General features: G+C 74.4%; 56 protein-coding genes and 1 pseudogene (2 of these 57 only partly in view). 34 read left to right on the forward strand and 23 right to left on the reverse strand.

Annotated elements, in window-relative coordinates; genetic code table 11:
- The 11 genes from ACFQPP_RS13295 to ACFQPP_RS13345 form a co-directional block, all read left to right on the forward strand.
- Nucleotides 1-11, forward strand: partial view of a SipW-dependent-type signal peptide-containing protein gene (locus tag ACFQPP_RS13295; protein WP_376917122.1) — the end only. It extends 655 nt beyond the left edge of the window; 11 of the gene's 666 nt are visible here — the last part of the coding sequence; its start codon lies beyond the left edge, outside the window; it ends in the stop codon at nucleotides 9-11.
- A complete protein-coding gene (locus ACFQPP_RS13300; protein ID WP_376917123.1) occupies nucleotides 8-673 on the forward strand; it encodes a hypothetical protein in 666 nt (221 codons plus the stop codon). The genes ACFQPP_RS13295 and ACFQPP_RS13300 overlap by 4 nt, the downstream gene beginning before the upstream one ends.
- Complete coding sequence (locus tag ACFQPP_RS13305; RefSeq protein WP_376917124.1) at nucleotides 670-1,206, forward strand: hypothetical protein; 537 nt, start codon at nucleotides 670-672, stop codon at nucleotides 1,204-1,206. The genes ACFQPP_RS13300 and ACFQPP_RS13305 overlap by 4 nt, the downstream gene beginning before the upstream one ends.
- Entirely contained in the window at nucleotides 1,203-1,832 is a 630-nt protein-coding gene (locus tag ACFQPP_RS13310; RefSeq protein WP_376917125.1) for a signal peptidase I, read from the forward strand. Before ACFQPP_RS13305 ends, ACFQPP_RS13310 begins: the two co-directional genes overlap by 4 nt.
- Entirely contained in the window at nucleotides 1,825-2,319 is a 495-nt protein-coding gene (locus tag ACFQPP_RS13315) for a hypothetical protein (RefSeq protein WP_376917126.1), read from the forward strand. Before ACFQPP_RS13310 ends, ACFQPP_RS13315 begins: the two co-directional genes overlap by 8 nt.
- 178 nt (nucleotides 2,320-2,497) lie before the next feature.
- Nucleotides 2,498-3,103: a TetR/AcrR family transcriptional regulator gene (locus ACFQPP_RS13320; protein ID WP_376917127.1), complete on the forward strand. Its 606-nt coding sequence runs from the start codon at nucleotides 2,498-2,500 to the stop codon at nucleotides 3,101-3,103.
- A complete protein-coding gene (locus ACFQPP_RS13325; protein WP_376917128.1) occupies nucleotides 3,100-3,846 on the forward strand; it encodes a 3-hydroxybutyrate dehydrogenase in 747 nt (248 codons plus the stop codon). The genes ACFQPP_RS13320 and ACFQPP_RS13325 overlap by 4 nt, the downstream gene beginning before the upstream one ends.
- The gene (locus ACFQPP_RS13330) at nucleotides 3,843-4,742 is read left to right on the forward strand and encodes an alpha/beta fold hydrolase (protein WP_376917129.1); all 900 of its coding nucleotides are present in this window, start codon (nucleotides 3,843-3,845) and stop codon (nucleotides 4,740-4,742) included. Before ACFQPP_RS13325 ends, ACFQPP_RS13330 begins: the two co-directional genes overlap by 4 nt.
- Nucleotides 4,739-5,509, forward strand: coding sequence for a CoA transferase subunit A (locus tag ACFQPP_RS13335; protein WP_376917130.1), 771 nt, complete (start codon nucleotides 4,739-4,741; stop codon nucleotides 5,507-5,509). The genes ACFQPP_RS13330 and ACFQPP_RS13335 overlap by 4 nt, the downstream gene beginning before the upstream one ends.
- 2 nt (nucleotides 5,510-5,511) lie before the next feature.
- Nucleotides 5,512-6,141 carry a CoA transferase subunit B gene (locus ACFQPP_RS13340; RefSeq protein WP_376917336.1) on the forward strand — a complete coding sequence of 210 codons (630 nt, stop codon included), beginning with the start codon at nucleotides 5,512-5,514 and terminating at the stop codon, nucleotides 6,139-6,141.
- A 59-nt stretch (nucleotides 6,142-6,200) separates the two neighbouring features.
- On the forward strand, nucleotides 6,201-7,238 hold the full coding sequence (locus tag ACFQPP_RS13345) for an alpha/beta fold hydrolase (RefSeq protein ID WP_376917337.1): 1,038 nt from the start codon (nucleotides 6,201-6,203) through the stop codon (nucleotides 7,236-7,238).
- Nucleotides 7,239-7,271: 33 nt separating this feature from the next.
- Here the strand turns inward: ACFQPP_RS13345 and rmuC are convergent, their stop codons facing one another.
- From rmuC to ACFQPP_RS13360, 3 genes are all read right to left on the reverse strand, one after another.
- Nucleotides 7,272-8,813 carry a DNA recombination protein RmuC gene (rmuC, locus tag ACFQPP_RS13350; protein WP_376917131.1) on the reverse strand — a complete coding sequence of 514 codons (1,542 nt, stop codon included), beginning with the start codon at nucleotides 8,811-8,813 and terminating at the stop codon, nucleotides 7,272-7,274.
- Nucleotides 8,814-8,949: 136 nt separating this feature from the next.
- Entirely contained in the window at nucleotides 8,950-9,573 is a 624-nt protein-coding gene (locus tag ACFQPP_RS13355) for an exonuclease domain-containing protein (protein ID WP_376917132.1), read from the reverse strand.
- 66 nt (nucleotides 9,574-9,639) lie between these two features.
- Entirely contained in the window at nucleotides 9,640-10,128 is a 489-nt protein-coding gene (locus tag ACFQPP_RS13360; protein WP_376917133.1) for a DUF3515 domain-containing protein, read from the reverse strand.
- A 23-nt stretch (nucleotides 10,129-10,151) separates the two neighbouring features.
- Between ACFQPP_RS13360 and thiL the strand changes: the two genes are divergently transcribed.
- The 3 genes from thiL (at nucleotide 10,152) to ACFQPP_RS13375 (ending at nucleotide 11,891) form a co-directional block, all read left to right on the forward strand.
- On the forward strand, nucleotides 10,152-11,159 hold the full coding sequence (gene thiL / locus ACFQPP_RS13365) for a thiamine-phosphate kinase (protein WP_376917134.1): 1,008 nt from the start codon (nucleotides 10,152-10,154) through the stop codon (nucleotides 11,157-11,159).
- Between the two features lie 61 nt (nucleotides 11,160-11,220).
- Nucleotides 11,221-11,526, forward strand: coding sequence for a hypothetical protein (locus ACFQPP_RS13370; protein ID WP_376917135.1), 306 nt, complete (start codon nucleotides 11,221-11,223; stop codon nucleotides 11,524-11,526).
- Complete coding sequence (locus ACFQPP_RS13375) at nucleotides 11,502-11,891, forward strand: hypothetical protein (RefSeq protein ID WP_376917136.1); 390 nt, start codon at nucleotides 11,502-11,504, stop codon at nucleotides 11,889-11,891. The genes ACFQPP_RS13370 and ACFQPP_RS13375 overlap by 25 nt, the downstream gene beginning before the upstream one ends.
- On the opposite strand, the gene rsmD is transcribed toward ACFQPP_RS13375, so the two are convergent.
- Nucleotides 11,888-12,496 carry a 16S rRNA (guanine(966)-N(2))-methyltransferase RsmD gene (rsmD, locus tag ACFQPP_RS13380; protein ID WP_376917137.1) on the reverse strand — a complete coding sequence of 203 codons (609 nt, stop codon included), beginning with the start codon at nucleotides 12,494-12,496 and terminating at the stop codon, nucleotides 11,888-11,890. The two genes, ACFQPP_RS13375 and rsmD, sit on opposite strands and share 4 nt — an antisense overlap.
- Before the next feature lie 93 nt (nucleotides 12,497-12,589).
- On the opposite strand from rsmD, the gene ACFQPP_RS13385 reads away from it, so the two are divergent.
- From ACFQPP_RS13385 to ACFQPP_RS13410, 6 genes are all read left to right on the forward strand, one after another.
- Nucleotides 12,590-14,794, forward strand: coding sequence for an ATP-dependent DNA helicase RecG (locus ACFQPP_RS13385; RefSeq protein WP_376917138.1), 2,205 nt, complete (start codon nucleotides 12,590-12,592; stop codon nucleotides 14,792-14,794).
- 156 nt (nucleotides 14,795-14,950) lie between these two features.
- A complete protein-coding gene (coaD, locus tag ACFQPP_RS13390; protein ID WP_376917139.1) occupies nucleotides 14,951-15,433 on the forward strand; it encodes a pantetheine-phosphate adenylyltransferase in 483 nt (160 codons plus the stop codon).
- A 19-nt stretch (nucleotides 15,434-15,452) separates the two neighbouring features.
- Nucleotides 15,453-16,343, forward strand: coding sequence for a coenzyme F420-0:L-glutamate ligase (gene cofE, locus ACFQPP_RS13395; RefSeq protein WP_376917140.1), 891 nt, complete (start codon nucleotides 15,453-15,455; stop codon nucleotides 16,341-16,343).
- A complete protein-coding gene (locus tag ACFQPP_RS13400; RefSeq protein ID WP_376917141.1) occupies nucleotides 16,340-17,269 on the forward strand; it encodes an AAA family ATPase in 930 nt (309 codons plus the stop codon). The genes cofE and ACFQPP_RS13400 overlap by 4 nt, the downstream gene beginning before the upstream one ends.
- On the forward strand, nucleotides 17,269-18,354 hold the full coding sequence (locus ACFQPP_RS13405) for a DUF58 domain-containing protein (protein WP_376917142.1): 1,086 nt from the start codon (nucleotides 17,269-17,271) through the stop codon (nucleotides 18,352-18,354). Before ACFQPP_RS13400 ends, ACFQPP_RS13405 begins: the two co-directional genes overlap by 1 nt.
- Nucleotides 18,351-20,657: a transglutaminase family protein gene (locus ACFQPP_RS13410; protein WP_376917143.1), complete on the forward strand. Its 2,307-nt coding sequence runs from the start codon at nucleotides 18,351-18,353 to the stop codon at nucleotides 20,655-20,657. Before ACFQPP_RS13405 ends, ACFQPP_RS13410 begins: the two co-directional genes overlap by 4 nt.
- A 48-nt stretch (nucleotides 20,658-20,705) precedes the next feature.
- Here the strand turns inward: ACFQPP_RS13410 and ACFQPP_RS13415 are convergent, their stop codons facing one another.
- The 5 genes and pseudogenes from ACFQPP_RS13415 to ACFQPP_RS13435 all read right to left on the reverse strand — a co-directional run bounded on the left by ACFQPP_RS13415 (nucleotide 20,706) and on the right by ACFQPP_RS13435 (nucleotide 25,149).
- A complete protein-coding gene (locus tag ACFQPP_RS13415) occupies nucleotides 20,706-21,476 on the reverse strand; it encodes an ABC transporter ATP-binding protein (protein WP_376917144.1) in 771 nt (256 codons plus the stop codon).
- Nucleotides 21,473-22,501 carry a putative F420-0 ABC transporter permease subunit gene (locus ACFQPP_RS13420; protein ID WP_376917145.1) on the reverse strand — a complete coding sequence of 343 codons (1,029 nt, stop codon included), beginning with the start codon at nucleotides 22,499-22,501 and terminating at the stop codon, nucleotides 21,473-21,475. Before ACFQPP_RS13420 ends, ACFQPP_RS13415 begins: the two co-directional genes overlap by 4 nt.
- 31 nt (nucleotides 22,502-22,532) lie before the next feature.
- Nucleotides 22,533-23,513: a putative F420-0 ABC transporter substrate-binding protein gene (locus ACFQPP_RS13425; RefSeq protein WP_376917146.1), complete on the reverse strand. Its 981-nt coding sequence runs from the start codon at nucleotides 23,511-23,513 to the stop codon at nucleotides 22,533-22,535.
- Between the two features lie 229 nt (nucleotides 23,514-23,742).
- A pseudogene (locus ACFQPP_RS13430) lies at nucleotides 23,743-23,991 on the reverse strand (HNH endonuclease); the annotation flags it as partial.
- 21 nt (nucleotides 23,992-24,012) lie between these two features.
- Entirely contained in the window at nucleotides 24,013-25,149 is a 1,137-nt protein-coding gene (locus tag ACFQPP_RS13435) for a DUF222 domain-containing protein (protein ID WP_376917147.1), read from the reverse strand.
- A gap of 161 nt (nucleotides 25,150-25,310) precedes the next feature.
- On the opposite strand from ACFQPP_RS13435, the gene ACFQPP_RS13440 reads away from it, so the two are divergent.
- From ACFQPP_RS13440 to ACFQPP_RS13475, 8 genes are all read left to right on the forward strand, one after another.
- Complete coding sequence (locus ACFQPP_RS13440) at nucleotides 25,311-26,159, forward strand: nitrilase-related carbon-nitrogen hydrolase (protein ID WP_376917148.1); 849 nt, start codon at nucleotides 25,311-25,313, stop codon at nucleotides 26,157-26,159.
- A gap of 12 nt (nucleotides 26,160-26,171) precedes the next feature.
- Complete coding sequence (gene hydA / locus ACFQPP_RS13445; protein ID WP_376917149.1) at nucleotides 26,172-27,608, forward strand: dihydropyrimidinase; 1,437 nt, start codon at nucleotides 26,172-26,174, stop codon at nucleotides 27,606-27,608.
- Nucleotides 27,609-27,611: 3 nt separating this feature from the next.
- On the forward strand, nucleotides 27,612-28,628 hold the full coding sequence (locus ACFQPP_RS13450) for a TIGR03842 family LLM class F420-dependent oxidoreductase (protein ID WP_376917150.1): 1,017 nt from the start codon (nucleotides 27,612-27,614) through the stop codon (nucleotides 28,626-28,628).
- Between the two features lie 94 nt (nucleotides 28,629-28,722).
- The gene (locus ACFQPP_RS13455) at nucleotides 28,723-30,081 is read left to right on the forward strand and encodes an aspartate aminotransferase family protein (RefSeq protein WP_376917151.1); all 1,359 of its coding nucleotides are present in this window, start codon (nucleotides 28,723-28,725) and stop codon (nucleotides 30,079-30,081) included.
- Nucleotides 30,078-30,788 carry a Type 1 glutamine amidotransferase-like domain-containing protein gene (locus tag ACFQPP_RS13460; protein WP_376917152.1) on the forward strand — a complete coding sequence of 237 codons (711 nt, stop codon included), beginning with the start codon at nucleotides 30,078-30,080 and terminating at the stop codon, nucleotides 30,786-30,788. The genes ACFQPP_RS13455 and ACFQPP_RS13460 overlap by 4 nt, the downstream gene beginning before the upstream one ends.
- Complete coding sequence (locus ACFQPP_RS13465; RefSeq protein WP_376917153.1) at nucleotides 30,785-31,462, forward strand: uracil-DNA glycosylase; 678 nt, start codon at nucleotides 30,785-30,787, stop codon at nucleotides 31,460-31,462. Before ACFQPP_RS13460 ends, ACFQPP_RS13465 begins: the two co-directional genes overlap by 4 nt.
- Nucleotides 31,463-32,050, forward strand: coding sequence for a GNAT family N-acetyltransferase (locus ACFQPP_RS13470; RefSeq protein WP_376917154.1), 588 nt, complete (start codon nucleotides 31,463-31,465; stop codon nucleotides 32,048-32,050).
- Nucleotides 32,051-32,168: 118 nt separating this feature from the next.
- Nucleotides 32,169-33,095: a hypothetical protein gene (locus ACFQPP_RS13475; protein WP_376917155.1), complete on the forward strand. Its 927-nt coding sequence runs from the start codon at nucleotides 32,169-32,171 to the stop codon at nucleotides 33,093-33,095.
- Nucleotides 33,096-33,149: 54 nt separating this feature from the next.
- Here the strand turns inward: ACFQPP_RS13475 and ACFQPP_RS13480 are convergent, their stop codons facing one another.
- The 4 genes from ACFQPP_RS13480 to ACFQPP_RS13495 are packed head-to-tail and all read right to left on the reverse strand — an operon-like array spanning nucleotide 33,150 to nucleotide 37,010.
- A complete protein-coding gene (locus ACFQPP_RS13480) occupies nucleotides 33,150-33,800 on the reverse strand; it encodes a response regulator (RefSeq protein ID WP_376917156.1) in 651 nt (216 codons plus the stop codon).
- The gene (locus tag ACFQPP_RS13485; protein WP_376917157.1) at nucleotides 33,797-35,233 is read right to left on the reverse strand and encodes a histidine kinase; all 1,437 of its coding nucleotides are present in this window, start codon (nucleotides 35,231-35,233) and stop codon (nucleotides 33,797-33,799) included. The genes ACFQPP_RS13480 and ACFQPP_RS13485 overlap by 4 nt, the downstream gene beginning before the upstream one ends.
- Before the next feature lie 11 nt (nucleotides 35,234-35,244).
- A complete protein-coding gene (locus tag ACFQPP_RS13490; protein ID WP_376917158.1) occupies nucleotides 35,245-36,099 on the reverse strand; it encodes an ABC transporter permease in 855 nt (284 codons plus the stop codon).
- Nucleotides 36,096-37,010 (reverse strand): ATP-binding cassette domain-containing protein, encoded by a 915-nt coding sequence (locus ACFQPP_RS13495; protein WP_376917159.1) that lies wholly within the window; start codon nucleotides 37,008-37,010, stop codon nucleotides 36,096-36,098. The genes ACFQPP_RS13490 and ACFQPP_RS13495 overlap by 4 nt, the downstream gene beginning before the upstream one ends.
- A gap of 165 nt (nucleotides 37,011-37,175) precedes the next feature.
- Between ACFQPP_RS13495 and ACFQPP_RS13500 the strand changes: the two genes are divergently transcribed.
- Nucleotides 37,176-37,574 (forward strand): hypothetical protein, encoded by a 399-nt coding sequence (locus ACFQPP_RS13500; protein WP_376917160.1) that lies wholly within the window; start codon nucleotides 37,176-37,178, stop codon nucleotides 37,572-37,574.
- A 232-nt stretch (nucleotides 37,575-37,806) separates the two neighbouring features.
- The gene (locus ACFQPP_RS13505) at nucleotides 37,807-39,231 is read left to right on the forward strand and encodes an amidase (RefSeq protein WP_376917161.1); all 1,425 of its coding nucleotides are present in this window, start codon (nucleotides 37,807-37,809) and stop codon (nucleotides 39,229-39,231) included.
- A 35-nt stretch (nucleotides 39,232-39,266) separates the two neighbouring features.
- Here the strand turns inward: ACFQPP_RS13505 and ACFQPP_RS13510 are convergent, their stop codons facing one another.
- Entirely contained in the window at nucleotides 39,267-39,716 is a 450-nt protein-coding gene (locus ACFQPP_RS13510; protein ID WP_376917162.1) for a hypothetical protein, read from the reverse strand.
- A gap of 89 nt (nucleotides 39,717-39,805) precedes the next feature.
- Between ACFQPP_RS13510 and ACFQPP_RS13515 the strand changes: the two genes are divergently transcribed.
- A complete protein-coding gene (locus tag ACFQPP_RS13515; protein WP_376917163.1) occupies nucleotides 39,806-40,999 on the forward strand; it encodes a glycosyltransferase in 1,194 nt (397 codons plus the stop codon).
- A 92-nt stretch (nucleotides 41,000-41,091) separates the two neighbouring features.
- Here the strand turns inward: ACFQPP_RS13515 and ACFQPP_RS13520 are convergent, their stop codons facing one another.
- The 6 genes from ACFQPP_RS13520 to ACFQPP_RS13545 form a co-directional block, all read right to left on the reverse strand.
- The gene (locus ACFQPP_RS13520; RefSeq protein ID WP_376917164.1) at nucleotides 41,092-41,877 is read right to left on the reverse strand and encodes a PspA/IM30 family protein; all 786 of its coding nucleotides are present in this window, start codon (nucleotides 41,875-41,877) and stop codon (nucleotides 41,092-41,094) included.
- A gap of 68 nt (nucleotides 41,878-41,945) precedes the next feature.
- Entirely contained in the window at nucleotides 41,946-44,036 is a 2,091-nt protein-coding gene (locus tag ACFQPP_RS13525; RefSeq protein WP_376917165.1) for a TPM domain-containing protein, read from the reverse strand.
- A 102-nt stretch (nucleotides 44,037-44,138) separates the two neighbouring features.
- Nucleotides 44,139-44,885 (reverse strand): hypothetical protein, encoded by a 747-nt coding sequence (locus ACFQPP_RS13530; RefSeq protein WP_376917166.1) that lies wholly within the window; start codon nucleotides 44,883-44,885, stop codon nucleotides 44,139-44,141.
- Entirely contained in the window at nucleotides 44,882-45,391 is a 510-nt protein-coding gene (locus ACFQPP_RS13535; RefSeq protein ID WP_376917167.1) for a sigma-70 family RNA polymerase sigma factor, read from the reverse strand. Before ACFQPP_RS13535 ends, ACFQPP_RS13530 begins: the two co-directional genes overlap by 4 nt.
- A 9-nt stretch (nucleotides 45,392-45,400) precedes the next feature.
- Nucleotides 45,401-46,084, reverse strand: coding sequence for an FMN-binding negative transcriptional regulator (locus ACFQPP_RS13540; protein WP_376917168.1), 684 nt, complete (start codon nucleotides 46,082-46,084; stop codon nucleotides 45,401-45,403).
- Between the two features lie 194 nt (nucleotides 46,085-46,278).
- Nucleotides 46,279-48,165: a phosphoenolpyruvate carboxykinase (GTP) gene (locus tag ACFQPP_RS13545; RefSeq protein ID WP_376917169.1), complete on the reverse strand. Its 1,887-nt coding sequence runs from the start codon at nucleotides 48,163-48,165 to the stop codon at nucleotides 46,279-46,281.
- An 83-nt stretch (nucleotides 48,166-48,248) separates the two neighbouring features.
- On the opposite strand from ACFQPP_RS13545, the gene ACFQPP_RS13550 reads away from it, so the two are divergent.
- Together ACFQPP_RS13550 and ACFQPP_RS13555 are read left to right on the forward strand one after the other, a co-directional pair.
- On the forward strand, nucleotides 48,249-49,709 hold the full coding sequence (locus tag ACFQPP_RS13550) for a helix-turn-helix domain-containing protein (RefSeq protein ID WP_376917170.1): 1,461 nt from the start codon (nucleotides 48,249-48,251) through the stop codon (nucleotides 49,707-49,709).
- Nucleotides 49,710-49,724: 15 nt separating this feature from the next.
- Entirely contained in the window at nucleotides 49,725-50,339 is a 615-nt protein-coding gene (locus ACFQPP_RS13555; RefSeq protein WP_376917171.1) for a low molecular weight phosphatase family protein, read from the forward strand.
- Nucleotides 50,340-50,357: 18 nt separating this feature from the next.
- Here the strand turns inward: ACFQPP_RS13555 and ACFQPP_RS13560 are convergent, their stop codons facing one another.
- The 3 genes from ACFQPP_RS13560 to ACFQPP_RS13570 are packed head-to-tail and all read right to left on the reverse strand — an operon-like array spanning nucleotide 50,358 to nucleotide 53,169.
- Nucleotides 50,358-52,538: a heavy metal translocating P-type ATPase gene (locus tag ACFQPP_RS13560; protein WP_376917172.1), complete on the reverse strand. Its 2,181-nt coding sequence runs from the start codon at nucleotides 52,536-52,538 to the stop codon at nucleotides 50,358-50,360.
- Nucleotides 52,538-52,858, reverse strand: coding sequence for a heavy-metal-associated domain-containing protein (locus ACFQPP_RS13565; protein ID WP_376917173.1), 321 nt, complete (start codon nucleotides 52,856-52,858; stop codon nucleotides 52,538-52,540). The genes ACFQPP_RS13560 and ACFQPP_RS13565 overlap by 1 nt, the downstream gene beginning before the upstream one ends.
- Before the next feature lie 17 nt (nucleotides 52,859-52,875).
- Nucleotides 52,876-53,169 carry a metal-sensitive transcriptional regulator gene (locus ACFQPP_RS13570; protein ID WP_376917174.1) on the reverse strand — a complete coding sequence of 98 codons (294 nt, stop codon included), beginning with the start codon at nucleotides 53,167-53,169 and terminating at the stop codon, nucleotides 52,876-52,878.
- 113 nt (nucleotides 53,170-53,282) lie between these two features.
- Between ACFQPP_RS13570 and ACFQPP_RS13575 the strand changes: the two genes are divergently transcribed.
- Nucleotides 53,283-54,316, forward strand: the 5' portion of a protein-coding gene (locus ACFQPP_RS13575) for an acyltransferase (protein WP_376917175.1). Its footprint extends 244 nt past the window's final position; the window shows 1,034 of its 1,278 coding nt (coding positions 1-1,034); it begins with the start codon at nucleotides 53,283-53,285; its stop codon lies off the right edge, out of view.

Genomic DNA, 54,316 nt, shown 5'->3' on the forward strand with positions numbered 1-54,316 from the left:
CGTCGTCATGAGGCGAGCCGCCGCGTCGATCGGGGCAGCAGCGGTGCTGCTGACCTGGTCGGCGTCGGCGGCATCCGCCGCGGTGGAGGAGACCGTGATCGAAGGCGAGGTGCTGCGGCTCGTGTCGGTGCAGGACGCGCAGGCGATGGCCGCGATGCTCCCCGGCGAGCCCGTGACGTGGGACGTCGGGGTCGGCTCGTCGGAGCCCGCCGGCACCATCGACGTGTCGCTCGACGTCGTCGACGCCGCGACGGGCGCCTACCGTGCCGTCGTGCAGGTCTGCGACGAGCGCTGGTCGGCCTCCGGATGCGCGCTCGGCGCCACGCCCCTGCTCGACGAGACGCTCGTCGAGGGGGAGAGGGCGCAGCTCGCCCGGCAGGACGCCGCGGCGTCGGCCTGGTACCGCATCGAGGTCGAGCTGCTCGCGCCGCGCGGCGGCGCGACGGTCGACCTGCGGCTCACGGCCGACGGCTTCGGCGAGGTGCTCGGCGACGGCGGCGAGGCCGGGACGCCCGGCGCCCAGCCCGGCACCCAGCCGCCGGTCGGGGCCATCCCCGGGCTGCCGCAGACCGGCGGGCACGTCGCCTGGTACGGGCTGCTCGCCGTGCTCGCGGTCGCCGCGGGCGTGCTCGTCGCCCGCATCCCCTCGCGTCCGCGGGAGGACGGGCGATGATCCGGCTGCGCTCGACCCCGCGGATGCGCCGCGTCGCCGCCGCGTCCGTCGCGCTCGCGACGCTCGCGCTCGTGCCCGCCGTCGCATCCGTCGGCCAGACGGAGGCGGCGTGGGTGAACTCGGAGCACGCGACGACGACGGCGACCGCGCCGACGGTGCGGATCACGAAGGGCACGTGCACGCTGTCGGGCGGCTCGCTCCTCACGCAGCCCACGACGGCGACCTTCGCGTGGTCCTACCCGCCGGCGAGCCAGACGGTCATCGTGCCGTCGTCCGTCACGTACCAGATCACGAACTCGACGAACGCCGTCGTCTTCGGTCCGACGACGGCCGCCGTCGCGGGCACGCCGCTCGGACCGACGTCCTTCCAGGTCGGCGTGGGCCAGGGAGCCGTGGGCACGTACACGGCCACCGTCGTGCCGAGTCGCACGTGGGCGGGCAACGCGACGCCGTGGACGGGTCCTGCCATCACCTACACGCTCGTCGTCTCGCAGGACCTGCTCGGCACCCGCTACTTCTCCTCCTGCACATGAGCCGCAGCATCGCACGCAGCCCGCACGGCATCGTCGGGCGCATCCTGCTCGACGTGCTCGCGCTCGGCGGGCTCGTCTGCATCCTGCTCGTCGTCGCATCCTTCGTCTTCAAGGTCTCGATCGTGATGTTCGCGACCGGGTCGATGACGCCCACGATCCCCGCGGGGTCGATCGCCCTCGTGCGCGAGATCCCCGCGACCGAGATCGAGGTGGGCGACGTCGTCACGGTCGACCGCGACCCCGACCTGCCCGTCACGCACCGCGTGCTCGAGATCCAGGGCGTCGACGGCGAGCTCGTGACCTTCACGATGCAGGGCGACGACAACGTCGATCCGGATCCGTTCCCCTACGTCGAGACCACGGTGCGCGAGGTGCTGTGGTCGGCGCCGGGGCTCGCGAACGCCGTGGTGCAGCTGCAGAGCCCGTTCGTGCTCGGCGGGATCACCCTCGGCGCGACCGTGCTCGTGACGTGGGCGTTCTGGCCTCGGCGCCGCGACGAGGAGCCCGAGGTCGAGCCGCACGAGCCCGCGCCGCTCGGCGACGAGGTGCGAGCGCCCGCGCGCGAGGAGGCGGAGTCGCCGTCGGAGGACGGGCGGCCGCCCGCACGGCGGGACGGCCGTGGCTGACGCGGCCGCGCACCCCGCCCGGCCGATGCGGGCGCGACGACTCGCCCGGCGCGCGCTCGTGCTCGGTGCAGGGCTGCTCGCCGCGACGGTGACGCTCGGCGGGGTGCAGCCGACCGAGGCGGCATGGAGCGACGCCGAGCACGCACGCACCACGGTCGCAGCCGTCACGCTCGCGCCGCCGGTCGTCTCGTCGTGCGCCTACTCCGGCGCCCTCGCGGCCTGGACGGCGACCTTCAGCCTGTCCGGGCTCACGCCGGGTACCACGGTCCGCTACCGCATCTACCAGCCGGGCACGACGACGCTCGCCGCGAGCGGCTCCGTCGCCGTCACGGGCGCGACGCTCGCGGTGCCGCTCGCAGGCGGGCAGCTGCTCGGGCGATGGCCGGTCGAGTTCGACGTCGTGCGCGGCGGATGGGCGAGCACGCCCGCGCCCGCGCACGTCGTCACCGTGCTCGGGCTGCTCGGGTCCTGCGGCGCCGGCGCGTGAGCGCGCCGGCGCTCCTTGACACGCGCGCTCGCCCCGGTGCATCCTCGGACGAGACCTGAATCACCCGTCAGGTCGAGCGACGGAGCCCGCTGACGCGCTCCGCGCACCTCGACGACGAGAGGCGACCGATGCGCGAGCCCGCGACGCTGCGTCACGGCTGCGCCTGTGAGCCTGCCGCGTGAGCGAGCCGAGGACGCCGCGCGGCGCCGACACGAAGCGTCGCATCCTCGCGGCCGCCGAGGAGGTGCTCGACGAGCAGGGCTACCCGCAGGCGTCGGTCGCCCGCATCACCGACCGCGCCGGCGTGGGCCAGGGCACGTTCTACCTCTACTTCGCCTCGAAGCCCGAGCTGCTCGAGCGGCTGGTCGACGAGCTCGGCGAGGACGTGCGACGCGCCGTCGTGGAGGGCGCCGCGGGCGCCGCGACGACGGCGGAGGCGGGGGAGGGAGCGCTGCGCGCGCACCTCGCCGCGATGGCTCGGCGCCCCGCGCTGCACCGCGTCGTGCGCGAGGCCGAGCACGTCGCACCCGACGCGATGCGGCGGCACCGTGCGCGCCTCGTCGACGGCTACGTCGAGGCGCTCGCACGAACGCGGGCCGCGAGCGGCGGCGACGTCGACCCGGAGGTCGCCGCATGGGCGCTCCTCGGCATCGGCGAGCTCGTCGGCATGCGGTGGGTCCTGCGCCGCGACGACGGCCAGCAGGCTCCGCGGCTGCCGGGCGCCGTGCTCGACCAGACGACGCGCCTCATCCGCAGGGCGCTCGACGCGAAGGAGGAGCGATGACCGAGCTCGAAGGACGCCGGGCGATCGTCACCGGCGGCGCGAGCGGCATCGGCGCCGCGATCGCGCATGCGTTCGCGGAGGCCGGCGCGCACGTCGTCGTCGCCGACCGCGACGGCGACGCCGCCGACGCCCTCGCCGCCCGCATCGGCGGCGAGGCATGGCACGTCGACCTCTCGGACGTCGCCACGCTCGAGACGCTGCGACTCGACGCCGACATCCTCGTGAACAACGCGGGCATCCAACGCGTCAGCCCCATCGTCGACTTCGAGCCCGCCGACTTCCGCCGCATCCTGCAGCTCATGCTCGAGGCGCCGTTCCTGCTCGTGCGCGCCGTCATGCCCGGCATGGTCGAGCGCGGCTTCGGCCGCATCGTCAACGTCTCGAGCATCCACGGCATCCGCGCCTCGCCGTTCAAGTCGGCGTACGTCGCAGCGAAGCACGGGCTCGAGGGGCTCTCGAAGGTGACGGCGCTCGAGGGCGCCGAGCACGGCATCACGAGCAACTGCATCGACCCCGGGTACGTGCGCACCGCCCTCGTCGAGCGGCAGATCGCCGACCAGGCGCGCACCCACGGCATCCCGGAGTCGGAGGTCGTCGAGCGCATCATGCTCACCGAGATGGCGATCAAGCGCATGGTCGAGCCCGAGGAGGTCGCGTCGCTCGCGACCTGGCTCGCCGGTCCCCACGCGGGCATGGTGACGGGCGCGTCGTACACGATGGACGGTGGATGGAGCGCGCGATGACGGGCGAGGCCGGCACGGCTGCGGCCATCGAGCGCGCCCTCGACGTGCCCGTGGCAGGCGGCAGCCTCCACGGCAGCGACTGGCGGCCGGACGCCCCGGGCCCCGTCGTCGTCGGGGTCCATGGGATCACGGCGAACCATCGCTCGTTCCACGGGCTCGCCGACCGGCTCGGCATGCGCCTCGTCGCCCTCGACCTGCGCGGGCGCGGCCGATCCCGCGCGCTGCCGGGGCCCTACGACCTCGACGCGCTCGCCGCCGACGTCGCCGCGGCGCTCGACGCGCTCGCGATCTCGCGCGCGATCGTCGTCGGGCACTCGATGGGCGCCTTCGTCGCCGCCCGCCTCGCAGCCTCGCGGCCCGACCTCGTCGCATCCCTCGTGCTCGTCGACGGCGGGCTGCCGCTCGCATCCGTCGCCGACCCCGCCGCGGTGCTCGGCCCCGCGATCGAGCGCCTCTCGCGCACGTTCGGCTCGCGCGAGGAGTACCGCGACCTCTGGCGGCAGCACCCCGCGTTCGTCGAGTGGTCGACGCTCGCCGAGAAGCACGTCGACCACGACCTCGCCCTCATCGACGGCGCGTTGCGGCCATCCGCGCTGCCGGAGGCCGTGCGCGTCGCGATGCTCGCGCTCGGCGATGCCGACGCCGCGCTCGCAGCCCTCGACGCCGTGCGCGCGCCCATCCGCCTGCTCACGAGCCCGCTCGGGCTGCTCGCCGAGCCGCCCGGGCTCTACGGGGGCGGACGGCTGCAGGGCCTCCTCGAGCGGCTGCCCGCCGTGCGTGCGAGCGACGTGCCCGGCACGAACCACTACACGATCCTGCTCGGCGCCGGCATCGACGCCGTCGCCCGAGCCACCGAGGACGCCGCCCACGAGGCGGCAGGAGGGGAGATGCCATGAGCATCGACAAGACCGTGGCGACGGCGGCGGAGGCCGTCGCCGACATCGGCGACGGCGCCACGCTCGCCGTCGGCGGATTCGGCCTGTGCGGCAACCCGATGGCGCTCATCGAGGCGCTCGTCGAGCGCGGCGTCACCGGGCTGCAGGTCGCATCGAACAACTGCGGCGTCGACGACTGGGGCCTCGGGCTGCTGCTGCGCAACGGGCAGATCGACAAGATGACGTCGTCGTACGTCGGCGAGAACAAGGAGTTCGAGCGCCGCTACCTCTCGGGCGAGCTCGAGCTCGAGCTCACGCCCCAGGGCACCCTCGCCGAGCGTCTGCGCGCGGGTGGCTCGGGCATCGCGGCGTTCTTCACGCAGACGGGCGTCGGCACGCAGGTCGCCGAGGGCGGCCTGCCGCGCCGGTACAACGAGGACGGCACGATCGCCGTGGCCTCCGAGCCGAAGCAGGTGCAGCAGTTCGCCGTCGACGGCGAGCTGCGCGACTTCGTGCTCGAGGAGGCCATCGCCACCGACTTCGCGCTCGTGCACGCCGAGGTGGGCGACCGCCACGGCAACCTGATCTTCGCGAAGTCCGCCCGCAACTTCTCGCCGCTCGCCGCGATGGCGGGTCGCGTCTGCATCGCGCAGGTCGAGCGCCTCGTCGAGCCCGGCGAGCTCGACCCCGACCGCATCCACCTGCCCGGCGTCTTCGTGCACCGGGTGCTCGAGGTGGGCACCGACATCGAGAAGCGCGTCGAGCGACGCACCGTCCGGGAGGCATGACCATGGCGCTCACCCGCAACGAGATGGCCGCACGCGCAGCGCAGGAGCTGCAGGACGGCGCGTACGTCAACCTCGGCATCGGACTGCCGACGCTCGTGCCGAACCACGTGCCGGAGGGCCGCACGGTCGTGCTGCAGAGCGAGAACGGCATCCTCGGCGTCGGCCCCTACCCGACGGAGAATGCGCTCGATCCCGACCTCATCAACGCTGGCAAGGAGACCGTCACCACGCTGCCCGGCACGTCGTTCTTCGACTCGGCGACGTCGTTCGGCATGATCCGCGGCGGCAAGATCGACGCGGCGATCCTCGGCGCCATGCAGGTGTCGGTCGCCGGCGACCTCGCCAACTGGATGATCCCCGGCAAGATGGTGAAGGGGCCGGGCGGCGCGATGGACCTCGTGCACGGCGCGAAGCGCGTCATCGTGCTCATGGAGCACGTCGCGAAGGACGGCTCGCCGAAGATCGTCGCCGAGTGCTCGCTGCCGCTCACCGGCCGCGGCGTCGTCGATCGCATCATCACCGACCTCGCCGTGCTCGACGTCACCGACGATGGGCTGCGGCTCGTCGAGCTCGCACCCGGCGTCACGCTCGACGAGGTGCGCGCCGCCACCGAGCCGGAGATCCTCGCGTGAGCGACGGCGGCGGGGCGGCGGCGGGGGAGTCGACGGTGGCGGACGCGCGCCGACCGTGGCTGCTCGACGGCGTGACGGCGCGGCAGGTGACGACGCCGCGACTGCGGGCGAACGTGCTCGCTGCCCGCTCCGGCGCCGGGCTCCCCGTGGTGCTCGTGCACGGCAACGTGTCGTCGTCGCACCTGTACCAGCAGACGATGCTCGCGCTCGCCGGCCCGTCGATCGCGATCGACCTGCGCGGGTTCGGCGACTCCGAGCCGCTGCCGGTCGACGCGACGCGCGGACTCGGCGACTACGCCGACGACGTCGCCTCCGTGCTCGACGCGCTCGACATCGCACGGGCGGTGCTCGTCGGCTGGAGCATGGGCGGCGGCGTCGTGCTGCGCCTGCTGCTCGACCGACCGGACCTCGTCGCCGGCGTCGTGCTCGAGTCGCCCGTCTCGCCGTATGGCTTCGGCGGCACGCGCCTCGACGGCTCGCTCGCGCATCCCGACGCCCCCGGCACGGGCGGCGGGGGAGCGAACCCCGACTTCGTCGCCCGGCTCGCCGCCGGCGACGCCTCGGCCGACGCGCCGACGAGCCCGCGGTCGGTCTTCCGGGCGGCGTACGTCGCGCCCGGGTACGAGAGCGACCTCGAGGACCTGTGGGTGGCGTCGATGCTCACGACGTCGACGGCGCCGGGCTCGTATCCGGGCGATGCGTCGGCGACCGATGCGTGGCCCGGCTTCGAGCCGGGTGGCGTCGGCGTGCTCAACACGATGGCGCCGACGGTGTGCGACCTCACCGGCATCGTCGACGGCCCGCATCGGCCGCCGATCGCCTGGGTGCGCGGCGCGCTCGACGCCATCGTGGGCGACGCCTCCTCCTTCGACCTCAACGTGCTCGGCTCGCTGGGCGTCGTGCCGGGCTGGCCGGGCGACGACGTCGCGCCGCCGCAGCCGATGGTGGCGCAGACGCGCGCGGTGCTCGCGCGCTACGCGGATGCGGGCGGATGGGTCGAGGAGCACGCGTGGGAGGGCGTCGGCCACGCGCCGCACCTCGAGCGCGTCGAGGAGTTCGCGTCGGTCGTGGAGGCGATGCGCGCCCGCGTGTCCTGACGCGCGCCCCTCGCCCCGGCGCTCGTCGGCGCGTCAGCCGGCGCGCGACTCCGTCGCCTCGTCGCGAGCGACGGTGCGCGTCGTCTCGTCGCGCAGCAGCTCGTCGATCGCGAGGTCGGCGTGGGTGGGATGCGCGCCTGAGGCGTCGGCGTCGGCCTCGGCGCGCTCGCCCTCGACGCCCGCATCGTCGCGCGCGGCGCTGGGAGCCTCGATCGCGAGGTCGGTGAACTCGGCGGCCGTGAGGGGCCTGGGCGCCTGCTCGATCTCGTTGGGCTCGACGATCTGCTTCGGTGCGTCGAGTCGTGCGAGCTTGCGCGCCGACACGAGCACGCGCGACTCGAGCGAGGAGGTGAACGCGTTGAAGTGCTTCACCGACGACTCCAGCGACGAGCGCACCTTCTCGACGTGCCCGGCCATCGTGGCGATGCGGTCGTAGAGCTCCTGGCTGAGGTCGTGGATGCGCGCGGCGTCCTCGGCGACGGCGGCCTGGCTCCACGTGATCGCGACCGACTTCAGCAGCGACCACAGCGACACGGGGCTCGCGAGCGCGACGCGCTTGCCGAACGCGTACTCCATGATCGACGGATCGGCCTCGAGCGCCGCCGACACGAGCGACTCCGACGGGATGAACGCGACGACGAACTCCGGGCTGTTGGCGATGCCGGCCCAGTACGCCTTGCTCGCGAGCTGGTCGACGTGGGCGCGCAGCGCCTTCACGTGCTCCTGCATGAGCGACGCGCGACGTGCGAGCTCCTCGTCGGAGGCCGTGAGCGGGATGCGCGACGCCTCGAGGTAGGCGCGGAACGGCACCTTGGCGTCGAGCGCGAGGTGCTTGCCGCCGGGCAGGTGCACGATCATGTCGGGGCGCTGGCGGCGGTCGTCGCTCGTGAACGACGTCTGCGTGTCGAAGTCGACGCGCTCGACGAGCCCCGATGCCTCGACGACGCGTCGCAGCTGCGTCTCGCCCCACACGCCGCGCGTCGAGTTCGACGACAGCGCGCTCGCGAGCGAGTCGGCCGTGGCGCGCAGACGCTCCTCGGACTGCAGCGACTGCTGCAGCTGCTGCGCGATCGAGCCGTGCTGCTCGCTGCGCTGACGCTCGAGCTCGACGAGCTGCGTCTGCAGCTTGGTCACCGCCTCCTTCATGGGGGCGATCTGCTCGGCCACGCGCGACTCGCGGCGCTCGCGCTCGGTGGACTCGTCGGCCGCCGACCTGGCGACCTCGAGCTGCTCGCGGAGGGCCTGGACGGTGGCGGCGAGGCTCGCGCGCTCGCGCTGCGCGGCGTCGCGAGCGTCGATCGCGTCGCGGTGCTGCCCCGCGAGCGACTCGTGCGCCGAGCGGAGGCCCGCGAGCTCGGCGTCGACGCGCTCGCGCTCATGCAGCTCCTGCTGGCGGACGAACTCCCGCTGCTGCGCCTCCTGCTGCTCGGCGAGCGCTCGCGCCTGCGCCGCCTGCTGCTCGGCGACCGTCGCCTCGCTCGCCTTCGCGCGAGCGACGAGCAGCGACGCGAACCAGCCCGCAGCACCTCCGACGAGGAGGGCGACGAGCAGTGCGAGGGCGATGCCGAGGTCCATGGCTCCAGTGTGTCGAGCACCTCCGACAGGGCGTCGCTGCCGCGCCGCACGGGCGCGACCCGCGGCCCGTCCGGGCCTCGCCGCATCCCATCGCCCGCTCGCCGGAGGCGCGCCGGAGGCAGCGCACGTCAGTGCGCTACGGCCGCCACCAGGCGTCGGCGGGCTCGCGCTCGAGCGTGCGCTGCTGGGCGAGGGGGCCGAGCCACTCGATGCGGGTGGCGCAGATGCGCGCGAGGTGCTCGAGGTCGCTCGCGCCGTGGCGAGCGGCGGCGTGCGTGACGATCGTCGCGCAGGCCTCGGCGTCGGCGGCGGCGTCGTGGTGCGTGAAGTCCTCGAAGCCCGCGGCCATCGCCGCGACCGGCAGCCGGTACGAGTCGAGGTGGTACGTCTTGCGGGCGATGCGCAGCGAGCACGTCCACCGCGTGTCGGGCACCGCGAGGCCGCTCGCGACCGACGCGGCCTTCAGCACGCCCTTGTCGAAGCCGACGTTGTGCGCCACGAGCACGTCGCCGCCCACGAACGCCAGCAGCCGGTCGTGCTGCTCGTGCCAGCGCGGCGCGTCGGCGACGTCGTGCTCCTGGATGCCGTGGATCCGCACGTTCCAGTGCGAGAACGCATCGTGCCCGAGCGGGGGCCGGATGAGCCAGGAGGCGCGGTCGACGATGCGCGAGTCGCGCACCTTCACGAGCCCGACGGAGCAGGCGGATGCGGGCGAGCCGTTCGCGGTCTCGAAGTCGATCGCGGTGAAGTCGATCGCCATGCCGTCAGCCTCGCACCGACCGCAGACACCGACGGCCGCGCCCCGCGGCGCGGCGAGCGCGAGGGGTCACGGCGCCTCGTCGGGCGAGATGCAGCCGCCGACGCGCTCCGTGACGGAGACCTGCTGCGAGAGCTCGCCGAGCACCGTGCCGCCCGAGATGACCTCGGCGTCGATGACGACCTCCACGGCGGGCTCGCGCCCGTACGAGACGAAGGTCTGCGCATCCTCGCCCTCGACGCCCGTGACGGCGATCCAGTCGACGCCCTCGAACGTGAGGCACTGCGCCGTCGACGGCGCGGGCACCGGCACGCCGCAGCGCAGCGTCACGGCGGTGGGCTCGCCCCAGGCGGCGGTCGCCTGCGCATCGGTGTCGCGCGCGTCGAGCGGGCCGCCGACCTGTCCCTCGGCGAGCACGTCGGGCAGCGCCACGATCACGGAGGCGCACGCCGGGTCGGTCGCGTCCTCCGCGACGTCGAGCGAGACGGTCGGCGCGCACGCGGTGAGCGCGGTCGCCGCGAGCCCTGCGAGGGCGAGGGCGATCGAGGTGCGGCGCATCGCCTCCAGGCTATCGTCGTGGCGTGCCAGCGCCCGACCAGCCCACCCCCTCCGCGCAGCACGCCGCGGCGGATGCGACGGTCGCCGAGGTGGGGGAGCGCGGTGCGCTCGCACGCATCATCCCTCGCCTGCCGCTCGGCGCCGACACCCTCGTGGGCCCCGGCGACGACGCCGCGATCGTGCGCGCCGACGGCGCGTTCGTCGTCACGACCGACACGATGCTCGAGGGCCCCGACTTCCGCGCCGCATGGTCGACGTGGCGCGACCTCGGCGCGAAGGCGGCCGCGTCGAACCTCGCCGACGTCGCGGCCATGGGTGCGCGTCCGACCGCGCTCGTCGTCGCGCTCGCGGTGCCGGGAGCGACGCGCGTCGCCGACCTCGAGGCGTTCGCCGACGGTCTCGCGGATGCCGTCGAGGCGCTCGCGCCCGGATGCGGCGTCGTGGGCGGCGACCTCACGACGTCGCGCTCGACCGTCATCGCCGTCACGGCGTTCGGCGCGCTCGACGGCCGCGCCGCCGTGCTGCGCTCCGGTGCGCGCGTGGGCGACCGCGTCGTCGTGAGCGGCGACCTCGGCTCGGCGGGCGAGGGCGTCGCGCTGCTCTTCGCGCACGCGATCGTCGACGGCGTCGAGTCGGCGGAGGCCGCGGCGCGGCTGCGTGTCGAGCATCCGCGCGCCGTGGAGGCGCAGCTCGCGCCCGTGCCTCCCGTCGCGATGGGGGTCGTGCTCGCGGAGGCGGGCGCCACGGCGATGCTCGACGTCTCGGACGCGCTCGCGCTCGACGCATCCCGCATCGCGCAGGCGTCGGGCGTGCGCCTCGCGCTCACGTCGGCGCCGCTGCGCACCTTCCCCGCGCCGCTCGAGAGCGTGGTGCACGGCGGCGAGGACCATGCGCTGCTCGCCACGCTCCCCGCCGACGCGCCGCTGCCCCACGGGGTGCTCGAGATCGGCGTCGTCGAGGAGGGCGAGGGCGTGACGCTCGACGGCGCGACCCTCGATGCGCGCGGCTGGGATCCGTTCGCCGTCTCGTAGCTGCCGCGGGTCGCGCGGCAAGCGCTGGACCGCGGGCGCGCGGCGTGGTCGAGTGGCGTGCATGGACGCACGGTCCTGGCAGCGGCGACGCCGCGTCGCCATCGCGGTGGCTGCCGGCGTCGTGGTCGTCGGCATCGCCCTCGCGTTCGCCGCCTGGGCCCTCGCGCCGCAGTGGGGTGCCGGGTGGGCGCTGCTGTGGCTCGTGCCCTCCCTCGGCCAGCTCGCGCTCGTGCTGGCCCGGCGGCCCAGGCGGCTGCGCGCGCGCCTCGACGCGGTCGCCGCCACGATCGACGGCGACGCGACCGCGACGCTCGTGCTCGTCGACGGTCGACACGCGACCGCGTGGCTCGGGTCCGCGGCCTCGTGACGGAGTGGCTCGTGCTCGTCGACGACGAGAGGGGCTACGCGCTGTGGGATGCGCGCAGACGCGGCCCCGTCGAGGTCCTGCGACGCTCGTGGTCGCAGGTCGAGACGGCCGTGGTGCGCACCGACGGCGCCGGCGTCGACCTCGTCTCAGCCGACCCCGCGCATCCCACGATCCGCGTGAGCGCCGCCGAGCTCCGCGACGAGCCGCCGCAGGTCATGTCGACGCCCACGCGGCAGCGGGCCCTCGCCGCTCGCGTGCGCGCACGCGTGCGCGCCGTGCGGCCGGACGCGGCGCCCGAGCCGCCCGAGGCCGGGCGCGACGTCGACTGGCTGGCGCCGCCGGATCGGACGCGGCCCGAGGCCTAGCGCTCGTCGCCAGCGGGCCGCCCGCCGGCCCCGTCGGCGCCGCCCGCATCCGCCCGCGGCGACAGCCAGTGCACCGCGGTGTCGCCATGCCGCCTCGTGCGCTCGAGCTCGAGTCCCGTGGGAACCTGCGGAGCACCCGCCCGCGACGATTGCTCGAGCACGACGACCGCGTCGTCGGCGAGCGCGCGCACGAGCGCGTCGAGCACGTCCGTGACCTGGCCGGGCGCCAGGTCGTACGGAGGGTCGATGAAGACGAGGTCGAACGTGCGGGTCGTCTGCGCGAGGAAGGCGAGGGCGGACTGCGCCACGACGAGCGCGCGCGGCGCGCCGGCCTTCGCGACCGCGTCGGCGTTGCGCTGGGCGACGAGCGCCGCGGGCTTCGCCGAGTCGACGAGCACGACGGATGCCGCGCCCCGGCTGGCCGCCTCGAGCCCGAGCGCGCCGGATCCTGCGAAGAGGTCGAGCACGTGCGCGCCCTCGCAGAGGTCGCGTGCGTCGAGGGCGGAGAAGATCGACTCGCGCACGCGATCCGACGTCGGCCGCGTGCCGCTGCCTGGCACCCTGAGGGTCAGCGAGCCCGCGAGTCCGGCGATGATGCGCGTCACGCATCCATCCTCGCGCACGCCGGCCCTTCGACCAGGCACCGCACGCCCCCACCCGGCAATCCGGCGTCGCACGCGTCGCCTACGCTGGCTGCCGTGACCGACCGCTCCGCCGACGCGACGCCGGGCGGCGTGCCGGACGGCGCGGTGCCCGACGGCCTCGAGCGCTCGCTGCGCATCGCCGTGGGGCAGAAGACGGCCGATCGGCTCAAGCGCGCCTTCGGGTACGAGCGCGTCGGCGACCTCGTGATGCACGTGCCGCGCCGCTACGTGCAGCGCGGCCAGCTCACCGACCTCTCGGCGCTGCAGATCGGCGATCACGTCACCGTCGTCGCCGAGGTGCGCGCGGTGGGCACCCGCGAGACGGGCAGGCGCGATCGCCGCGGCCGACCGCTCGTCGTGACGACCGTCGACATCTCCGACGGCGCGCGCGACACCCTGCAGCTCACGTTCTTCAACCAGCGCTGGATCGAGGGGCAGCTGCGCAAGGGCGTCACGGCGATGTTCTCGGGCACCGTCGGCGCGTATCGCGACCAGCGGCAGCTCACGCATCCCGAGTTCGAGCCCTTCGAGGACGAGGGGGCCGACCCGGCGGCGTGGGCGGACGAGGTCATCCCCGTGTACCCGGCCACGGCGACGCTGCCGTCGAAGGATCTGCGCGCCCTCATCCAGCAGGTGCTCGCCGACCTCGGCCCCATCGACGATCCCGTGCCCGACGACGTGCGCGCCGCCCACCGCCTGCTGCCGCTGCGCACCGCCCTCGAGCGCATCCACGCCCCCGAGTCGGAGGCGGCGGGCCACGCGGCCATGCACACGCTGCGGTGGCACGAGGCCTTCCTGCTCGAGACGTACCTGCTGGCGACGCGGGCGTGGATGCAGTCGCTGCCGTCGACGCCGCGCGTCGCGGGCGCGCTGCTCGAGCGCCTCGACGCGTCGCTGCCGTACGAGCTCACCCCCGATCAGCAGGCCGTGGGCGACGAGGTGCAGGCCGACCTCGCGGCGCGCACGTCGATGCATCGGCTCGTGCAGGGCGAGGTGGGATCGGGCAAGACGCTCGTCGCGATCCGGGCGATGCTCGCCGTCGCCGAGTCGGGCGGGCAGTCGGCCCTGCTCGCGCCGACGGAGGTGCTCGCGAGCCAGCACCTGCGCTCGATCGTCGCGACCCTGGGCCCGGACCTCGCCGCCGAGCTGCACCCCGTGCTGCTCACGGGGCAGATGCCCGCCGCCGAGCAGCGTCGGGCGCTGCTCGCCATCGCCGCGGGGCAGTCGCGCATCGTCGTCGGCACGCACGCCCTGCTCTCCGATCGGGTGCAGTTCGTCGACCTCGGGCTCGTCGTCATCGACGAGCAGCACCGGTTCGGCGTCGAGCAGCGCGAGACGCTGCGGCAGAAGGGCGTCGCACCCCACACGCTCGTGCTCACGGCGACGCCCATCCCGCGCACCATCGCGATGACGGCGTTCGGCGACCTCGACGTCTCGACCATCCGCACGCTCCCGCCCGGCCGCTCGCCCATCCAGACCCACGTCGTCGGCCCCGAGGCGTCGCGCGCCGTCGACCAGCGCATCTGGCATCGCGTCGCCGAGGAGGTCGCGAAGGGGCGGCAGGCGTTCGTCGTGTGCCCGGCGATCGCGCCCGGCGACGTCGAGGGCGGGATGCCCGAGGACGACGAGGGCGAGGGCCGCCCGCCGCTCGCCGACGTCGAGACGTGGACGCGGATGCTGCGCACGCATCCCGGGCTGCAGGGCACGCGGGTCGAGTCGCTCACGGGCGCGATGGCGTCGGACGAGAAGGATGCCGTCATGCGCGCCGTCGTCGCCAACGAGGTGGGCGTCGTCGTGGCGACGACCGTGATCGAGGTCGGCGTCGACGTGCCGAACGCCACCACGATGGTCGTGCTCGACGCCGATCGCTTCGGCGTCTCGCAGCTGCATCAGCTGCGCGGTCGCGTGGGCCGCGGCGCGCACGCCGGCCTGTGCCTGCTGCGCACGGCGGCGCAGCCCGAGACGCCGGCGCGCGAGCGGGTGGATGCGGTGGCGGCGACGCTCGACGGCTTCGCGCTCGCCGAGATCGACCTCGAGCATCGCCGCGAGGGCGACGTGCTCGGCACGACGCAGTCGGGCGGGCGCTCGAGCCTGCGCCTGCTGCGCGTCACGCGCGACCGCGGCGTGATCGAGGCGGCGCGCGAGGCGGCGCTCGCGGTGCTCGCCGACGATCCGCGGCTCGAGCGGCGTCGCGCGCTGCGCCTCGCCGTGCATCGCCGCCTCGACCCGGATGCACGAGCGGCGCTCACGTCGGCGTAGCGCGTCGGCGGGGGAGCCGCGCGTGGCGGCGCGCCGGGCGCACGCGTCCACCTCCGCGCCCTCGGCACGCGCGGCCGGCCCTGGCGCCGCCCCTCGCGGCGACACGCGTCGGCGGCGCAACATGCCGGACACATGAGCCTGGATAGACTCGATCCCATGCCCCGCATCGCCGTCGTGCCCGGCTCCTACGACCCCGTCACCCTGGGTCATCTGGACGTCATCTCGCGCGCAGCGCGCATCTTCGACGAGGTCCACGTGCTGGTGGTGCACAACCCCGACAAGAACGCGTTCCTGCCTGCGCCCGATCGTCAGCTGCTCATCGAGCGTGCGCTCGAGGAGGCGCGCGTCGAGGGCCGCTTCACGGTCGCGACGTGGTCGATGGGCCTGCTCGTCGACTACTGCCAGCAGGTGGGGGCCGACGTGCTCGTGAAGGGCATCCGGTCGCAGATCGACCTCGCGTACGAGACGCCGATGTCGATCGTGAACCGCGACCTCGCGGGCATCGAGACGCTCTTCCTGCTGCCGAACCCCGAGAACGCGCACGTGTCGTCGAGCCTCGTGCGGCAGGTCGCCGAGCTCGGCGGCGACGTGAGCCCGTACGTGCCGCGTGCCGTGGCCACGTTCCTGCAGCGCGCGTGACGCGACCGCGAGCACGCGCGTGACGCGCCTCGAGGCGTGGTCGGTCGACGGCATCGGCGAGATCGCCGCCGGCGACGACCTCGCCCGCATCGTGGGCGATGCGATCGCACCGCACGCACCGGCCGCGGGCGACGTCGTCGTCGTGACGAGCAAGGTCGTGTCGAAGGCGGAGGGGCGGATGCGGCATGCGGCCGACCGCGAGGAGGCCATCACCGAGGAGACGGTGCGGATCGTCGCGAGCCGCGCGCATCCCGGCGGGGTGACGCGCATCGTGCAGGACCGCAACGGCTTCGTCATGGCGGCTGCGGGCGTCGACGCCTCCAACACGCCCGAGGGCACGATCCTGCTGCTGCCCGTCGATCCCGACGGGTCGGCGCTCGCGCTCGCGTCGGCGCTGCGCGAGCGGTTCGGGGTGCCGTTGGGCGTCGTCGTGAGCGACACGTTCGGCCGCCCGTGGCGCGCAGGGCAGACCGACGTCGCGATCGGCGCTGCGGGGATCCGCGTCATCGAGCCGCTCGCGGGCAGCGTCGACACGCACGGGCGGCCGCTCGTGGTGAGCGCCCCCGCGCTCGCCGACGAGATCGCCTCCACCGCCGAGCTCGTGGCGGGGAAGACGAGCGGAAGACCGGTCACGATGGTGCGCGGCCTCGCACGCCACGTCACGGCGCTCGACGAGCCGGGCGCGCGACGCCTCGTGCGCGACGCCGACAGCGACATGTTCCGGCTCGGCTCGGCCGAGGCGCACGCGGAGGGCTTCGCCGAGGGCCGCGCCGCCGGCTACGCCGAGGGCCTCGCGGCAGGCCGTGCCGAGCGCGATGCGCGCCACGACCGCGACACGACCATCCGTGCGGCGGTCGGCACCGAATCCCCACAGGACGGCGTGCCAGACTCCGCGCGGGGGGTGCGATGACGAAGCTCGCAGAGGCCATCGAGGGTGCCGTGGGCACCGTCATCGACGGCAAGCCCGACGAGATCCGCACCGTGCTCACCGTGCTGCTCGCCGAGGGTCACATCCTGCTCGAGGACGTGCCCGGCGTCGGCAAGACGCAGCTCGCGCGCGCGTTCGCCGCGGCGATCGGCGGCAGCGTGCACCGCATCCAGTTCACGCCCGACCTGCTGCCGAGCGACATCACGGGCGTGTCGATCTACGACCAGCGCGAGGGCCGCTTCGAGTTCACCCCGGGGCCCGTCTTCTCGAACGTCGTCATCGCCGACGAGATCAACCGCGCGAGCCCGAAGACGCAGTCGGCGCTGCTCGAGTGCATGGAGGAGGGGCAGGTCACGGTCGACGGCGTCACGCACCGGCTGCCGCGGCCGTTCATGGTCATCGCGACGCAGAATCCCATCGACATGGACGGCACCTACGCGCTGCCCGAGGCGCAGCGCGACCGCTTCATGGTGCGCCTGCAGCTCGGCTACCCCGACGAGGCCGCCGAGCTGCGGATGGTGCAGGCGCGCAAGACGCACACGCCGCTCACCGACCTCGACACCGTCGTCTCGAGCGGCGAGTTCCAGCGCGAGATCGACGCGGCGCACGCCGTGCGCGCCCACGAGCTCGTCGAGCAGTACGCCGTGCGCATCGTGCGCGCCACCCGCGAGCAGCAGGTCGTGCGCGTCGGTGCGAGCCCCCGCGCCACGCTGCAGCTGCTGCGCGCCGCGAAGGCGCGCGCGCACCTCGAGGGCCGCGACTGGCTCTCGCCCGACGACGTCAAGCTGCTCGCCCGCCGCGTGCTGCCGCACCGCATCCTGCTGCACGACCAGGCGGCGACGATCGACGACGCCCTCCACGTCGTCGACCGGGTGCTCGACACGACGCCGGCGCCCCGGGCGCGGTGATGCGGCTGCGGCTCACGGTGCGCGGGTTCGCGCTCGCGTGCGCCGCCGTCGCCCTCGGCATCGCCGCGTACTGGACGCTGCAGAGCGCGCTGCTCGTGCCCGCGGTGCTCGCGGGCGGCGTGGTCGTGGCAGGGCTCGTGCTGCTGCTCGTCGCACCCGCGGGCCGCGACGTCGAGTGGTCGCCTCCCGCCGTCGCGGCCGAGGGCGTCGACCTCGACGTGCCCGTGCGGCTGCCGAGCGCCTACGTCGGCGGCTGGTGGCGGCCGCAGACGTCGCTCGACCCCGTGACGTTCTCGTGGGATCGGCTCGAGGATGCGCAGACGGCGCTGCGCGTGTTCGCGCCGCACCGCGGCGTGCACCGGCTGGGGCCCGTCCGCGTCCGTCGCCGCGACCCGCTCGGCGCGTGGCTGTCCACGCGTCGCCTCGACGCCCTCGGCGAGCTCGTCGTCGGCCCTCGCGTCACGCCGCTCGCGGCATCGGCCGTGCTGGGCCATGGCATCGACGCGTCGTCGAGTCGCATCGGGCAGGGCGACCTCGTCGACCAGATCGTGCGCGACTACCGCGCAGGCGACCCCGTGCGCCGCATCCACTGGCGGCAGACGGCACGGCACGGCAGCCTCATGGTGCGTCAGGAGCAGCCGCCCGCGACGCCGCGCGTCGTCATCGTGCTCGACACGCTCGCCGAGGGCTGGCGCGACGACGACGAGCTCGACGAGGGCGTGCGCGCCTTCGCGTCGCTGTGCCTCGCCGTCGCGGGCCAGGGGCTGCAGGTCGAGGTGCGCGAGACGGGCGCCGCCCAGCTCGACGAGGACCGCATCCAGGGCCGCACGGCGCTGCTCGACGCGTGCGCCCGCCTCGAGCCCACGCGGGTCCTCGCCGACCGCGGCGGCGTCGGCATCGGCGTGCAGGGCCCCGCCCTCGTCGTCGCGGGGCTGGGCAGCCCGTCGCTGCGACGCCTCGTCGCCGACCTCGCACCCGGATCCACCGTGTGGAGCGTCACCGACGACGAGCGCACGGTGCCGAGGCAGGTGCGCCACATGCGCTGGGACGGCGGCCACCCGTACGAGGTGCGGAGGTCGCGATGAGCGTCGCCCCCATCATCGAGCCGGCGCTCGACCCCGCACCGCAGCAGCCGCGGGAGAGCGCCGAGCGATCGCCGGCGCGACGCGGCACGTCCGCGGGGCGGATCTGGCTGCACGGCCTCCTCGTCGCGGTCGCCGTGCCCGTGTCGCTCGCGCCGCTGACGACGGCGATCTCGGGCGGCTGGACGAGCATGGCGGTGGCGTTCGCCTGCGCCCTCGCCCTCGTCGCGGTGCTCGCTCGGCTGCTCGGCGCCCGCGCGCTCTCGCCGGTGCTCGTCCTCGTCGTCGGCGTGCTGTGGATCACGAACGCCTCGGCGGCTGCGGAGGCCGTGCTGGGGGTCGTGCCGACGCGCGAGTCGATCGCCGAGACGGGTCGCGTGCTCGTCGACGGCTTCGTGCAGGTGCTCTACGCCCCGTCGACGCCGTTCGAGTCGACTGCCGAGATCACGGCGCTCGCGCTCGTGGCCGTGCTGCTGCTCGTGCTGCTCGTCGACGCCATGCTCGCGCTCGGCGCGCCCGCGCTCGCAGCGGCGCCGCTCATCGCGCCCGCGCTCGTGCCGATGGCGTTCCGCATCGAGCTCGACCCGGTGGCGCTCGTGCCCGTGGCCGCGGCGATGGTGGGCGTGCTCGTGCTGGGCCAGCCCGGCCGCATCCGCCGCCGCGCCGTCGTCGCCGGTGCCGTCGTGGCGATGGCGGCGGTGGTCGCCCCCGCCCTGCTGCCCGCGCCGAGCGAGGCCGACATCGCGTGGCCCCGCTGGCTCGAGGGCCCCGCGACGGGCCCTGGCGTCGCGGCCGGGCCGCCGCGGCTGTCGACGGGCATCGACCTCGCCGCCGACCTCCAGCGCGGCTCGCCCGTGCGCATCTTCGACTATGCGCCGAGCGACGGCCTGCCCCTGCGGATGCGCCTCACCTCGCTGCAGGGCATCGGCCCCGACGGGTTCGTCGAGCAGCGCGGCGAGCTCGACACGTCGTTCGACGACCTGGGGGGCACGGGCCCCGGATCGCCGATCTCGACCCGGATCACCCTCGGCCGCGCCTTCATCGGCAACGTGCCGATCCCGGTGCAGTCGACGGCGACGGGCGACTTCTCCGGCACCTGGCGGTGGGATCCGGCGTCGCAATCGATCGGCTTCACGGATCCCGACCGCATCGTGTCGCTCAACGACCAGACGTACTCGGTCGCGAGCGTGCGGCCCGCGCCCATCCCGGAGGGGGAGTCGCCGACGTCGACGGGCGAGCAGGGCGCGCTCGAGGTGCCCAGCGAGGCCGCCGCGTTCGCCGACGTCGCCGCCGAGGTCGTCGACGAGGCGGCCCCGCCCCTCGTGCGGGCGCAGCAGCTCTTCGACCACTTCACCGACGACTCGTGGGCGTACTCGGAGGACGTGCCCCTCGACGGCTTCGGCACCGACGACGGCGGCCAGTGGTCGGCGCTCGAGTCGTTCATGGATGCGCGCTCCGGCTACTGCGTGCACTACGCCTCGTCGATGGCGATCACGGCGCGCGCCGCAGGCATCCCCGCGCGCGTCTCGATCGGGTTCCTGCCAGGCACCGATCCGCAGGCCGACGGCACGTACACCGTGACGACGAACGACATGCACGCGTGGGCCGAGCTGTGGTTCGACGGCTACGGATGGGTGCCGTTCGACACGACGCCCGCGATCGCGACGGGCGGCACCGTGGCGTCGGCGGACGACGACGACGACGCCGGCGCGACCGAGCAGCCCGCGCTGCCCTCGCCGACCGCCGCCGCGCCGTCGGCCGCCGCCCCCGCGCCGTCGGATGCCGCCGCCTCGCCGTCGGCGTCGAGCGAGCCCGGTGCGGCGCCGACCCCCACGGTGGGGCCGGAGGCGCTCGCGGGCCCACGGCTCGACCTCGTGGTGCGCCCGCTGCTCGTGGCGCTCGCGATCGTCGCGCTGCTGCTGGCACCCGCCGGCGTGCGCGAGGTGCTGCGCAGGCGCCGCATCGCCGAGGGTGCGGGCGGAGCGCTGTGGGAGGTGCAGGCGACGCTCGCCGACGCAGGCAGGCGCATGCCGACGTCGAGCACGCCGGGTGAGATCGCCGCCGCCGTCGCGGCGCTGACGCTCCGGGAGCCCGAGCGGCATGCGCTCGACCGGCTGCGCGACGCCGCCGAGCGCGAGCGCTTCGCCGACGAGCCGTCGACGACGCATGCCGAGGATGCGCGGGCGGTGATCGCGGGCATCCGCCGCACGATCCCGCGCCGCGAGCGACTACTGCGCACGCTCGCGCCGCCGAGCCTCGTGCGCGTGTGGGGGAGGCAGCGCGAGCCGGAGGACGTGGTCGGCTAGCGCCTCGGGTGCCTGCGAGCGCACGCCGACGTGGGTCGCCGCGGGCGCCTAGGGCAGCGCGACGGTCACCGCGGGGCGGCCCGTGAGCGGATCCGGCCCGACGTGGGCGCGCACGTCGTAGACCGCGGCGATGCGCTCGGCCGTCAGCACCTCTGCGACGGGCCCGGCCGCGGCGAGCCGCCCGTCGGCGAGCAGCGCCACGTGGTCGGCCCACCCGGCGAGCGTGAGGTCGTGCAGCGCCGCGACGACCGTGACGCCGTCGTCGGCGAGCGAGCGCAGCAGCGCGATGGTCTCGAGCGAGGCGCGCACGTCGAGGTGGTTCGTCGGCTCGTCGAGCACGAGGATGCGCGGCTCCTGCGCGAGGGCGGCAGCGAGCCGCACGCGCTGCCGCTCGCCGCCCGAGAGGGTCGCGAACGAGCGGTCGGCCCACGCCGCCGCGCCCGCGCGAGCGAGCGCATCCGCCGCGATCGCGCGGTCCTCGCGGCTCGTGGCCCCGAGGAGGCTCTGGTGCGGCATGCGACCGAGCATCGCGACCTCGAGGCACGTGAGCGCGAGCTCGCTCGCCGCCTCCTGCTCGACGACCGCGATGCGCCGCGCGCGCTCGCGGCGGCCGAGCGTGCGCAGGCTCGTCCCGTCGAGCAGCACGTCTCCGCCGGTGGGCGTCTCGACGCCCGTGAGCTGTCGCAGCAGCGTCGACTTGCCCGAGCCGTTCGGCCCGACGAGCGCCGTGAGGCCCCAGGCGGGCACGACGAGGTCGATGCCGTGCAGGATGCGTGTGCCGTCGACCTCGACGACGAGCCCGCGCACCTCGAGCGTCACGCCGACCTCCGCTGCCGCAGCAGGATGGCCGCGAACGCAGGGGCGCCGACGAGCGCCGTGACGATGCCGACGGGCAGCTCGCGCGGCTCGAACGCCGTGCGGGCGATCGTGTCGGCCGCGAGCAGCACGAGGCCGCCGGCGAGGGCCGACAGCGGCAGCAGCGCGCGGTGCCCGGGCCCCGTGAGCAGGCGCACGGCGTGCGGCACGATGAGCCCGACGAAGCCGATGGAGCCCGAGACCGACACGAGGATGCCCGTGAGCAGGGCCGTCGCGCCGAGCAGCAGCAGGCGCGTGCGCCCGGGATGGATGCCGAGCGACGCCGCGTGCCGATCGCCGAACGCGAAGGCGTCGAGTCGCCTGGCGACGAGCACGATGGGTACGACGATCGCGACGAGCCCCGCCCACGTGAGCCACACGGCCTCCCAGCGCGCGGCGGCGAGCGTGCCCATGAGCCAGCCGAGGATCTCGCGGTAGGAGTCGCCCGTCACGACCCAGAAGATGACGAGGCTCGTGACGGCGCCGAGCATCGACGACACCGCGAGGCCCGCGAGCACCGTGCGGGTGGGCGTGACCTGCCCGATGGCGGTCGCGAGGCCCACGGTCATCGCCAGCGCGAGCGCCGCGCCGCCGAACGCGGCGACGGGCAGGGGGATGGCGATGCCGAGCAGCAGCGCGCACACGGCGCCGAGGGATGCGCCCGACGACAGACCGAGCAGGTAGGGGTCGGCGAGCGGGTTGCGCGTGACCGACTGCATGACGGCGCCGCACACGGCGAGCCCCGCGCCGACCGCGATCGCGACGAGCACGCGCGGCACGCGCCGCTGCCACACGATGCCGTCCTCGATCGTCGACAGCACGGGCTCGCCGAGGCCGAGGCGCGCGCCGATCGTCGCCCACACGTCGCCGAACGAGAGGTCGGCGGCGCCGAGCACGACCGCGAGGGTCGCGAGGATCGGCGTGGCGACGGCGAGCGCGACGGCGCCGACGACGACGCGTCGTCGCCGCCTCGCCGCCGCCGCCGTCATCGCACGCCCTCGACCTGCTCCGCGCGTCGCGTCAGAGCGCGATCTCGGAGACCTGCAGCGCCACCGACTGCGCCGCCTCCGCCGTGCGCACGCCCGCCTCCGATGCCGCGAACGGCACGATGACGTAGCGGTGCTGCTGCACGGCGGTGAGCTGCGAGAGCGTCGGGTCGGCCTCGAGGTACTCGATCTTGTGCTCGGCGGTGTTCCAGTCGCTGTCGACGATCACGAGGACGTCGGGGTCGGCGGCGAGCACCGACTCCCAGCCGTAGGGCGACCATCCGCCCTCGAGGTCGGCCGCGACGTTCGTGAGGCCCGCGGTGTCCATGATGAGCTGCGGTGCGCCCTGACCGGCGCCCACGTACGGCGTCTCGGTGCCCGACGACCACCACAGCGTCGTGAGGTCGCGGTCGTCGGCCACGATCGCGTCGACCGTCTCCCGCTGGTCGGCGAGCACCTCGGAGGCGTCGACGTCGAAGACGTCGGCGAGCTGCTCGACCTCGGCGGCGATGTCGTCGAACGTCACCTCGGTGGGTGCGTCGGCGCTCATGCACGCCGTCGGCCACACGTACGTGCCGACCCCGAGCTCCGCGAGCTCGTCGCGCGTGCCCACGGCGTCGGCTGCGAACGCCGACTCCCATCCGGAGAACACGAGGTCGGGCTCGAGCGCGAGCACCGACTCCGCGCCGGGCATGCGCTCGTCGATGACGGGCAGGTCGGCGTCGGTCGAGAGCGTGTCGGGCAGCGGGCCGTCCTGGAAGGCCGTGCCGACGATGCGGTCCTCGAGGCCGAGGGCGACGAGCGCCTCCGTCGTCGACGACTTGATCGTGACGACGCGCTCGGGGGCGGCGTCGAACGTCGCCTCGAAGCCGCAGTTGTCGACGGTGGCGCCTGCGGCGGCCGACTCGGAGGCGGATGCGGCGGGCGCCTCGGACGATCCGGGGGATGCCGTGGATGCGCAGCCGGCGAGTGCGAGCGCGGTGACGAGGGAGACGGCGGTGAGGGATCGACGCATGGAGGGCCTTCCGGGCATGCTGACGCGAACTTCGACGAGGGTTCGCGCGCGGTGATAGTGCCCGGCGCATCCGTCAGCCTAGCCGCGTGCGGCGGCTTCGAGCGCCAGATCGTGGAGCGGTGCGTCGACGTGCGTGTGCGTCCGTCGGGCGGCTCGTCGACCCGATCGTCGATCCGCTCCTCGCTGCAGCCGCCGCCGCGACGTGGTCGGACCCGACGGCGCGGCGCGGTCAGGCCGTGGCCACGGCTGGCCGGCGGCCCGGTGCCGATGCCCAGCGTCGGCGCCGGCCGCGGGCGCGCGCTGGTCGCGCCGCCGTGACGCGCCACCGCAGCCCGCTGCCCGATGGCGCACGCTCGATCACGAGCGCCTCGCGGTGCACCTCGTGGTGGTGGAAGGAGCAGAGCAGCATGCCGTTGTCGACGTCGGTCGGACCGTCGAGGCTCCAGGGCGTGACGTGGTGCGCCTCGCACCAGCCGGGCGGCGCCGTGCATCCCGGCGCTCAACAGCGGCGGTCGCGAGCGGCGATGGCGCGGCGCTGCGCGGGCGAGAACAGCCTGCGCGTACGGCCGAGGCGGAGGGGCTCGCCGTCGTCGTCTCCGACGAGCACGGGGTGCACGAGGCCGTCGCAGACGATGCGCGCGACGAGGGCGGCGGTCGCCGGTGCGCCGGAGCGCTGCACGTGCGCGCGATCGGCAGGGCGCACGGCGCGGCCCTCGAGATCGGCGAGGGTCGTCGTCACGACGAGCGTGGGCGCACCGCCGCCGGTGCGCGGCGCAGTGGTCGCGGCGTGGGAGGCCACGATCGCGACGAGGGCGTCGATGCGGCGCTGCTCGATGGATCTGCCGTCGCACGCGGCCTCCGACCCGTCGGGATCGCTGCCATCGTCGGCGCAGTCGAAGCGCACCCTGCGGGGTGCGACGTGCGCGTCGAGGGCGGTCTGCAGCACCTCGCCCTGCTCGGGCGTGCACAGCATGCGAGCCACGAGCATGCCGTCGCGCCGCGAGGAGAAGGAGAGCGAGCGCAGCTCGCGCTGCCGCTCCTCGTTCGGCTCGGTGCCGTCGGGATCGAGGAAGTCGACCCACGTGGCGACCTGGCAGCGCAGCAGCGCCGGCGGGACCGGCGTGTCGCCGCCGGCTCCCGTGGCCGCGGCGACGAGCTCGATCTCGGCGCGCTCGAGGTCGCAGGAGGCGACACGGCCGCCCGTCGCCGCGAGCCCGGCCACGATCTGCTCGGCCTGGGACACCGTGATGGTCGCGGCGTCGAGCGCTGCGGCCACGTGCGGCATCCGCACGGGGATGGGCGCGCCCGTGAGGCCTACGCGGTCTCGCGTCGCCTGCGCGACCTCGCAGATCGAGCGCGCCTCGGCGCGGCGCAGACCGAGCCGATGCTCGACGGCCTCGACGAGCGACCGATGCCCGCCCGTCCGCACGAGGGACTCGCCGGCCGGCACCTGCTCGCATCGGGCTGCCGCCTCGCCGACGAGCTCGACGATCGCCGCATCGATCTCGCGGCGCCGCGCGGCGAGCTCGTCGAGCGCGGCGAGCACCTCGGCATCGAGCAGCGACGCCGCCCGCACGGAGCCCGCGACGAGCGCATCGACCACCGCCGTCTGGGCCGCCACCTGCTCCGCTCGCATGCCACGAGGATACCGCCGAATCGAACGTACGTTCGAACGAGGCTGGGCCTGTGGAGAAGTCGCCAGCCCGCATCCGAAGATCACGATCAAGCCTGCAACCCTGGCGCAACACCATGGAAACGTCGGAGGATCAGAGTTCACGCAACGGAGCGGAGCCCAGGATGACCATCGTCACGGCAGCGATCACGCAGACCACGTGGACCGGCGACAAGGAGTCGATGCTCGATCGCCACGAGGCGTTCCAGCGGGAGGCCGCGGCGCAGGGCGCCCAGGTCATCTGCTTCCAGGAGCTCTTCTACGGCCCCTACTTCGGCATCACGCAGGACAAGCGGTACTACCGCTACGCCGAGCCCGTCGACGGCCCCATCGTGCAGCGCTTCGCGGCGCTCGCGAAGGAGCTGGGCATGGTCTCGATCCTGCCGATCTACGAGGAGGAGCAGACGGGCGTGTACTACAACACGACCGTCGTCGTCGACGCCGACGGCTCGATCCTCGGCACGTACCGCAAGCATCACCTGCCGCATCTCGACCGGTTCTGGGAGAAGTTCTACTTCCGCCCCGGCAACCTGGGCTACCCGGTGTTCGACACCGCGGTCGGCAAGGTCGGCACGTACATCTGCTACGACCGCCACTTCCCGGAGGGCTGGCGAGAGCTCGGCCTGAACGGCGCCCACATGGTCTTCAACCCGAACGCGACGAAGCCCGGGCTGTCGAACCGGCTGTGGGAGGTCGAGGGGCCCGCCGCGGCGGTCGCGAACGGCTACTTCGTGCTGCAGCCGAACCGCGTGGGCCGCGAGGACGACGAGTACGGCGACCTCGCGGTCGACTTCTACGGCACGAGCCAGGTCATCGACCCGCGGGGGAACTTCGTCGGCGAGCGGGGCTCGAGCGAGCACGAGGAGCTGCTCGTGCGCGACCTCGACCTCGCGATGGTGCAGGAGATGCGCGACGACTGGCAGTTCTATCGCGACCGCCGGCCCGACTCGTACACGCGGATCGCGCAGCCGTAGGGGAGGGTGACCATGACCACCACGCTCATCGCAGGCGGCACCGTCGTCTCGTCCACCGGCCGATCGGCGGCCGACGTGCTCGTCGACGGCGAGACCATCCGAGCCGTGCTCGAGCCCGGCTCGACGCTGCTCGGCCACGACCTCGCCGCATCCGTCGACCGCGTGATCGACGCGACGGGCCGCTACGTCATCCCCGGCGGCATCGACGCCCACACGCACATGCAGCTGCCCTTCGGCGGCACCTTCGCCTCCGACACGTTCGAGACGGGCACGCGGGCGGCGGCGTGGGGCGGCACGACGACGATCGTCGACTTCGCGGTGCAGCGCACGGGCGAGCGCCTGCAGGACGGCCTCGCCGCCTGGCACGAGCTCGCGGCCGGCGAGTGCGCCATCGACTACGGGTTCCATCAGATCGTCGGCGGCGTCGACGACGAGTCGCTGCGCGCGATGCGCGGCCTCGTCGACGAGGGCATCTCGAGCTTCAAGCTCTTCATGGCCTACCCGGGCGTCTTCTACTCCGACGACGCGCAGATCCTGAAGGCGATGCAGGTGTCGGCCGAGACGGGCCTCATGACGATGATGCACGCCGAGAACGGCCCGGCGATCGACGTCATCGCCGAGCAGCTCGTCGCGCAGGGGAGGACGGGCCCGTACTTCCACGGCATCGCGCGCGCCTGGCAGATGGAGGAGGAGGCGACGCACCGCGCGATCATGCTCGCGAACTACACGGGAGCGCCCCTCTACGTCGTGCACGTGAGCGCGAAGCAGGCGGTGCAGCAGCTCGCGTGGGCGCGCGACCAGGGCCAGCAGGTGTTCGGCGAGACGTGCCCGCAGTACCTGTACCTGTCGCTCGAGGAGCAGCTCGGCGCGACGAGCGCCGAGTGGGGCGAGCTCGAGGGCGCGAAGTGGGTGTGCTCGACGCCGCTGCGGAGCCGCGAGGAGGGCCATCAGGACCACATGTGGCAGGCGCTGCGCACGAACGACATCCAGATGGTCTCGACCGACCACTGCCCGTTCTGCATGAAGGACCAGAAGGAGCTCGGCCGCGGCGACTTCCGCGCCATCCCCAACGGCATCGGGTCGATCGAGCACCGCATGGACCTCATGTACCAGGGCGTCGTGACCGGCAGGATCACGCTCGAGCGGTGGGTCGAGCTCACGTCGACGACGCCGGCGCGCATGTTCGGCATGCACGGTCGCAAGGGCGTCATCCAGCCCGGTGCCGACGCCGACATCGTGCTCTACGACCCGAACGGGCACACCTCGATCGGCATGGGGAAGACGCATCACATGAACATGGACCACTCGGCGTGGGAGGGCTACGAGATCGACGGGCACGTCGACACCGTCATGGCCCGCGGCAAGGTCGTCGTCGACGACGGCGCCTACCGCGGCTCCAAGGGCGACGGGCGCTTCGTGAAGCGCGGCCTGTCGCAGTACTTGGCCTGAGCCATGGACTTCGGCGCCGTCTTCCAGACCAACCCGCCCTCGGCGCGGGTCGTGCAGCTCTCGCAGCTCGCCGAGGCCCACGGCTTCAGCCACGTGTGGACCTTCGACAGCCACCTGCTGTGGCAGGAGCCGTACGTCATCCACTCGGCGATCCTCGGCGCGACGCGCAGGGTCACCGTCGGCCCGTTCGTCACGAATCCCGCGACCCGCGACTGGACGGTCACGGCGAGCGTGTTCGCGACGCTCAACGAGATGCACGGCAACCGCACGGTGTGCGGCATCGGCCGCGGCGACTCGGCCGTGCGCGTCACGAACGGGGCGCCCACGACGCTCGCGACGCTGCGCGAGGCCGTGCACGTCATCCGCGAGCTCGGCTCGTCGCGCGCCGTCGAGCACAACGGCGCCACCCTGCGGCTGCCGTGGTCGCGCGGCTCCGAGCTCGAGGTGTGGGTCGCGGCGTACGGACCGAAGGCGCTCCAGCTCGCGGGCGAGGTGGCGGACGGCTTCATCCTGCAGCTCGCCGACGTCGACGTCGCCAGGTGGATGATCCAGGCGGTGCGGGATGCGGCGGCGAACGTCGGGCGCGACCCCGACGACGTCACGATCTGCGTCGCGGCGCCCGCGTACGTCGGCGACGACGTCGCGCACCAGCGGGAGCAGTCGCGCTGGTTCGGCGGCATGGTCGGCAACCACGTCGCCGACATCGTCGCGCGCTACGGCGACTCCGGCGCGGTGCCGCAGGCCCTCACCGACTACATCGCAGGGCGCACGGGCTACGACTACAACACGCACGGCCGCGCCGACAACGACCACGTCGACTTCGTGCCCGACGACATCGTCGACCGCTTCTGCCTGCTCGGTCCCGTCGAGGCGCATGTCGCGCGGCTGCGCGAGCTCGCCGACCTCGGCGTCGACCAGTTCGCCGCCTACGTCATGCACGACGACAAGGAGGAGACGCTGCGGCTGTACGGCGAGCACGTCATCCCCGCGCTCGCCGAGCACGTCGCGGCGAGGTCGTGACGCGGCGCACCCGAGCGGCCGACGCCGGATGACCTAGCGTGGGAGGCGCGCAGCCCGGCTGCGCGCCTCCCGCATGGCCCTCGAAGGAGCAACCATGACCGACACGGTGCTGAACGACGCGGCGCCCGCACCGCAGCCCGACCCGGCTGCCGGCGACCGCGCCCGAGCGCTCGACGCCCACGTCTTCCACTCCTGGTCCGTGCAGGGGCAGACGAACCCGTTCGCCATCGCGGGCGGCCGCGGCACGACGGTGTGGGACCACGACGGGCGCGAGTACCTCGACTTCTCGAGCCAGCTCGTCAACACGAACATCGGGCACCAGCATCCGACGGTCGTGGCAGCCATCAAGGCCCAGGCCGACGTGCTCACGACCGTCGCGCCCGCGACGACGAACCTCGTGCGCGGCGAGGCCGCCGCCGCCGTGCTCGCGCACGCCCCCGGCTTCCAGAGCGTGTTCTTCACGAACGGCGGCGCCGACGCCATCGAGAACGCCATCCGCATGGCACGGCTCCACACGGGCCGCGACAAGGTCGTGTCGCTGTACCGCTCGTACCACGGCAACACCGGCGCCGCCGTCGTCGCCACGGGCGACTGGCGCCGCGTGCCCAACGAGTTCGCACGCGGGCACGTGCACGCCTTCGGGCCCTTCCTGTACCGCTCGGAGTTCTGGTCCGAGACGCTCGAGCAGGAGTGCGAGCGCGCACTGCACCACATGCGCCGCGTCATCGAGGCCGAGGGCCCCGAGTCGGTCGCCGCGATCCTCGTCGAGGCCATCCCCGGCACCGCAGGCGTCATCGTGCCGCCGCCGGGCTACCTCGCGGGCCTGCGCGCACTCGCCGACCGCTTCGGCGCGATGCTGATCATGGACGAGGTCATGGCCGGGTTCGGCCGCGCGGGCGAGTGGTTCGCGCACGACGCGCACGACGTGCGGCCCGACCTCATCGCCTTCGCGAAGGGCGTGAACTCGGGCTACGTGCCCGTCGGCGGCGTCATCGTGAGCCCCGAGATCCACGAGACGTTCTCGCGGCGCGTCTTCCCGGGCGGCCTCACCTACTCCGGGCACCCGCTCGCCGCGGCATCCATCGTGGCGACGCTCGGCGCCATGGCCGACGAGGGCATCGTCGACAACGCCAGGCGCATCGGCACCGACGTGCTGGGACCGGGCCTCGCCGAGCTCGCCGAGCGTCACGCCATGATCGGCGAGGCGCGCGGCGCGGGCGTGTTCTGGGCGCTCGACCTCGTCGCCGACCCCGAGACGCGCGAGCCCGTCGGCGCCGACGTGATCGGTGCGCTCAAGGGCGCCCTCCTGCGCCGCGGCCTCCTGCCGTTCGCGGCCGACAACCGCATCCACGTCGTGCCCCCGTGCGTCGTCACCGACGACGAGGTGCGCCAGGCGCTCGCGATCTACGACGAGGCCTTCGCAGAGGTCTCGGGCGCGGAGGTCGCAGCATGAGCGTGCATCTCATCGGCGGCGGCTGGGCCGAGGACGAGACGGCGTGGACGGGCCGCTTCGTCGAGGAGGCGCGACAGCGCGCAGGTGGACGCCCCACGATCGCGGTCGTGCTGTGGGCGCCGACGGTCGCCGAGGGCGAGGGCTGGCACGACGAGTACCGCGCCGACCTCTCGAAGCACGACTGCGAGGTGCGGTTCGTGCAGCTGAGCGCCGACCGCGTGCTCGACGCAGCCGACCTCGCGGGCGCCGACGGCATCTTCGTCGGCGGCGGGCTCACGCCCGGCTACCACGAGGCGATCATGCCGGCCGCGCAGGCCATCCGCGAGCTCGTCGCCGACGGCACGCCCTACGCGGGCTTCTCCGCAGGCGCGATGATCGCCGGCGACGTCGCGCTGCTGGGCGGCTGGCGCATCGGCGGCGTCGAGGTCACCCAGGAGCGCTCGAGCGAGGGCCTCGACGACGTGACGCTCGCCGAGGGGATCGGGCTCGTCGACGTCGTCGTCGACGTGCACGCCGCGCAGTACGGCAACCTCGGCCGCGCCGTAGCGATCGTCGACGCCGAGCTCGCCGAGCGCACCGTCGCGATCGACGAGCGCACGTCGCTCGTCGTCGGCGCGCAGGCGCTCGTCGCCGCGGGCGAGGGCAACGTCTACGTCTGCACGAAGGACGGCCCCCACGTGCAGGTCGCGGTGCTGGGCGGGCGATGACGCAGCCGCTGTCGGCGCTCGTCGACCCGGGATGGGCCGAGGCGCTCGCGCCCGTCGAGCCCACCATCCGGCAGCTCGGGGAGCGGCTGCGCGAAGAGGTCGCCGCCGGCCACCGCTACGTGCCCGACGGCCCGCGCGTGCTGCGCGCGTTCGAGCGGCCGCTCGCCGACGTGCGCGTGCTCATCGTCGGTCAGGACCCGTACCCGACGCCCGGCCACGCCGTCGGGCTCTCGTTCTCGGCCGACCCCGCCGTGCGCCCCGTGCCTCGCTCGCTGCAGAACGTGTACCGCGAGCTCGAGTCCGACCTCGGCATCCCGCCGGCATCCACGGGCGACCTCACGCCGTGGGCCGACCAGGGCGTCCTGCTGCTGAACCGCGTGCTCACGACGCGCGAGGGCGTGTCGGACGCGCACAAGGGCTGGGGATGGGAGGCCGTGACCGAGGCCGCCATCACGGCCCTCGCACGCCGGCCCGAGCCCCTCGTCGCCGTGCTGTGGGGTGCGAAGGCCGGAGCGCTCGCGCCGCTGCTCGCAGGCACCCCCACCGTGGCGAGCGCGCATCCGTCGCCGCTGTCGGCGTCGCGCGGCTTCTTCGGCTCGCGGCCCTTCTCGCGCGTGGACGCGCTGCTGCAGCAGCAGGGCGCACCGCCCATCGACTGGCGACTGGAGCGGTAGATGCTGCCCGAGGAGTACGACCGGCGCCGCGTGCTGCCGCGCCACCTGCGCGTCGTGCGCGCCGAGCCGGAGTTCTCCTACGTCATCCGCCCCGCGACGATCCGCGACCTGCCGGCCGTGCGATCCATCCACGCGCACTACGTGCTGAACTCGTCGGTGACGCTCGAGGATCGGCCCAAGACGCCGCAGGAGTGGCGCAGGCTCTTCGACTGGCTCGAGCGGCTGCGACTGCCGTTCCTCGTCGCCGAGTCGGGCACGCGCACCATCCTGGGATACGCGCTCGCGGAGCCGTGGAAGCCGCGCAGCGCGTACCGCAAGGTCGTCGAGCACTCGATCTTCCTCGCGCCCGCATCCACGGGCCGCGGGCTCGGGCGTGCGCTGCTCGTCGCGCTCGTCGACGCGGCCGCCGCGACGGGCTGCAAGGAGATGATCGCCGTCATCGCCGACGAGAAGGCGGAGGCATCGATCGCGCTGCACGAGCGGCTCGGCTTCCGCGAGACGGGCCGCATGGGCAAGGTCGGCCGCAAGTTCGGCCGATGGCTCGGCACGATCACGATGGTGCGCAAGCTGAGGCGCTCGGGCCGCTGACCCTTCTTCCTGAGGTTCTCGGCCGCTTGTGAGGTCGAGAGCGGCCGAGAACCTCAGAGGGGTCGCGGGGATGCCCGAGTCGTCCTAGCGTGCAGGGGGACGACGAGCGGGGGATGCGGTGCGAGCGACGGGACGCGACGGGGCTCCAGCGTGGCCGGGGCTGCCCGAGCTGCGGCCCGCATCCGTCGTGCCGCGGTGGCGCGCATGGGTGGCATGGCTGCTCGTCGCGGTGCCCGTGCTCGTGTGCATCGTGGCCGACACGACGGCGAGCGTGCGCGGCGAGGTCGCGCCGAACGCCCTGTCGCCGTGGACGGGGCTCGCGCTGTGCGCCGCGTGGGTGCCGCTGCTCGCGCGGGCCGTGCTGCCGCTCGCGCGCCTCGCGCCGTGGATCGAGGCGGCATGCGCGGCGCTCGCGGTCGTCGCGATGGTGCAGCGCATCGAGGTCGCGTTCGGCTGGCTGCTCGCAGGCCTCGGGGCCGTGCTCGCCGGGGCCCTCGTGCTCGGGCTGCACCGGCGCCCGCCGCGCATCGCCCGCATCCCGGCGCCCGACGCGGCCGCCCGGCCCGCGCATCCCTCGACGGGCGACCTCGCGTTCTCGGAGACGTCGAGCGACCCCGCGCGGGCCGCGCTCGTCGTCGTCGGATGCGCCGTCTTCGCCGCCATCGGGCTCTGGCAGGTCGTGTCGATCGGCGCGTTCGGCTGGTGGTACGTCGTCGCGGCCGTCGTCTGGCTCACGGGCAGCGTGCCGTGGATGCTGCGCGTCACGCTCGACCGCGCGGGGCTCGTCGTGCGCTCGCTCGTGCTGCCCTTCGCGCTCCTGCGGGTGCCGTTCGCGAGCATCGCGGATGCGTCCGCCGGCATCGTGCATCCGCGGCACTGGGGCGGCACGGGGCTCGTCGCCGACGAGCGCCTGACGACGATCCTGCGCACCGAGGGCGCCGCGCTCGTCGTGACCCGCACCGACGGCACGCAGGTGGTCGTGAACGTCGAGCGACCCGACGTCGCGGTCGCGACGCTCGACGCGCTCCGCGCCGCAGACTCCTGAGGTCCGCGGCCGCTGCTCACCTCAGCAGCGGCCGAGCACCTCGGAGGGAGAGGGTCAGCGGCCGACGAGGCCCAGGTCGTAGCCGAGGATCACGAGCTGCACGCGGTCGCGCGCGTCGAGCTTGCGCAGCAGCCGGCCCACATGGGTCTTCACCGTCGACTCCGACAGCACGAACCGCGCCGCCAGCTCGTCGTTCGTCAGCCCCTCCGCGATCGCGACGAGGAACTCGCGCTCGCGCGGCGTCAGCACCTCGAGGGCGGATGCGTCGCCCGGCTCGGGCGCCGACGACGCGAAGTGGTCGAGCATCCGCCGCGTCACGGTGGGCGCGAGCACCGCGTCGCCGCCGTGCACCGCGCGGATGGCGGCGACGAGCTCGGCCGGCCGTGCATCCTTCAGCAGGAAGCCGCTCGCGCCGGCGCGCAGCGCGGCGTAGGCGTACTCGTCGAGGTCGAACGTCGTGAGCACGAGCACCTTCGGCGTGGGTCCGGATGCGGTGATGCGCTCGGTCGCGGCGATGCCGTCGACGCCGGGCATCCGCACGTCCATGAGCACCACGTCGACGCCGCCGCGCGCCGCGAGCTCGACGGCGCCCGCCCCGTCGGCGGCCTCGGCGACGACCTCGACGTCGTCCTCCGCCTCGAGCACCATGCGGAAGCCGACGCGCACGAGCGCCTGGTCGTCGACGAGCAGGATGCGGATGGTCATGGGTGCTCCGGTGCGGATGGGCGGGCGGGGGACGGCGCTGGGCTCGGGGTGGGCGGCGCGTGCGGGGCGGGCGGCGCGGGCGGCACGGGCGGCGCGACCGGCGTCGGCGGCACGGCCGTCGCCGGCTCGGCCGTCGCCGGCTCGGCCGTCGCCGGCTCGCTCGATGCCGGCATCACGGGCGCCGCCGCCGCGAGGCTCGATGCGACGGGTGCGCGCAGCGTCGCGACGACGCGCCACCCGTGGGGCGACCGCGGCCCGGCCTCGACCGAGCCCGCGAACATCGCGACGCGCTCGCGGATGCCGACGAGCCCGCGCCCGGCGCCCGTGGTCGTCGCGGGGGCGCCCGTGCCGTCGTCGACGACCTCGACGCGCACGTCGTCGCCCTCGTGCCGCACCGTCACCTCGACGCGGGCGGCGTCGGATGCGTGGCGCATGACGTTCGTGAGCGACTCCTGCACGATGCGGTGCACCGTGAGCGCGAGCGCCTGGTCTGCGATGGCGGCGCCCGACGTCGTCAGCCGCACGGGCATCCCGACGTCGCGGAACGACGCGACGAGCGCCTGCAGGTCGCCGGCGGCGGGCTGCGGCGCGCGGTCGGCGCCGTCGCCGGGCTCGCGCAGCACGCCGAGCAGCCTGCGCATCTCGGCGAGGGAGTCACGGCCCGTGTCCGCGACGCGACGCATCGTCGCCTCGGCGCGCTCGGGATCGCGCGAGGCCTGCGCCGCCGAGCCCTCGGCGAGGGTCACCATGACGGTGAGGCCGTGGCTGACGACGTCGTGCATCTCGCGCGCGATGCGGGCGCGCTCGGCGGCGACCGCGAGCTGCGACTGCTGGTCGCGCTCGCGGGCGGCGTCGTCGGCGCGCGCGATGAGCGCCGCCACGTACGCGCGTCGCCCCCGCACCGAGGTGCCGAGCAGCACGGCGACGACGTAGGAGGCGAGGGTGACGAGGTTCACCGACACGACGGGGCCGACGCCCATGGGCTCGATCGTCGGGATGACGAGCGACGCGACGAGCGAGGTGAGACCAGCAGCCGCGACGCCGATCCACACGTGCAGCGGCCTGCCGTACGCGCCGATCGAGTACAGCGCGACGTAGATCGCGACGAAGCCGCCCGCGGCGGCCTCCGACGGGATCGCGAGCAGCGCCGCGACGATCAGCACGACGACGAGCGGCCTGCGTCGCCGCCACAGCAGCGCACCGCCGCCGACGATCGACGTGCCGAGCATGAGCAGGCCCTGCCAGCGCTGCGACGCGTCGAAGGTCGCGAGCAGGACGGCGATGAGCGCGACGGGCAGCTGCGAGCCGACCGCGAGCGTCCAGTCGACGAGCCGCGGATGCCGGGCCGTGAAGCGCCGCAGGACGCCGGGCGGGCGGGGGAGCGGCAGGGAGCCCCCGACGCGCACGTCGGGGGCTCCCTGCTGGGTCGTCATGCCTGAAGACCCTACGCGTCGCGCCGCACGAGGGCCGCGGCGGCGCCGACGAGCGCGACCGCGGGCCATGCGATGGTCACGGCGAGCGCACGCCAGAAGTCGCCGCCGGGCTCGGCGCCGGGCATCGACATCGTCATGCCCGAGTTCGGCAGCAGGTACGGCGACGCCTCCTGCACCCACTCGAACGGGATGAGGCCGACGATCGTGGGCAGCACCAGCAGGATGCCGAGCGCGATGGCGATGGCGCCGGCCCCCGAGCGCACGAGCGTGCCGATCGCGAGCGAGAACACGGTGAGCAGCGCGAGGTACACCGCGCCGCCGAGCACGGCGAAGGGCACGGATGCGTCGATCTCGATCGTCGACGCCTCGACGCCGAACGCGAGCGCGATGCCCACGGTCGACAGCATCCCGACGGTGAGCGCGATGGCGCTCGCCACGAAGGCGATGAGGCCGAGCACGAGCGCCTTCGCGCCGAGCACGGGGGTGCGGGCGGGCACGGCGGTCAGCGACGAGCGGATCTGCCCCGAGCCGTACTCGCCGGTGATGGCGATGACGCCGAGCACCGCGAAGACGAGCTGCGACATCAGCAGGCCGGATGCGCCGAGCGACGCGAGCGGGATCTGCTGGAAGAGGCCCTGCTCGATCGCACCCTCGGGTGCGGTCGCGAGGGTCGCGAGCGTGGCGAGCGCGCCGAGGCCGGCGGTGATGACGACGGCGATCGCGATCGCCCATCCGATGGATCGGACGCTCGTGAGCTTGATCCACTCGGCGCGCATCGCACCTGCGAACGTGACGCGGTGCTGGGTCTCGCGGTAGGTGGCGCGGCGCGCCTCGGGGGCGTCCGCCGTGGGGGTCGCGGTGGTCATCGGGTGCCTTCCGTCCTGTACTCGACGGCGTCGCTCGTGAGCGCCATGTAGCGCTCCTCGAGCGTCGCCTTGCGGGGCGCGAGCTCCTCGATGCCGATGCCGGCGCCCACGGCGACCTCGGCGATGCGCGGCGCGGGCACGCCCGACACCTCGACGGCGTCGGGGGCGACCTGCGTCGTCGTGACGTCGTCGGCGGCGAGCAGGTGCGAGAGCCGGTCGACGCCGGCGCCACGCACGAGCACGACCTGCTGGGCGCCCTGCGCGCCGAGCATCTCGTCGATCGACTGGTCGGCGAGCACGCGTCCCTTGCCGAGCACGACGACGCGGTCGGCGACCTGCGCCATCTCGCTCATGAGGTGCGACGAGAGCAGCACGGCTCGGCCCTCGGAGGCGAGCGAGCGCAGCAGGCGGCGCACCCATGCGACGCCCTCGGGGTCGAGGCCGTTCACGGGCTCGTCGAGGATGAGCGTGTGCGGGTCGCCGAGCAGCGCCGACGCGATGCCGAGTCGCTGGCCCATGCCGAGCGAGAAGCCGCCGACGCGCTTGCGGGCGACCGACTCGAGGCCGGTGATCTCGAGCACCTCGCGGACGCGGGCCTTGCCGATGCCGTGCGTGGCCGCGAGGCCCAGCAGGTGGCGCTCGGCGGTGCGGCCGGGGTGCCATGCCTTCGCGTCGAGCAGCGCGCCGACCTCGGTGAGCGGCGAGCGCAGCTCCCGGTAGGGCACGCCGGAGACGGTGACGGATCCGGCATCGGGGCGGTCGAGGCCGACGATCATGCGCATCGTCGTCGACTTGCCCGCGCCGTTGGGGCCGAGGAAGCCGGTGACGAGGCCCGGGCGGACCTCGAATCCGACGTCGTCGACCGCGACCTTGGCGCCGTAGCGCTTCGTGAGGTGCTGTGCAGCGATCATGCATCCAGCGTGGCGGCGGGGCCCGCGTCGCCGCATCGGCGGAAGGGGGGAGATGCGGGCGGATGCGGTCGTACCGGGGTAGGACGCGGCCCGGCACCCGGGTGCTCGCCGGGGCCCGCACGCGGCATCCGAGGCCGTGTCGGTGCCTGATGCGATGCTCGCCGCATGTCGACGTACGACGAGTGGAAGGCGGCCCGCATCGAGGCCGAGGCGAAGGCCGCCGCAGCGGCCGAGGCCGCCGGAGCGCAGGCCACGGTCACGCCGCTCGGCGACGGGCTGTGGATGGTGTCGGTCGCGGGGGTCAACCGCGGCACGGTCACCCGCATCCTCGTGCGCGGCGAGCAGCGCTACGAGGCGAGGCTGCGCCATGTCGACCCAGGTCGCGGCACGCGCATCGGCGAGTACTGGGCGCTCGCGAAGGCCGTCGCGGCGCTGCGCGCCGAGGTGCCGAGGTTCGTGGGGCGCGACCCGTTCAAGGAGCTCACGAACTACGTCTCGCGCGACCAGATGCGCGAGCGCACCGAGCAGATGCGGCAGCGGCGGCGAGCGGGCAGGTACCAGTAGCGCTGGCGCCGGCCGCGCGGCCGGTCTCGTGCTGGTCGCGGCGCGTGCGAGCGCGGCACGCGTCGCGAGACCGCGTGGTTCGGATGGGGCGGTGCACGGTCGCGCCGCGAGCCGCCGAGATGCGCACGCAGCGGCATCTCGATCGCCCATGGCGGCCCACGTGCCGCTCCGCGCGCATCGCGGCGCGCCGACCGACCGGTCAGGCCGGGTCGCGCCCCCGTAGGCTCGATGCGTGACGGCGCTGCACGAGCTCTCGGCCATCGACCTGTGGGACGCGATCCACCGCCGCCGGGTGTCGGCGGGAGAGGTCGCCGAGCACTTCCTCGCCCGCATCGATCGCGACGAGACGAACGCGTTCGTCACCGTCACGCCCGACGCGGCGCTCGCGCGCGCCGACGCGATCGACGCCGCCGACGACCGCACGCCCGTCATCCTCGGCCTGCCGTTCGCCGACAAGGATCTCGTGCAGCGCGCGGGCGTGCCCACGCAGTTCGGGTCGCGGGCGCGCGAGGGCTTCGTGCCGACGGTCTCCGACCCGATCGTCGACGTGCTCGACGCCGCGGGCGGCGTGAGCCTCGGCAAGACGGCGACGCCCGAGTTCGGCTTCTCGGGCCACACGTCGAGCGCGCTCACGGGCCACACGACCCTGCCAGGGCATCCGACGCTCGGCGCTGGCGGCTCGTCGGGCGGCGCGGCCGCGGCGGTCGCGGCGGGCCTGCTGCCGTTCGCGCCGGGCAGCGACGGTGGCGGCTCCATCCGCATCCCCGCGTCGGTGTGCGGGCTCGTGGGCCTCAAGCCGTCGCGGGGGCGCGTGCCCGCGCACTCGGGCCTCGGGCAGATCGGCGGCCTCTCGGTCGCCGGCCCCATCGCGCGCTCGGTCGTCGACGCTGCGCTGCTCATGGAGGCGATGCTCGGCCGCGTCAACGGCGTCGTGCCGCATCGCACGACGCTGCGCTCGCCCGAGCTCGACGGCGGATCGCTGCTCGCGGCCGCGACGCGCGGCGAGGGCCGCTTCCGCATCGCGGTGCTCGAGGGCACGCCGTGGGACGACGCCGTCGACGTCGCCATCTCGCAGGATGCGCGGGACGCCGTCGCCGTGGCGGTGCGCGAGCTGGGGGAGGCGGGGCACGCGCTCGACGAGCTCGCGATGCCGGCGCTGCCCGGCTACGCCGACACCTTCGCGACCCTCTGGCGCTACGGCGCCGCGGGCATCCCGTTCACCGACGAGCAGCGTGCGCGCGTCGAGCCCCTCACGCGGTGGCTCGCGGATGCGGGCAGGCTGCTGACGCCCGGCGAGGTCGGGCAGGCGGTCGCCCTGTTCACGGCGTACGAGCGCACCGTCGTCGGAGCCTTCGCACCGTTCGACGCCGTGCTGACGCCGACGACGGCGCTGCCCGCGCGTCCGCTCGACTGGTACGGCGACGACCCCGAGGAGTCGTTCCGGCAGCAGGTGCGGCACACGCCGCACACGTCGTTCGTGAACGTCTCGGGGCTGCCCGCCATCACGCTGCCCGTGCACGAGACCGCCGAGGGCCTGCCGATGGGCGCGCAGCTCATCGGGCGCCCGGGCGAGGAGGCGACGCTGCTCGCGATCGGTCGCCAGCTCGAGCGACGGCTGCACTGGCAGCACCGCACGGTGGCGCGCTTCGCCGCCTGACGCCCCGCGCCGTCGCGGCCGGTGGCGGCGCCGCGCTACGACGCCTCGGGGGTGCGCTGCGTGCGTCGCCTCGGCAGGTAGCCGCCGAGCTCGAGGCCGGCCTCGACCTCGAACCGGTTCGTGGTCGCCTCGATCCCCGCGGCGTAGTAGAGCGGCACGAACGCGAGCCCGTAGCGCAGCCACTGCTGCCGGTGCACCTCCTCGTGCGCGAGGATGCCGGGCGACGCGTTCGTGCTCGTGAGGAAGGTGGCGCCGACGGTCGTGCCACCGCGGCCGAACGCCCACGAGGGCAGGCCCGTGACCACGTGCAGCTCGCCGTCGCGTCGCACCTCGCCGCCGAGGAGGCGACCCCATGCGAGCGCCGCCTGGGTCGCGAGGTGGTAGCCGGGCACCGCGACCGGGCGAGACAGCAGCACCCGCCGCACGGGTCGCAGCGCCGCGTGCGCCACGCGGCCCGTGGCGTGGCCGATGGCGCGCAGTCGCATGGCAGCGACGCTACCCGCAGCCGCGGGATCCCTCCAGCGCCCGCCGCCGCCCGCGCACGGCGTGCGGCGCAGCGGCTACGCTGACGCGCATGCGGATCGCGATGGTGTCGATGCACACGTCGCCCGCAGACCGGCCGGGGTCGGGCGACGCGGGGGGCATGAACGTCTACGTGCTCGAGACTGCGCGCGCGCTCGCGGCTCGTGGCCATCGGGTCGACCTCTTCACGCGCGCCACGGGCACGCGGTGGACGAAGCGGCTCGCGCCCGGCGTCACGCTCTTCGCGCTCGAGACCGGTGGCGGCGCCGTGCGCAAGCACGACCTGCCGAACCTCGCCGACGACTTCGGCGAGCAGCTGCAGCGCGTCGCGGTCGACGCCGACGAGCCCTACGACGTCATCCATGCCCACTACTGGCTCTCGGGGCTCGCAGCGCTGCCGGTCGGGCTCGCGCTCGGCGTGCCGCTCGTGCAGACGTTCCACACGCTCGCGGTGCAGAAGGCGGCGGGCGGCGCGGCCGAGCCCGAGCGCCGACGCCTCACCGAGCGCTACCTGGCGCTCGAGGCCGACGCCGTCGTCGCCGTGTCGAACGCCGAGGCCGACACCGTCATCGACGACCTGCGCGTCGAGGCGTCGCGCATCTGGCTCGTGCGACCGGGCGTCGACCCGGATGCGTTCGCCCCGCCGGGCTTCGACGTGCGCGACGACGTGCGCGCGCGCCTCGGGGTGCGCGACCACGAGGCGCTCGTCGTCGTCGCGGGGCGCGTGCAGCCGACGAAGGGGCAGGACCTCGCGGTGCGGATGCTCGAGCACCTCGACGACGCGGTGCTCGCGATCGCGGGCGAGGCTCCTCCTGGCGACGAGGGCTTCGTCGACGAGCTCGTCGCGATCGCCTCCGAGCTGGGCGTCGCCGATCGCGTGCGCCGCATCGGCGCGCTCGACCGGCCGGAGCTCGCGAGGCTGCTGGGGGCGGCGAGCCTCGTGGTCGTGCCGAGCCGAGCCGAGTCGTTCGGCATCGTGGCGCTCGAGGCGGCCGCATGCGGCACGCCCGTCGTCGCCGCCGACGTCGGCGGGCTGCCGGAGTCGGTCGTCGACGGCGCGACGGGCGTGCTCGTCGGCGGTCGCGACCCCGAGGCGTGGGCTGCGGCGTGCCGCAGGCTCATCGACGATCCCGTGCGGCTGTCCGAGCTGTCGGCCTCCGCCCGCATCGAGGTCGAGCGGCGCACGTGGCAGGCCTCGGCCGAGCGGCTCGACCAGGTCTACCGGGCGCTCGGCGCCGACGTCTGACGAGCGCGCGCGCGGCGCGCATCCGATCATCGCCGGCTGCACGACGAAGGGGGCGAGCCCGCAGGCCCGCCCCCTCGCATCCGTGCCGCGCGTCAGCGGTCGACGACCTCCGCGTCGACCGTGCCGTCGGTGACGGCCGACTGCTGCGAGCCCGACGTGACGGCCTGCTGCTGGCCGCGCTTCATCTCGGCGAGGCGCGCCTCGATCTCGATGTCGCGGTCGTGGTTCTCGAGCGCCTCGAACTGCGCGTCGAGGCTCGATGCCGACAGCTCCTGCTGGCCGAGCACCTTCGCCTCCTCGCGGCGGATCTTCTCCTCGAAGCGGCCGATCTCGCTCGTGGGATCCATGATGTCGATCGACTTGATCGCGTCGTGCACCTGCGACTGCGCCTGCGCGGTCTTCTGGCGGGCGATGAGCTCCGAGCGCTTCGACTTCAGCTCGTCGAGCTTCTGCTTCATGGTGTCGAGGCCGGTCTTCAGCTTGTCGACGACCTGCGTCTGCGACTGGATCGACGGCTCGGCGGCGCGCGCCTCGGACTCCGACTGCATCTGCTTCGACAGGGCGACCTTCGCGAGGTTGTCGAACTTGTCGGCGTCGGAGGAGCCCTCGCTGCGCAGCTGGTCGGCCTTCTGGCTCGCGGCGAGCGCCTTGCGGCCCCAGTCCTGGGCGGCGCGGACGTCCTCCTGGTAGTCCTGCTCCTGCATGCGCAGGTTGCCGATGGTCTGCGCGATGGCCTGCTCGGCCTCGGCGATGGAGTTCGTGTAGTCGCGCACGAGCTGATCGAGCATCTTCGCCGGGTCCTCGGCCTGGTCGAGGAGGGCGTTGATGTTCGCTCGGGTGAGCTGGGCGATGCGACCGAAGATGGACTGCTTGGACATGGTCTCCCTTTCGAGTGCCGTGTGGTCTGGATGCTGGATGGATGAGTGGGTGGGCGTGCGCGGCGGCGTCAGAAGTCGCCGCCCCCGCCGTCGAAGCCGCCGAAGTCGCCGCCGCCGCCGAAGAAGCCGCCGAAGTCGCCGCCGCCGCTCGAGAAGCCGCCGCCGTCGCCACCGAAGAAGCCACCGCCGTCGCCGCCGGACGCGGACGCGCCCCAGTCGCCGCCGCCGTGATGCGAGCCGCCGACGAGGATGTTGCCGAGCACCGAGCCGAGGACGCCGCCCATGACGGCGCCGCCGATGTTGCCCATGCCGCCACCCACGTCGCCGGCGTCGAAGCCGCCGCGTCCGCGGCGTCGGCCGCCGTAGTAGGGGTTGCGGGAGCCGCCGAACCCGCCGCCGAACCCGCCGCCGAAGCCGCCACCCGAACCGTAGCCGTCGACGTCGCCCTGCGCGTCGCGCAGCGCCTGGTCCGCACGCTCGGAGGCGCGACGCGCTGCGTCGGTCGCAGCCTCGACGTCGGAGGACTGCATGCGCAGCGCCTGCGCCAGGTCGTCCTGCGCGAGGGCGAGCATCTGCCGTGCGTGCGAGCCGACGGCGATGCGGCGAGTGGTGACGAACTGCTCGGCGGCGTCGATGCTCTGCCGTGCCGACGTGATCCATCCCTGCAGCGACGATGCGGCGCGCGCCCCGCGCTCGGACTCCTCGCGCGAGTGCCCCGTCGCCTGCTCGAGGGTGTCGTTGGCGCGCTGCAGCCTCGGCAGCACGTCGGCGACGTCGACGGGCGATCGTCGGGCGTCGGCGATCGCCTGCTCGGCGAGCTGGATGATGGGGCCGAGGTCGGTCGCGCCCCTCGGCAGCGACCGCGCGACGGCGACGTCGTTCACCGTGTCGTCGACGAGCACGCGCACCTGCTCCTCCGTGGCCGCGAGGTCGTCGCCCGCGCGCTCGACGCCGGCGAGCAGCGACTGCGCCTGCGCGAGCGCCGCCTCGGCGGCGTGCACGGCGACGGCTGCCTGGCCGGGCTCGGCACCGCGACCACGGGCGATGGCCTCGTCGATCGCGGGCAGCAGCCGCTCGGCGCCCGCGATGTTCTGCTGCACGGGTGCGATGGAGTGCCCCGTGTAGCGGTCGTCGAGGCGGTCGAGGATCTGCTTCGCGGCGGCGATGCGCGGCTCGAGCTCGCTGCGCGCACGCGCCGCCGCCTCGAGGGCCTGCGGCGCCGTGTGCTCGAGGTCGCGCAGCTGCTCGAATCCCTTCGCCTGGCCGGCGAGCTCGGCCGTGGCGCCCTCCGCGATCTGGAGGATGCGGCTCGACCAGTCGTGGCGCTCCTGGTCGGTGTCCGGGTAGGCGTCGTCGAGCTGCTGCTGCAGCTGGAAGGCCTCCTTCAGCCCGCCCTTCGCACGCTCGACGGCCTGCGTGTACTGGGCGACGGGCTCGGCGCCGAACTGCGCGAGCGCGAACTGCAGCTCCTGCTCGGACTGCTGCACGGTGTCGTCGAGCTGCACGAGCGCGATGTCGGCGCGCTGCCTCAGCTGCTCGAGGCTCTGCTGGTGCTGCTCGACCTCCTGCTGCGCCGCACGTCGCTTGCGACGTCGGCGGGCGAGCACGGTGCCGACCGCGACGCCGCCGCCCACGACGGCGAGGCCGCCGACGACGGCCGCGCCGGTGCCGAGCGCCGTCTCGCCAGGCGTCGCGGCATCCTCGGCGATGCGGTCGGCGAACGCGGCGATGCCGCCCTCGAGGTCGCCCTGGTTGAGCGCCGGCTCGAGGAAGCCCGTCTGGGCGTCCTGGATCTGCTCGGCGGAGCGGTCGACGCCGGAGCCCGTCGACGTGCCGTACTGCCCGTCGTCGATCGCGATGGACAGCAGGATGGAGTCGGCGGGCAGCCCGGAGTCGATGGCGGTCTGGTTCGACCACTCGCCGCGGTCCATGCCGTCGAACGACGACACGACGACCGCGTGGACCTGCACGTCGGAGCCCTCGTTCGCGGCCTCGAGGGCCTCGGTGACCTCCGCCACGTCGAACTGGCCGGTCTCGTCGACGAACACGTCGCCGCCGAGGTCGACGGGAGCCTCGGTGACGAGCGCCCCCGCGCTCAGGCCGAGCATCGCGGCCGCCGCGATGCCGGCTGCCACGATCCCTCTGACGATGCTGGGCATCCATCCCCCCTCGGGTGGTCGCTTCGGCGCGAGCCTACCCGGCGGCCCTCTGGCCGAGCCTGGGATTCCCCGGGTCTCGCGCCCGCTGAGAGCGAACGCGGCTCAGGGCGTCGCGGTGCCGAGCGCGGCACCCTGCGCGACGGCGCTCGCGCCCGTCGCGATCGCGACGACGGGGGCGACGGCGCCCGTCGCGGCGGGGTCGCCGCCGCGACACGGCAGGAGGTCGCTCGCGACGTCGACGTCGAGGCGCTGGACGTCACCGGGCGCGAGCGTCAGCGCCACTCCCGCGAGCGCCGAGGCGGGGTCGACGGACGCTGCCGCCGCCACGGTCGCGCCGTCGAGCGTCGCGATGCCGACGTCGCCGATCCGCACGGCGAGCGTCGCGTCGCCGAGGTTCTCGACGACGAGCGTCGCCGTCCCCTCGCTCGGCGCACCTGCGAACGCGAGGGCGAGTCCGGGCTGCAGCGATCCGGCGGGTGCGAGCGCGCACGTTCCCGCGTCGACGGACGGCGCCGCGGTCGTCGCCTCCTCGCCCGGCGCGCCCAGCACGCCCGGCTCGTCGGCGCTGTCGCCGCCGCTCGCATCGGTCGCCTCGGGCGCCGACCCGGCGGGCGCCTGCTCGGCGACGCCCTGCTCCTGCAGCGTCGCCGTCACGGGGTCGGGGCCGAGGAGGCCCGGCACGACGACGGGTGCGAGGAATGCGAGGCAGCCGGCCGCCGCCGCGACGCCGACGCCCACGACCTTCGGGCGTCGCCGTCGGCGGGCTGCGGCGACGACCGCGTCGACGTCGACCGTCGTCGTCGGCTCGGGCATCGCCTGCAGGCGCTCGCGCAGCTCGTCGTCGTTCATCGCGCACCCTCCGCATCCTCGGCGGCGATGCGCTCGCGCAGCTTCGCCATGCCGTCGCTCACGTAGCGCTTCACCGAGCCGGGCGCGATGCCGAGCTCCTTCGCCGTCTCGTCGACCGAGCGGTCCTCGTAGTAGCGCAGCACGATGCAGGCGCGCTCGCGCGGGCTCAGCCGTTCCAGGCGCGCCGCCATGTCGAGGTGCGCGCCCGTGAGGGTCGAGCCCGAGTCGACGCGCTCGTGCGGCACGACGAGGGGGCGGATGCGCTGCCATCGCTGACGCCGCCGCGCGCGATCGAGGAAGCGATTCGCGATGGCGCGCCGCACGTACGCCTCGGCCTGCTCGACCTCGAAGCCGTTCCGCAGCCGACCGAACGTCGCCGCGAGCGCATCCTGCACCAGGTCCCTCGCCTCCTCGTCGTCGCCGCACAGCAGCGCGGCGTACCTCGTGAGGGCATGCCCGCGCTCCGCGACCAGTCGGGTCACGACCGTCTCCCAGTGCGCAGCCATCCCTACCCCCTACGACGCTGCGGAGCCCTGCTCGGTTGGGGTGGGGGCGAGATCGGCGTCGAGCGCGGCCTGCATCCGGGCGGCGAGGTGCGGATGCGTGCCGCGCAGATGCTCGATGACGCTCATGCGGGTCTCGGGCGACTTGCTCTGCGACAGCTTCGACTTCGCCGTCCACGTGCGCACCGTGAGGCGCAGCCCCGACGTGCCCATCGCGAGGCCCTGGTTCGTCTCGTCGTCGACGTCGAGCCGCTTCGCACCCGGCCGATCGCCCTCGAAGTGCGCGACGAGACGCTCGAGCGTCGCCATGTTCTCCTCGTGCGGCACGACCTCGACGTCGCACACGGCGTGCACGGCCTCGAAGTTCCACGTGGGCACCTGGCCGTCGTCGGCCCCGAGGTACCAGGTGGGGGAGACGTACTCGTGGTCGCCCTGCACGACGACGAGCATCGTGCCGCGGCCCGTCGCCGCACCGCCGACGAGGCCGTGCAGGCGGGCGTCGGCGCGACCCAGGTGCGTCACGAGCACGATCGCATCGTCGTCGTTCGCGCCGGGGGCGTCGTCGAGCAGCAGCGGGGTGTGGGATGCGACGGGCGCGCCGTCGACGTGGCTGACGAGCGTCGCCCAGGGATGCGTCTCCACGAGGCCGCGCACGAACGCCGGGTCGTCGACGCGGTACTGGGGGTTCGGCTGCATGGGCACGATCCTCGCATCCGTCGGCGCATGCCGCGCCGGTCCGCGCGCCGGTCGCTGGTCGCGCCGCGTGCGGGCGGTGGGGGGCATGCGGCGCAGGGCCCGGACGCCGTCGGCGGCGTCGCTCGCCACCACGGCCCGCGCGCATGACGGAGCCCCGACCGCACGACGCGGTCGGGGCTCCGATGGGCGAGCGATCAGGCGGCGGCGAGCGCCGTCTCGGGCGCTGCAGCCGTCTGCTGCTCGAGGCGCCACCGCACGTGGTTCAGCTGGCGACGCAGGCCGAACGGCAGGCGCTCGAACTGGCCGAAGAACGCGTCGACGTCGACGAGCTCGGCGAGCCATGCGGGTGCATCCACGGCGAGCAGCTCGTCGAGCGCACCCTCGGGCAGGTCGAGGCCGGACACGTCGAGCGCGCCCTCGGCGGGAAGCACGCCGATCGCGGTGTCGACGCCCTGCGCCGTGCCGGCGACGCGTCCTGCGATCCAGTCGAGCACGCGCGCGTTCTCGCTGAAGCCGGGCCACAGGAACCCGCCGTCCTCGTCGCGCCGGAACCAGTTGACGCTGAAGATCGCGGGCGCGTCGCGGCCGAGGCGCTGGCCGACGTCGAGCCAGTGGCGGAAGTAGTCGCCCATGTCGTAGCCGCAGAACGGCAGCATCGCGAACGGATCGCGACGGATCGCTCCGACGGGGCCCTCGGCGGCTGCCGTCTGCTGGCTCGAGATCGTGGCGCCCACGTAGACGCCGTGCTCCCAGTCGCGCGCCTGCATCACGAGCGGCACCTGCGACGGGCGACGCCCGCCGAAGACGATCGCGTCGATCGGCACGCCCTCGGGCGCATCCCAGTCGTCGGCGAGCGAGGGGCACTGGGTCGCGCGCACGGTGAAGCGCGCGTTCGGATGCGCCGCCGGCGTGCCCGACTCGGGCGTCCACGGCTGGCCGCGCCAGTCGGTCAGCGAGGCGGGGGCCTCCTTCGTCATGCCCTCCCACCACACGTCGCCGTCGTCGGTGAGCGCGACGTTCGTGAAGATGGTGTCGCGCTCGAGCATCGCCATCGCCGTCGAGTTCGTCGCCTCGGACGTGCCGGGGGCGACGCCGAAGAAGCCGTTCTCGGGGTTGATGGCGTGCAGGCGGCCGTCTGCGCCCGTGCGCATCCATGCGATGTCGTCGCCGATGGTCTCGACGTGCCAGCCGGGGATCGAGGGCTTCAGCATCGCGAGGTTCGTCTTGCCGCATGCGGAGGGGAACGCGGCGGCGAGGTGGATGCGCCGGCCGTCGTCGTGGGTCATGCGCACGATGAGCATGTGCTCGGCGAGCCAGCCCTCGTCGCGCGCCTGCACCGAGGCGATGCGCAGCGCGAAGCACTTCTTCGCGAGCAGCGCGTTGCCGCCGTACGCCGAGCCGAACGACCAGATCTCGCGCGTCTCGGGGAAGTGCGAGATGTACTTCGTCGTGTTGCAGGGCCATGCCGTGTCCGCCTGGCCGGGGGCGAGCGGCGCGCCGACGGAGTGCACGGCGGGCACCCACTCCTCGCCGCCCGCGATGGCCTCGAGCACGTCGGTGCCGACGCGCGTCATGGCGTGCATGCTCGCGACGACGTACGGCGAGTCGGTGAGCTCGATGCCGAGCTTCGAGATCGGCCCGCCCACGGGGCCCATCGAGAAGGGGATGACGTACATCGTGCGACCGCGCATCGCGCCCTGGAAGAGGCCGCCGAGGGTCTCGCGCATCGCCTCGGGGTCGCGCCAGTGGTTCGTGGGGCCCGCGTCCTCGTCGTCGACGGAGCAGATGAACGTGCGGTCCTCGACGCGCGCGACGTCGTCGGGGTTGCTGCGCGCGAGGTAGCTGCCCGGACGCTTCGGCACGGGCACGATCGTGCCGGCCTCGAGCATCGTGTCGACGAGCGAGGCGAACTCGGCCTCGGAGCCGTCGCACCACTCGACGCGTGCCGGCTCGGTGAGGCGAGCGACGCTCGCGACCCACTCGACGACCGAGGCGGCGGTGCCCTCGGGGGCGCCGATGAGGGTGCGCGCGGCCCTCGCGGGCGAGGCGCCGGACGTCGGAGGCGGGGGAAGGATCGTCATGTCTTCCACCATGCGCCGGATTTCGCCGTCGCGTGCCGAGATCCGGCCGGAAGGTTGTGCGGTTCTTTCGCTAAGGTGGCGGTGTGAGCGATCTTGCAGTCCTCGGCCACCGCATCCGGCACTTCCGCGGGCGGGCGGGCCTCACCCTCGACGGGCTCGGCGATGCCGTGGGCCTCGCGGGCAGCCAGCTCTCGCTCATGGAGAACGGCAAGCGCGAGCCGCGCCTGTCGCAGCTGCAGGCCATCGCCGCCGCGCTCGGCGTCACGACCACCGACCTGCTCTCGGAGGAGCCGCCCACCGAGCGCTCGCGTCTCGAGCTCGAGCTGCAGCGCCTGCAGGAGGGAGCCGTGTACTCGCGGCTCGGCCTGCCGCACGTGCGCGCGTCGAAGACGATGCCCGACGAGGTGCTTCGCTCGCTCGTGGGCCTGCAGCGCGAGCTCGACCGCCGCTCGCGCGAGGCGATCGCGACGCCCGAGCAGGCACGCCGCGACTCCACGGCCATCCGCCTGCAGATGCAGCAGCAGGACAACGCGATGCCCGAGCTGGATGCGCTGGCCGAGGAGCAGCTCGCCGCCGTCGGCCACGAGCGCGGCGCCCTCACGCACCGCGCCGTCGCCGACATGGCGCAGCGCATCGGCTTCGAGCTCGTCTACGTCACCGACCTGCCGCACTCGACGCGCTCGGTCACCGACCTCGAGCACGGCCGCATCTACCTGCCGCCCGCCTCCATCCCCGGCGGTCACGGGCTGCGCTCCATGGCGCTGCAGGCGATCGCGCACCGGCTGCTCGGCCACTCCGAGCCGACGTCGTACCGCGAGTTCCTGCAGCAGCGCCTCGAGATCAACTACTTCGCCGCCGCCACCCTCATGCCGCGCACCGCGTCGGTCGAGTACCTGCACCGCGCGAAGAAGGAGCGCAACATCGCCGTCGAGGACTTCCGCGACGCCTTCGGCGTCACGCACGAGTCGGCGGCCATGCGCTTCACGAACCTCGCGACCGTCGACCTCGGCCTCCAGGTGCACTTCCTGCGCGTCGGCGACGACGGCGCGCTCATGCGCGCCTACGAGAACGACGGCCTGCCGCTGCCGATGGACGCCTCGGGCGCCATCGAGGGGCAGGTCGTCTGCAGGCACATGGCGGCGCGCACGGCCTTCGACCGCGCGTCCCGCACGACGGAGTTCTACCAGTACACCGACACGCCCTCCGGCACGTTCTGGTGCTCGTCGCAGACCGGCACCGGCACCGACGGCGAGTTCTCGATCACGGTCGGCGTGCCCTTCGACACGGCGAAGTGGTTCCGCGGCGCGTCGACGCAGCGCCGCGAGCAGTCGCGCTGCCCCGACAAGACGTGCTGCTCGCAGCCCGCGCCCGACATCGCCGAACGCTGGCGCACGAAGGCGTGGGCGAGCGCGCGCATGCATCAGCACACGCTCGCGCCGCTGCCGTCCGGCACCTATCCCGGCGTCGACGACGCAGAGCTGTACGACTTCCTCGAGCGCCACGCGCCCGACGAGGCCGATGCCGACGCCGCACGGATGGGCTGAGGCATGCTGGGGAGCATGCGCACGAGGCGGGGCAGGCGGGCCGAGGAGCCCGCGACGTTCGACGAGGCCGCCGCGGCGCTCGCGACGGCCCATCCGACGCTCGACGCGGGCGTCGTGGCCACGCTCGCCCACCATTCGCGCGACCTGCTCGCCGCCATCGACGCCGGCCACGAGCAGCTCGACGAGCGCGCCATCGACCTCGCGTCGCAGCGCCTCGACGCGCTCGACGCGACCGTCGCGCCAGGCGTGCCGCGCGTGCTGTTCCTGTCGACGCGCAACGACGGCATGTCGATCCTCGCGGAGGCGCTCGTGCGCGCCTCCGACGCGGGGGTCGTCGCCGCGTCCGCGGGCGTGCGCCCCGTGGCGTCGGTGCTGCGGTCGGTCGCCGACGCCCTCGTCGAGGTGGGCGTCGCGCATCCCGGCTTCCCGAAGCCGCTCACGAGCGAGGTGCTCTCGCGCGCCGACCTCGTCGTGACGATGCTGTGCGACGCGCCGCCGCTGCATGACGGGCAGCGCACCGAGTCGTGGGACCTCGAGGATCCCGCCGGCCTCGGATCGAGCGCCGTGCGGTCGCTGCGCGACCAGATCCGCATCCGCGTCGACGCGCTGCTCGACGACCTGCGGGCGTAGCCGGCCGCGCCGCGTCGGTCAGCGACGCGGGCGATGGAGCCGCAGGGTGAGCGACGACCCGACGACGAGCACGCTCGACAGCGCCATCGCGAGCCCGGCGAGCATCGGCGTCAGCAGGCCGGCCATCGCCACGGGGATCGCGACGGCGTTGTACGCGAACGCCCACACGAGGTTGAGGCGGATGGTCGCGAGGGTGCGCCGCGACAGCGCGATGGCGTCGGCGGCGGCGTCGAGGTCGCCGCGCACGAGCGTGACGTCGGCCGCGTGCTGCGCGGCATCCGTGCCCGTGCCCATCGCGATGCCCAGGTCGGCCGCGGCGAGCGCCGCGGCGTCGTTGACGCCGTCGCCCACCATGGCGACGGATCCGCCCGCCTGCGCGGCACGCACGGCGGCGACCTTGTCGGCGGGCGTCGCGGCCGCCGTCACGTCGGCGATGCCCACCTCCCGCGCCACGGCGTGCGCCGCCCGCGGGTTGTCGCCCGACACCATCGCGACGCGCACGCCCATGCGTGCGAGGCGCGCGACGGCTGCTGCGCTCGTGGGCCGCACCTCGTCGCGCACGGCCAGCACGCCGCGCGCGGCGCCGTCCCACGCGACGACGACGGTCGTCGCACCGCGGGACTGCGCCTCGTCGAGCGCCGCCTGCAGCCGTGCGGGCAGGGGAGCCGACCACGCGCTCGCGATCCACTCGGCCGAGCCCGCCTGCGCGGCACGGTCGCCGACGACGCCGTGGATGCCCATGCCCGCCGCCGCCTGCACGCGCGACGCCGCCCGCGCATCCGGCGCCGCGGCGACGATCGCGCGTGCGATGGGATGCTCGCTGCCGCGCTCGAGCGCCGCGGCGACGCGCCGCACCTCGTCGGCGTCCTCGTCGTCGGCGGCGACGGTCGCATCGAGGCGCATGCGCCCCGCGGTGATGGTGCCGGTCTTGTCGGCGAGCAGCACGCGCACGCGCCGCGCGGCCTCGAGCACGCGCGCGTCGCGGATGAGGATGCCGAGCTCGGCTCCCGTCGTCGTCCCCGCGAGCAGCGCCGTGGGGGTGGCGAGGCCGAGCGCGCACGGGCACGCGATGATGAGCGTCGCGATCGCCGCGGTGAACGCGCGCTGCACGTCGCCCGTGGCGACGAGCCAGCCGACGAGCGTCAGCACCGACAGGCCCACCACGACGGGCACGAACACCGAGGAGATGCGGTCGGCGATGCGCTGCACCGCCGTCTTGCCCTCCTGCGCCTGCTCGAGCAGGCGGGCGATGCGGGCGAGCTCCGTGTCGCCGCCCACGGCGGTGGCGCGCACGACGAGCACGCCGGCGCCGTTGATGGTCGCGCCGACGACCGCCGAGCCCTCGGTGACCTCGACGGGCATCGACTCGCCCGTCACGAGCGACGCGTCCACGGTCGAGACGCCATCGACGACGACGCCGTCGGCGGCGATCTTCTCGCCGGGCACGACGCGGATGCGGTCGCCGACCGCGAGCGACTCGACCGGCACGCGCTCCTCGCCCGCGCCCGTGAGGCGCGTGGCCTCGCGGGCGCCGAGGCGTGCGACGGAGCGCAGCGCGTCGACCGAGCCGCGCCGCGCGCGATGCTCGATGAGCCGCCCGGCGAGCAGGAACGCCGTGACGGCCGCGACGACCTCGAGGTAGAGGCCCGCGTGCTCGCCCGTCGACAGCAGCCCGTCCATGTGCATGCCTGGCGCGCCGGCGCCGCCCCACACGAGCGCCCACAGCGACCAGAGGAAGGCGGCGGCGACGCCCATCGACACGAGGGTGTCCATCGTCGTCGCGCGATGCCGCAGGGCGGCGACGGCCGCGCGGTGGAAGGGCCACGCCGAGTAGAGGGCGATGGGGGTGGCGAGCGCGAGCGACAGCCACTGCCAGCCCGCGACCTGCAGCGCGGGCACCATGCCCATCGCCACGACGGGCGTGCCGAGCACGGCGGCGACGAGCAGGCGTCGCACGAGCGGCGCGTCCGAGCGCTGCCGCTCGGGCTCGGGCAGGGATGCGCCGTACCCCGTGGCCTCGACGGTCGCGATGGCGTCGGCGACGGTGGTGCCCTCGGGCAGCGTGACGTGGGCGACCTCGGTCGCGTAGTTCACGGTCGCCTCGACGCCGGGCATGCGGCCGAGGCGCCGCTCGATGCGAGCGGCGCACGACGCGCAGGTCATGCCCTCGATCTCGAGGTCGACGACCTCGGCTGCCATCAGTCGACGAGCGCGTAGCCGGCCTCGTCGACCGCGGCGCGCACGGCCGCGAGGTCGAGGGGGCCGTCGGCGTCGACGCGCACGGTGGAGGTGCCGCCCGCGACGAGGTCGACCTCGACGCCGCGCACGCCCTCGATGGCACCGAGCTCCTCGCGCACCGCCGAGACGCAGTGCCCGCACGTCATGCCGGCGACGGCGAAGTCCTGCGTCCGGGCGGGTGCCTCGTCGGCGCCGCCGCCGCCGCAGCATCCGCCGCCGCAGCATCCGCCCGACTGCTCGGGGGCCCGGGGGGTCGTGGTGATCTCGACGTCCTGCTGCATGGGGATGCTCCCTCTCGTCACGAGCGGACGAGCCGGCCGATGGCCTGGCTCGCCTCGCGGATCTTCTCGTCGGCGACGGTGCCGCCGGACCTCGCGGCCTCGGCGACGCAGTGCGCCAGGTGGTCGTCGAGCAGCTGCAGCGCGACGGTCTCGAGCGCCTTGGTCGCCGCGGAGACCTGGGTGAGGACGTCGATGCAGTACGTGTCCTCCTCGACCATGCGCGCGATGCCGCGCACCTGACCCTCTGCTCGCTTGAGCCTGCGGAGGATCGCCTGCTTGTCGTCGGCGTAGCCGTGCGCGTGCTGCTCCATGCGAGTCAGCATACCCCAAGGGGGTATGGGTATGCGAGCCCCGACCCGTGGCACGCGCGTCGCGGCGTCATGGCAACGGCCGGCGTGCGGCATCCCGGCTCTAGAGTGACCGCGTGACCACCGACGAACGCGCCACCGCCGAGGCGAGGCTCGCCAAGCGCGACCTCACGCTCGACCTCGCGCGCGTCGTGTGCGTGCTGCTCGTCATCGTCGTGCACCTGCTCTTCGCGGGCGTCTCGGTCACCGACGACGGCATCGCGCTCGAGCGCACCCTCGAGCTGCAGCCGTGGTTCCCCGTCGCGACGTGGTTCGGCCTCATCATGCCGCTGTTCTTCGTCGTCGGCGGCTTCGCGTCGTCCGTGGGGCTCCAGAGCGGTCGCCGGCGCGGCGACGATCCCGAGGACTTCGCGCGCGTGCGCCTCGCGCGCCTCGCGCGGCCGTCGCTGCCGCTCTTCGTCTTCCTCGCGGTCGTGCTGGGCATCGCTGCGCTGCTGCCCGTCGACCCCGCCTTCGTCGACGGCGTCGCCGTCGGCGTCGGGTCGCCGCTGTGGTTCCTCGCGTCGTACATGCTCGCGCAGGCGCTCGCGCCGTTCCTCCTCGAGTGGCACGAGCGCCGCCCGGCCGCGACGCTCGCGACGCTCGTCGCGCTCGCGTGCGCGACGGATGCCGTGCGCATCGCCGTCGACGAGCCGCTCGCGGGCCTGCCGAACGTCGCGTTCGTGTGGCTCGCGGTGCAGCAGCTGGGCTTCTGGATGCACGACGGATGGTTCGCCGCCCGCCGCTGGTGGCAGCTCGCGGCGATCGTGGTCGCGACGTACGGCGTGCTCGCGGTCGTCGTGCGGGTGGGCGACTACTCGACGAACATGCTCTCGAACCAGTTCCCGCCGACGGTGCCGCTGCTGCTCCTCGGCATCGCGCAGGCCTGCCTCCTGCAGCTGCTGCATCGACCGCTCACGGCGCTCATGCGGCTGCGGCCCGCCCAGGGCGTCGTGCTGCTGCTCGGCTCGCGCCTCATGACGGTGTACCTGTGGCACCTGCCGCTCATCATGGTGATGATCGGCGTGCAGCTCGTGCTGCCCTTCCCGCTGTCGACGCCCGGCACGGCGCAGTGGTGGCTCGAGCGCATCCCCGCCTTCCTGCTCGTGCT

Origin of the sequence: Agrococcus sp. GCM10030265 (assembly GCF_042666675.1) — a bacterium.
Lineage (GTDB): Bacteria > Actinomycetota > Actinomycetes > Actinomycetales > Microbacteriaceae > Agrococcus.

What these genes read in the sequence shown, in the direction of transcription:
- ACFQPP_RS13300 (WP_376917123.1), top strand. Translation starts at nt 8, where the DNA reads ATGAGGCGAGCCGCCGCGTCGATCGGGGCAGCAGCGGTGCTGCTGACC.
- ACFQPP_RS13305 (WP_376917124.1), top strand. Translation starts at nt 670, where the DNA reads ATGATCCGGCTGCGCTCGACCCCGCGGATGCGCCGCGTCGCCGCCGCG.
- ACFQPP_RS13310 (WP_376917125.1), top strand. Translation starts at nt 1,203, where the DNA reads ATGAGCCGCAGCATCGCACGCAGCCCGCACGGCATCGTCGGGCGCATC.
- ACFQPP_RS13325 (WP_376917128.1), top strand. Translation starts at nt 3,100, where the DNA reads ATGACCGAGCTCGAAGGACGCCGGGCGATCGTCACCGGCGGCGCGAGC.
- ACFQPP_RS13330 (WP_376917129.1), top strand. Translation starts at nt 3,843, where the DNA reads ATGACGGGCGAGGCCGGCACGGCTGCGGCCATCGAGCGCGCCCTCGAC.
- ACFQPP_RS13335 (WP_376917130.1), top strand. Translation starts at nt 4,739, where the DNA reads ATGAGCATCGACAAGACCGTGGCGACGGCGGCGGAGGCCGTCGCCGAC.
- ACFQPP_RS13340 (WP_376917336.1), top strand. Translation starts at nt 5,512, where the DNA reads ATGGCGCTCACCCGCAACGAGATGGCCGCACGCGCAGCGCAGGAGCTG.
- rmuC (WP_376917131.1), bottom strand. Translation starts at nt 8,813, where the DNA reads ATGGACCTCGGCATCGCCCTCGCACTGCTCGTCGCCCTCCTCGTCGGA.
- ACFQPP_RS13355 (WP_376917132.1), bottom strand. Translation starts at nt 9,573, where the DNA reads ATGGCGATCGACTTCACCGCGATCGACTTCGAGACCGCGAACGGCTCG.
- ACFQPP_RS13360 (WP_376917133.1), bottom strand. Translation starts at nt 10,128, where the DNA reads ATGCGCCGCACCTCGATCGCCCTCGCCCTCGCAGGGCTCGCGGCGACC.
- ACFQPP_RS13370 (WP_376917135.1), top strand. Translation starts at nt 11,221, where the DNA reads ATGGACGCACGGTCCTGGCAGCGGCGACGCCGCGTCGCCATCGCGGTG.
- coaD (WP_376917139.1), top strand. Translation starts at nt 14,951, where the DNA reads ATGCCCCGCATCGCCGTCGTGCCCGGCTCCTACGACCCCGTCACCCTG.
- ACFQPP_RS13400 (WP_376917141.1), top strand. Translation starts at nt 16,340, where the DNA reads ATGACGAAGCTCGCAGAGGCCATCGAGGGTGCCGTGGGCACCGTCATC.
- ACFQPP_RS13405 (WP_376917142.1), top strand. Translation starts at nt 17,269, where the DNA reads ATGCGGCTGCGGCTCACGGTGCGCGGGTTCGCGCTCGCGTGCGCCGCC.
- ACFQPP_RS13410 (WP_376917143.1), top strand. Translation starts at nt 18,351, where the DNA reads ATGAGCGTCGCCCCCATCATCGAGCCGGCGCTCGACCCCGCACCGCAG.
- ACFQPP_RS13420 (WP_376917145.1), bottom strand. Translation starts at nt 22,501, where the DNA reads ATGACGGCGGCGGCGGCGAGGCGGCGACGACGCGTCGTCGTCGGCGCC.
- ACFQPP_RS13425 (WP_376917146.1), bottom strand. Translation starts at nt 23,513, where the DNA reads ATGCGTCGATCCCTCACCGCCGTCTCCCTCGTCACCGCGCTCGCACTC.
- ACFQPP_RS13435 (WP_376917147.1), bottom strand. Translation starts at nt 25,149, where the DNA reads ATGCGAGCGGAGCAGGTGGCGGCCCAGACGGCGGTGGTCGATGCGCTC.
- ACFQPP_RS13440 (WP_376917148.1), top strand. Translation starts at nt 25,311, where the DNA reads ATGACCATCGTCACGGCAGCGATCACGCAGACCACGTGGACCGGCGAC.
- hydA (WP_376917149.1), top strand. Translation starts at nt 26,172, where the DNA reads ATGACCACCACGCTCATCGCAGGCGGCACCGTCGTCTCGTCCACCGGC.
- ACFQPP_RS13450 (WP_376917150.1), top strand. Translation starts at nt 27,612, where the DNA reads ATGGACTTCGGCGCCGTCTTCCAGACCAACCCGCCCTCGGCGCGGGTC.
- ACFQPP_RS13455 (WP_376917151.1), top strand. Translation starts at nt 28,723, where the DNA reads ATGACCGACACGGTGCTGAACGACGCGGCGCCCGCACCGCAGCCCGAC.
- ACFQPP_RS13460 (WP_376917152.1), top strand. Translation starts at nt 30,078, where the DNA reads ATGAGCGTGCATCTCATCGGCGGCGGCTGGGCCGAGGACGAGACGGCG.
- ACFQPP_RS13465 (WP_376917153.1), top strand. Translation starts at nt 30,785, where the DNA reads ATGACGCAGCCGCTGTCGGCGCTCGTCGACCCGGGATGGGCCGAGGCG.
- ACFQPP_RS13470 (WP_376917154.1), top strand. Translation starts at nt 31,463, where the DNA reads ATGCTGCCCGAGGAGTACGACCGGCGCCGCGTGCTGCCGCGCCACCTG.
- ACFQPP_RS13480 (WP_376917156.1), bottom strand. Translation starts at nt 33,800, where the DNA reads ATGACCATCCGCATCCTGCTCGTCGACGACCAGGCGCTCGTGCGCGTC.
- ACFQPP_RS13485 (WP_376917157.1), bottom strand. Translation starts at nt 35,233, where the DNA reads ATGACGACCCAGCAGGGAGCCCCCGACGTGCGCGTCGGGGGCTCCCTG.
- ACFQPP_RS13490 (WP_376917158.1), bottom strand. Translation starts at nt 36,099, where the DNA reads ATGACCACCGCGACCCCCACGGCGGACGCCCCCGAGGCGCGCCGCGCC.
- ACFQPP_RS13495 (WP_376917159.1), bottom strand. Translation starts at nt 37,010, where the DNA reads ATGATCGCTGCACAGCACCTCACGAAGCGCTACGGCGCCAAGGTCGCG.
- ACFQPP_RS13500 (WP_376917160.1), top strand. Translation starts at nt 37,176, where the DNA reads ATGTCGACGTACGACGAGTGGAAGGCGGCCCGCATCGAGGCCGAGGCG.
- ACFQPP_RS13510 (WP_376917162.1), bottom strand. Translation starts at nt 39,716, where the DNA reads ATGCGACTGCGCGCCATCGGCCACGCCACGGGCCGCGTGGCGCACGCG.
- ACFQPP_RS13515 (WP_376917163.1), top strand. Translation starts at nt 39,806, where the DNA reads ATGCGGATCGCGATGGTGTCGATGCACACGTCGCCCGCAGACCGGCCG.
- ACFQPP_RS13520 (WP_376917164.1), bottom strand. Translation starts at nt 41,877, where the DNA reads ATGTCCAAGCAGTCCATCTTCGGTCGCATCGCCCAGCTCACCCGAGCG.
- ACFQPP_RS13525 (WP_376917165.1), bottom strand. Translation starts at nt 44,036, where the DNA reads ATGCCCAGCATCGTCAGAGGGATCGTGGCAGCCGGCATCGCGGCGGCC.
- ACFQPP_RS13530 (WP_376917166.1), bottom strand. Translation starts at nt 44,885, where the DNA reads ATGAACGACGACGAGCTGCGCGAGCGCCTGCAGGCGATGCCCGAGCCG.
- ACFQPP_RS13535 (WP_376917167.1), bottom strand. Translation starts at nt 45,391, where the DNA reads ATGGCTGCGCACTGGGAGACGGTCGTGACCCGACTGGTCGCGGAGCGC.
- ACFQPP_RS13540 (WP_376917168.1), bottom strand. Translation starts at nt 46,084, where the DNA reads ATGCAGCCGAACCCCCAGTACCGCGTCGACGACCCGGCGTTCGTGCGC.
- ACFQPP_RS13545 (WP_376917169.1), bottom strand. Translation starts at nt 48,165, where the DNA reads ATGACGATCCTTCCCCCGCCTCCGACGTCCGGCGCCTCGCCCGCGAGG.
- ACFQPP_RS13555 (WP_376917171.1), top strand. Translation starts at nt 49,725, where the DNA reads ATGCGCACGAGGCGGGGCAGGCGGGCCGAGGAGCCCGCGACGTTCGAC.
- ACFQPP_RS13560 (WP_376917172.1), bottom strand. Translation starts at nt 52,538, where the DNA reads ATGGCAGCCGAGGTCGTCGACCTCGAGATCGAGGGCATGACCTGCGCG.
- ACFQPP_RS13565 (WP_376917173.1), bottom strand. Translation starts at nt 52,858, where the DNA reads ATGCAGCAGGACGTCGAGATCACCACGACCCCCCGGGCCCCCGAGCAG.
- ACFQPP_RS13570 (WP_376917174.1), bottom strand. Translation starts at nt 53,169, where the DNA reads ATGGAGCAGCACGCGCACGGCTACGCCGACGACAAGCAGGCGATCCTC.